This is a genomic window from Streptomyces sporangiiformans, from assembly GCF_005768555.2.
GTDB classification, from domain to species: Bacteria; Actinomycetota; Actinomycetes; order Streptomycetales; family Streptomycetaceae; genus Streptomyces; species Streptomyces sporangiiformans.
This window is the reverse complement of the sequence record NZ_VCHX02000164.1, coordinates 1-41,343: the sequence shown is the minus strand read 5'-3', so window position 1 is coordinate 41,343 and position 41,343 is coordinate 1. Positions and strand designations below refer to the sequence as shown.

The 41,343-nt window shown below is 70.8% G+C and carries 38 protein-coding genes and 1 pseudogene; 20 read left to right on the top strand and 19 right to left on the bottom strand.

The features are described 5' to 3' along the window. Positions 1-1,269: hypothetical protein (locus FGD71_RS27460; RefSeq protein WP_119103215.1), on the top strand; the 1,269-nt coding region annotated here is incomplete at its 5' end. Between the two features lie 60 nt (positions 1,270-1,329). On the opposite strand, the gene FGD71_RS27455 is transcribed toward FGD71_RS27460, so the two are convergent. Further along, positions 1,330-2,613, bottom strand: coding sequence for an ABC transporter substrate-binding protein (locus FGD71_RS27455; RefSeq protein ID WP_119103214.1), 1,284 nt, complete (start codon positions 2,611-2,613; stop codon positions 1,330-1,332). A gap of 117 nt (positions 2,614-2,730) precedes the next feature. On the opposite strand from FGD71_RS27455, the gene FGD71_RS27450 reads away from it, so the two are divergent. Both FGD71_RS27450 and purU read left to right on the top strand, forming a co-directional pair. Then, positions 2,731-3,231, top strand: coding sequence for an SCO4402 family protein (locus FGD71_RS27450; RefSeq protein WP_119103213.1), 501 nt, complete (start codon positions 2,731-2,733; stop codon positions 3,229-3,231). 137 nt (positions 3,232-3,368) lie between these two features. Continuing rightward, the gene (gene purU, locus FGD71_RS27445; protein ID WP_119103217.1) at positions 3,369-4,253 is read left to right on the top strand and encodes a formyltetrahydrofolate deformylase; all 885 of its coding nucleotides are present in this window, start codon (positions 3,369-3,371) and stop codon (positions 4,251-4,253) included. Positions 4,254-4,271: 18 nt separating this feature from the next. On the opposite strand, the gene FGD71_RS27440 is transcribed toward purU, so the two are convergent. Further along, positions 4,272-5,702, bottom strand: a complete 1,431-nt coding sequence (locus FGD71_RS27440) for a zf-HC2 domain-containing protein (protein WP_181359286.1) — start codon at positions 5,700-5,702, stop codon at positions 4,272-4,274. Beyond that, complete coding sequence (locus FGD71_RS27430) at positions 5,699-6,280, bottom strand: sigma-70 family RNA polymerase sigma factor (protein WP_119103211.1); 582 nt, start codon at positions 6,278-6,280, stop codon at positions 5,699-5,701. The genes FGD71_RS27440 and FGD71_RS27430 overlap by 4 nt, the downstream gene beginning before the upstream one ends. Before the next feature lie 379 nt (positions 6,281-6,659). On the opposite strand from FGD71_RS27430, the gene FGD71_RS27425 reads away from it, so the two are divergent. Together FGD71_RS27425 and FGD71_RS27420 are read left to right on the top strand one after the other, a co-directional pair. Then, positions 6,660-7,034, top strand: coding sequence for an STAS domain-containing protein (locus FGD71_RS27425; protein ID WP_119103210.1), 375 nt, complete (start codon positions 6,660-6,662; stop codon positions 7,032-7,034). 265 nt (positions 7,035-7,299) lie between these two features. Beyond that, positions 7,300-7,812: an EF-hand domain-containing protein gene (locus tag FGD71_RS27420; protein ID WP_119103209.1), complete on the top strand. Its 513-nt coding sequence runs from the start codon at positions 7,300-7,302 to the stop codon at positions 7,810-7,812. On the opposite strand, the gene FGD71_RS27415 is transcribed toward FGD71_RS27420, so the two are convergent. Then, positions 7,796-9,328: a class I adenylate-forming enzyme family protein gene (locus tag FGD71_RS27415; protein ID WP_119103208.1), complete on the bottom strand. Its 1,533-nt coding sequence runs from the start codon at positions 9,326-9,328 to the stop codon at positions 7,796-7,798. The genes FGD71_RS27420 and FGD71_RS27415 overlap by 17 nt on opposite strands. A 157-nt stretch (positions 9,329-9,485) precedes the next feature. Between FGD71_RS27415 and FGD71_RS27410 the strand changes: the two genes are divergently transcribed. The 3 genes from FGD71_RS27410 to FGD71_RS27395 all read left to right on the top strand — a co-directional run bounded on the left by FGD71_RS27410 (position 9,486) and on the right by FGD71_RS27395 (position 12,511). Then, positions 9,486-10,640, top strand: coding sequence for an acyl-CoA dehydrogenase (locus tag FGD71_RS27410; RefSeq protein ID WP_119103207.1), 1,155 nt, complete (start codon positions 9,486-9,488; stop codon positions 10,638-10,640). A gap of 10 nt (positions 10,641-10,650) precedes the next feature. Then, positions 10,651-11,544, top strand: coding sequence for an acyl-CoA dehydrogenase family protein (locus tag FGD71_RS27405; RefSeq protein ID WP_119103206.1), 894 nt, complete (start codon positions 10,651-10,653; stop codon positions 11,542-11,544). Between the two features lie 502 nt (positions 11,545-12,046). Continuing rightward, positions 12,047-12,511, top strand: a complete 465-nt coding sequence (locus FGD71_RS27395) for an ATP-binding protein (protein WP_119103204.1) — start codon at positions 12,047-12,049, stop codon at positions 12,509-12,511. A 408-nt stretch (positions 12,512-12,919) separates the two neighbouring features. Here FGD71_RS27395 and FGD71_RS27390 read toward each other — a convergent pair whose 3' ends face one another. Then, complete coding sequence (locus tag FGD71_RS27390) at positions 12,920-13,855, bottom strand: cyclase family protein (protein ID WP_119103203.1); 936 nt, start codon at positions 13,853-13,855, stop codon at positions 12,920-12,922. Between the two features lie 102 nt (positions 13,856-13,957). Here FGD71_RS27390 and FGD71_RS27385 point away from each other — a divergent pair, with 102 nt between their 5' ends. Both FGD71_RS27385 and FGD71_RS27380 read left to right on the top strand, forming a co-directional pair. Next, positions 13,958-14,872: an SDR family oxidoreductase gene (locus FGD71_RS27385; protein WP_119103202.1), complete on the top strand. Its 915-nt coding sequence runs from the start codon at positions 13,958-13,960 to the stop codon at positions 14,870-14,872. 54 nt (positions 14,873-14,926) lie between these two features. Then, positions 14,927-15,976, top strand: coding sequence for a Zn-dependent alcohol dehydrogenase (locus FGD71_RS27380; protein WP_119103201.1), 1,050 nt, complete (start codon positions 14,927-14,929; stop codon positions 15,974-15,976). A 7-nt stretch (positions 15,977-15,983) separates the two neighbouring features. Here the strand turns inward: FGD71_RS27380 and FGD71_RS27375 are convergent, their stop codons facing one another. Further along, entirely contained in the window at positions 15,984-16,988 is a 1,005-nt protein-coding gene (locus tag FGD71_RS27375) for a GlxA family transcriptional regulator (protein ID WP_119103200.1), read from the bottom strand. Positions 16,989-17,059: 71 nt separating this feature from the next. On the opposite strand from FGD71_RS27375, the gene FGD71_RS27370 reads away from it, so the two are divergent. After that, positions 17,060-18,370, top strand: a complete 1,311-nt coding sequence (locus FGD71_RS27370; protein ID WP_119103199.1) for an MFS transporter — start codon at positions 17,060-17,062, stop codon at positions 18,368-18,370. 91 nt (positions 18,371-18,461) lie between these two features. Here FGD71_RS27370 and FGD71_RS27365 read toward each other — a convergent pair whose 3' ends face one another. The 4 genes from FGD71_RS27365 to FGD71_RS27350 all read right to left on the bottom strand — a co-directional run bounded on the left by FGD71_RS27365 (position 18,462) and on the right by FGD71_RS27350 (position 25,381). Continuing rightward, on the bottom strand, positions 18,462-19,079 hold the full coding sequence (locus FGD71_RS27365; protein WP_119103198.1) for a flavin reductase family protein: 618 nt from the start codon (positions 19,077-19,079) through the stop codon (positions 18,462-18,464). Between the two features lie 51 nt (positions 19,080-19,130). Then, positions 19,131-20,006 carry an enoyl-CoA hydratase/isomerase family protein gene (locus FGD71_RS27360; RefSeq protein ID WP_119103197.1) on the bottom strand — a complete coding sequence of 292 codons (876 nt, stop codon included), beginning with the start codon at positions 20,004-20,006 and terminating at the stop codon, positions 19,131-19,133. Between the two features lie 67 nt (positions 20,007-20,073). Next, positions 20,074-22,299: an acetate--CoA ligase family protein gene (locus FGD71_RS27355; protein ID WP_119103196.1), complete on the bottom strand. Its 2,226-nt coding sequence runs from the start codon at positions 22,297-22,299 to the stop codon at positions 20,074-20,076. Positions 22,300-22,582: 283 nt separating this feature from the next. Further along, positions 22,583-25,381 carry an ATP-binding protein gene (locus FGD71_RS27350; protein WP_140935952.1) on the bottom strand — a complete coding sequence of 933 codons (2,799 nt, stop codon included), beginning with the start codon at positions 25,379-25,381 and terminating at the stop codon, positions 22,583-22,585. Between the two features lie 173 nt (positions 25,382-25,554). Between FGD71_RS27350 and FGD71_RS27345 the strand changes: the two genes are divergently transcribed. From FGD71_RS27345 to FGD71_RS27335, 4 genes and pseudogenes are all read left to right on the top strand, one after another. Then, entirely contained in the window at positions 25,555-25,746 is a 192-nt protein-coding gene (locus FGD71_RS27345) for a hypothetical protein (protein ID WP_119103194.1), read from the top strand. Between the two features lie 162 nt (positions 25,747-25,908). Beyond that, a pseudogene (locus FGD71_RS50230) lies at positions 25,909-26,971 on the top strand (KAP family P-loop NTPase fold protein); the annotation flags it as partial. Between the two features lies 1 nt (position 26,972). After that, positions 26,973-27,251, top strand: a 279-nt coding sequence (locus FGD71_RS48025) for a hypothetical protein (RefSeq protein WP_219925803.1), incomplete at its 5' end; no start/stop codon positions are given. Beyond that, the gene (locus tag FGD71_RS27335; RefSeq protein WP_119103192.1) at positions 27,241-29,040 is read left to right on the top strand and encodes an Hsp70 family protein; all 1,800 of its coding nucleotides are present in this window, start codon (positions 27,241-27,243) and stop codon (positions 29,038-29,040) included. The genes FGD71_RS48025 and FGD71_RS27335, both read left to right, overlap by 11 nt. 54 nt (positions 29,041-29,094) lie before the next feature. Here the strand turns inward: FGD71_RS27335 and FGD71_RS27330 are convergent, their stop codons facing one another. The 4 genes from FGD71_RS27330 to FGD71_RS27315 form a co-directional block, all read right to left on the bottom strand. After that, positions 29,095-29,835, bottom strand: coding sequence for a DUF1775 domain-containing protein (locus tag FGD71_RS27330; RefSeq protein ID WP_119103191.1), 741 nt, complete (start codon positions 29,833-29,835; stop codon positions 29,095-29,097). Between the two features lie 192 nt (positions 29,836-30,027). Beyond that, complete coding sequence (locus FGD71_RS27325; RefSeq protein WP_119103190.1) at positions 30,028-30,624, bottom strand: sigma-70 family RNA polymerase sigma factor; 597 nt, start codon at positions 30,622-30,624, stop codon at positions 30,028-30,030. 178 nt (positions 30,625-30,802) lie between these two features. Then, positions 30,803-31,492, bottom strand: a complete 690-nt coding sequence (locus FGD71_RS27320; protein WP_240436793.1) for a hypothetical protein — start codon at positions 31,490-31,492, stop codon at positions 30,803-30,805. 256 nt (positions 31,493-31,748) lie between these two features. Beyond that, positions 31,749-32,963: a flavin-containing monooxygenase gene (locus FGD71_RS27315; protein ID WP_119103188.1), complete on the bottom strand. Its 1,215-nt coding sequence runs from the start codon at positions 32,961-32,963 to the stop codon at positions 31,749-31,751. A 270-nt stretch (positions 32,964-33,233) separates the two neighbouring features. Here FGD71_RS27315 and FGD71_RS27310 point away from each other — a divergent pair, with 270 nt between their 5' ends. Genes FGD71_RS27310 through FGD71_RS27300 form a run of 3 tightly spaced genes read left to right on the top strand, consistent with a single transcriptional unit; the run spans position 33,234 to position 35,219 of the window. Then, positions 33,234-33,638, top strand: coding sequence for a Zn-ribbon domain-containing OB-fold protein (locus tag FGD71_RS27310; RefSeq protein WP_119103187.1), 405 nt, complete (start codon positions 33,234-33,236; stop codon positions 33,636-33,638). Positions 33,639-33,669: 31 nt separating this feature from the next. Then, positions 33,670-34,305: a GNAT family N-acetyltransferase gene (locus tag FGD71_RS27305; protein ID WP_119103186.1), complete on the top strand. Its 636-nt coding sequence runs from the start codon at positions 33,670-33,672 to the stop codon at positions 34,303-34,305. Positions 34,306-34,346: 41 nt separating this feature from the next. After that, entirely contained in the window at positions 34,347-35,219 is an 873-nt protein-coding gene (locus tag FGD71_RS27300; protein ID WP_119103185.1) for a GNAT family N-acetyltransferase, read from the top strand. 47 nt (positions 35,220-35,266) lie between these two features. Here FGD71_RS27300 and FGD71_RS27295 read toward each other — a convergent pair whose 3' ends face one another. From FGD71_RS27295 to FGD71_RS27280, 4 genes are all read right to left on the bottom strand, one after another. Next, entirely contained in the window at positions 35,267-35,932 is a 666-nt protein-coding gene (locus tag FGD71_RS27295) for a pyridoxine/pyridoxamine 5'-phosphate oxidase (RefSeq protein WP_119103184.1), read from the bottom strand. 26 nt (positions 35,933-35,958) lie between these two features. Next, positions 35,959-36,384: a pyridoxamine 5'-phosphate oxidase family protein gene (locus FGD71_RS27290; protein WP_119103216.1), complete on the bottom strand. Its 426-nt coding sequence runs from the start codon at positions 36,382-36,384 to the stop codon at positions 35,959-35,961. Positions 36,385-36,456: 72 nt separating this feature from the next. Further along, positions 36,457-37,362, bottom strand: a complete 906-nt coding sequence (locus tag FGD71_RS27285; protein ID WP_119103183.1) for a serine hydrolase — start codon at positions 37,360-37,362, stop codon at positions 36,457-36,459. Then, entirely contained in the window at positions 37,359-38,249 is an 891-nt protein-coding gene (locus FGD71_RS27280) for a LysR family transcriptional regulator (RefSeq protein WP_119103182.1), read from the bottom strand. Before FGD71_RS27280 ends, FGD71_RS27285 begins: the two co-directional genes overlap by 4 nt. 137 nt (positions 38,250-38,386) lie before the next feature. On the opposite strand from FGD71_RS27280, the gene bla reads away from it, so the two are divergent. Continuing rightward, complete coding sequence (gene bla, locus FGD71_RS27275; RefSeq protein ID WP_119103181.1) at positions 38,387-39,355, top strand: class A beta-lactamase; 969 nt, start codon at positions 38,387-38,389, stop codon at positions 39,353-39,355. Between the two features lie 21 nt (positions 39,356-39,376). Here bla and FGD71_RS27270 read toward each other — a convergent pair whose 3' ends face one another. Then, on the bottom strand, positions 39,377-40,543 hold the full coding sequence (locus FGD71_RS27270; protein ID WP_119103180.1) for a thiolase C-terminal domain-containing protein: 1,167 nt from the start codon (positions 40,541-40,543) through the stop codon (positions 39,377-39,379). 115 nt (positions 40,544-40,658) lie between these two features. Here FGD71_RS27270 and FGD71_RS27265 point away from each other — a divergent pair. Then, positions 40,659-41,343: acyl-CoA dehydrogenase family protein (locus FGD71_RS27265; RefSeq protein ID WP_181359285.1), on the top strand; the 685-nt coding region annotated here is incomplete at its 3' end.

Genomic DNA, 41,343 nt, shown 5'->3' with positions numbered 1-41,343 from the left:
GCCGCGTACGGTGCCGCCCAGCCCGCGCCCGGCCAGGTCGTGCCGCGTCCCCCCGCCGAGCGCGGCGCGCAGCCGCAGCCGGGCGGGCCGGGTGCGCACGGGGCCCCGCTGCCGCCCGAAGGGGCCGGTGCGGCCCTTCCTCCCGTGGCCGGTGGCATGAATGAAGGGGCGACCCAGTACCTGCCGCCCGTCGCGCCCGGAGCGCCCGGAGCGTCCGGGGTTCCCGGTGACGAGGGCGCCACTCAGTACATTCCTCCGGTCGGCCCGGGCGCGTTGCCGCCCGAGGCCGAGGCGTCCCCCGAGAGCACGCACCGCCTGGGCCGGGTCCGGCGGGGCGGGCCGGGACCGATGCCCGCCGCAGGAACCGGCGCCGCGTCGGGGGCGGGGCCCATGCCTCCCGCCTCGGATCCCGATGCCGAGGCCACGCAGCTCATCGCGCACGTGCCCGCACAGCCCGGTGTGGCGCCCTACGGGGTACGGCCGGGTGGTCCGGGAGACCGGCAGCCGCCGGCCGAGTTCGACAACCTCTTCCGGTCTGCGGACGGCGTGGCGTCCACGCAGCAGTTGCCGCAGGTCGACCCGGCGGCGATGACCGGCGGACGTGCCGCCCGGCGCGAGGCGGCGGCGGACAGCGGCGGCCGTACCGGTTCCCGCGTACGGCTCATCGCCGCCGTGGGCGTCGGCATCGCCGCGCTGGGCATCGGCGCGGGCGCCCTGCTCAGCCTCGGCGGAGGTGACGACGACGGTGACGGGAACAAGACCGTGGCCGCGACGTCGCCTACCAAGGACGATTCGGCGTCCCCCTCCGCCGACCCGGCCAAGGTGCAGGCCGTAGCCCTGGACAAGCTCCTGGCGGACAGCAACAACAGCCGCGACTCGGTGATCAAGGCCGTGTCCGACGTACGGTCGTGCACCAACCTCGGCCAGGCCGCCACCGATCTGCGCAACGCCGCCAAGCAGCGCAACGACCTGGTCACCCGCCTCGCGGCCCTCTCGGTCGACAAGCTGCCGAACCACGCCCAGCTGACGGCCGCGCTCAACAGTGCCTGGAAGGCCTCCGCCGCGGCGGACAACCACTACGCGGCCTGGGCGGACCAGGTCGCCGGAAAGAAGGGCTGCCGCAAGGGCCAGGCCCGCACCACGAACCAGACGCAGGCCGGCAATCGTGAGAGCGGCACCGCGACCACGCAGAAGGCCAAGGCCGCGAAGCTCTGGAACTCCATCGCCCAGACCTACGGACTGACGGAGCGCCAGCCCACCCAGCTGTGATCGGACGTCCCGGGACGTGACCGGATCAGCGGATCAGCCCAGCGGATCAGCCGGACATGATCAGTTCACGCTCTCCAGCGTCTTCGCCACGTTGGTGAAGCCCTTGCGGACCGCGGCCAGTTGGCCCCGGCGTACCACCTGGTAGGTCACATGGGAGTTGATCAGCCGCGGAAAGCCGCTCGCCGCGAGCAGGTTCTGGTAGCCCCAGCTGAGCGTCGGCGTCAGGCCGCCCGTGCTGATTTTCAGCCCCTTGTCGAGGGTCCGCCGCACCGCGGTCGCGGAGACCTCGCCGTCGCCCAGGGATTCCACGGCCTTCTTCAGGACGGTGAACGCGATCCATGTGGTCTGCACACCCGCGTCCGCGACGTCGATCCGGTTGTCGCCGAAGGCCTCTTTGTTGATCACCTGGCGCATCGCCTCCCAGCGCGCGTCTCTCGACGCGGGGTACCAGCCGGTGACGTACGCCCCCTCGAACGTACGGCCCGTGGTGTCGACCACCGACTGGTCGACGCTGCCGAGCACGGACGCGGTCCGCACCGCCGGGTAGTCCTGGGCGGTGCGCCGGAAGGAGTCCATGAAGGTGTCCGTGTGGTCGCCGAGCGCGGGCACCACACACCCCTTCTTCTGGGCATCGGCCGTGGCCCGGTCGAGTGCCCGCACGACGTGCTGGTCGTACTCCGTGGCGTCCTCGGCGGCCTGCTGATCGATCGCGGGCGCATGACCCCCGGTGGCCAGCCCGGAGTCGAGGAGCACGGACATCTCGTCGCCGGCGATCGTGTCCGGGCGCACGAGGGTGACGGGGCCGCAGGTCTTGGCGAGCTCCCGGCCGAGGCCGGCCAGGAGCGCCGGCTGGCCACCGTTGACGGGGTAGGAGAGCGGATTGGTGAACTCGGCGTCGGTGACGCCGTACCCGCCGATGTACGGGATGCCGGCCGACGCCAGCGGGGAGAGGAAGGAACGGCCGTGCTGGCTGTACGAGCCCACGACCGCGACGACCTTCTTCTTGACCGCGCGCCGGGCGCACGCGGCGGCGGCCACGGTGTCGTTCTGTTCGTTGCAGGTGATGACGTTGAGCTTGCGGCCGTTGATGCCGCCCTGGGAGTTGATCCAGCGCGCGTAGGCCTTCGCCATGGCGGGCATACCGGGCTTGTTGGTCGCCCCGGTCTCCTCGGGGGCCCAGGTCATCACGGTGACCGGATCGTCCCCGGAGCCCCCCGTGACCCCGGGGACGCCCCCGCAACCGACGACGAGCGACGCACCCGCCGCCAGGGCGGTCGCGGACCGCACGAGGTTTCTGACGGGACGGGAGAGGTGAGCCGTGGGGGTGCGTGGCCTGCCAGTCATGGAAAGGCACGATTCCGTCACATGCCTAACCACGGTGTGCCTCATGGTCAACGCTCGGTGACGTACAGGTGAATTGCGGGGGCCGATGCGGGGCGTTCCGGAGGGAACGTACGATCGGTGACCGTGCAAGGTTCGGAGAACTCTTCCCGTCGCGGCCGTCACTCATCCACCATGGGCGGCATGCCACTCAACGACATGCCGTGGTGGCGCTGGCGCAGCAATGTGCGTTCCGCGCTGCACATGCTCTCCGACCCCGCCTTCCAGCGGGACGTCTGGCTCGCGGGCGTGGACGGATACGGGGACGTCACCGACGCCGTGTACCGCCTCGTCGAGGACACCTGGCTGGACAACTGGTCCGCCGAGAAGTACGTCGGCACGATCTTCCGTGACTCGCAGGAGGCGTCGCTCGTCGACACCGCCGTACTGCGCGTGCTGCGGATCATGCACCAGGTGGGGCCCGACGCACCCGTCTCCGCCTACCTTGACCACCACGCCTGGCCGGAAGCCGTGCGGGCCGCCCGCGACGCGCATGTGCGCATGGCGTCGAGCGACGGTGAGGACCCGGACGCGCCGCCGCGGACACTCGAGGTGCTGCAGATCATGACGCGCTCCGCCTGACCGGGCGCGCGCCCGCCCCCTCCCACCTCCCTCACGCTTCCCTCCGGCTTGAGGCCCGTTCCCTCCGGCTTGAGGCCCGCGTCCGCCCAACGGGACGCATGCCCGCCCTCGGGCGCGGATATGGGACCCTGGCGGGCATGAACGAGCAGTCCGTCCGCGGGACCGGCCCCGCCACCGAGCAGTACGTCCTGACCCTTTCCTGCCCGGACAAAAAGGGCATTGTGCACGCCGTGTCGAGCTACCTCTTCATGACCGGATGCAACATCGAGGACAGTCAGCAGTTCGGTGACCACGACACGGGACTGTTCTTCATGCGGGTCCACTTCTCCGCGGAACCGCCGGTGAGCCTGGACAAGCTGCGGGCCAGCTTCGCCGCGATCGGCGACTCCTTCCAGATGGAGTGGCAGATCAACCGCGCCGAGGACAAGATGCGTGTCGTCCTCATGGTCAGCAGGTTCGGCCACTGCCTGAACGACCTGCTCTTCCGCGCCCGGACCGGTGCGCTGCCCGTCGAGATCGCGGCCGTGGTGTCCAACCACACCGACTTCGCCGAACTCGTCGCCTCGTACGACATCCCTTTCCACCACATTCCGGTCACCAAGGACAACAAGCCGCAGGCGGAGGCACAGCTGCTGGAGCTGGTACGCGAGAGGGGCGTCGAACTCGTCGTCCTCGCCCGCTATATGCAGGTCCTCTCCGACGACCTCTGCAAGCAGCTCAGCGGCCGGATCATCAACATCCACCACTCCTTCCTGCCGAGCTTCAAGGGTGCGAAGCCGTACCACCAGGCGCACGCGCGGGGAGTGAAGCTCATCGGTGCCACCGCGCACTATGTGACGGCCGACCTCGACGAGGGGCCGATCATCGAGCAGGAGGTCGAGCGCGTGGGCCACGAGGTCACGCCGGAACAGCTCGTCGCCGTGGGACGCGACGTGGAGTGCCAGGCGCTGGCGCGCGCGGTCAAGTGGCACGCGGAACGGCGCATTCTGCTGAACGGCCGGCGGACGGTCGTGTTCGCCTGAGCGCGCGCACCCCTACGTCTACATCCGGCTCAGCGAAGCCACCGCGAACAGTACGTCCCTGATCGCCGCCCGGTCCCCGTTCTGCCCCGCGGCCGCCTCCTCCGGTGAGACATGGCCGGCGGCCAGGCGGCAGAACTCGACTCCGTCGAGCGCCACATGGGCCACTTCGTGGTCGGCCGAGGCGAGCGCACCGGGGGAGTCGAGCGGGATGAGCCATTCGCCGCCGCCGGAGCCCTCGATCTCCAGGCGCAGGCTGCGGCCGGGCGCTCCGGCCGTGACGAGGTGGCGCGCACGACCGGGACCGGCGAGACCGGCCCGGCGCCGGGCGGCCAGCGCCCCCGGCAGCATCCGCGCCCCGAGATCGATCATCTCGTGCAGATGCGCGGGAGAGGGCGGCCCGTACGGATAGTCCACGGCGTCCGCGATGTCCCCGGCGTGCACCCAGCACTCGAAGGCCCGGTCCAGCAGGGAGTCTTGCAGGGGCAGCTCGAAGTCGCCGTACGGCACGGACAGTTGCCCGGATCCGCCGCCCGCGAACGACACCGTACGCACGAGGGTGTGGCTCTGCTCGCGCCACGGTGCGCGTACGGAGCGGGTGGGCGGGAAATGCGAGGCCCGCCAGAACGCCTCGGTGCGGGCCGCCGGGGTCGCCGTGCCGGCCGGGAGCTCGCCGAGGGGGTCGCCGAGGCCGAGGGCGAGGGAGACGAGGCCGTCGACGGACAGCAGGTGGGCGATGACCCCGGCGACGGTCGTACGCCGGCTCGTGGGGTCGTCGCCCTCGAACCAGCGCAGTCGTACGGGGGTGTGCCACTCCGCGTCGCCGATGTCCTGGAGCAGCGCGTCGAGTCGGGCGGCCTCCGCGTCGTACGGGGCGGCCCACGCGGGCACCGGGATGCGCGGCGGGCGCCGGTCGAGGCAGCTCTCCAGGACCCGGGTGCGCAACGTGGGGTCGAGGTCGAGGCTCTCCGGCGGGTGCAGCAGCCCGACTGCCTCGCGCAGTCGCAGCGCCTCGTCCGCGCAGGCACCGCACACGCCGAGGTGCTCCTCCACGGCCGTCGTCTCCTCCGGCGAGCACGCGGCCAGCGCCCAGGCACCGAGCAGCGACTTCAGCACCCCGTGTTCGAGCACGAGCGCCGTGGGCGGTGACGGGGGCGGCGCGGAGGGCGGGGGATCGGGCAGCGGCAGTCCCGTGTCCTCCACGGACGAACGCGGCATGGGGATGCGCGGCGGCTCGTCGGGCGGCCCCTGCTTGTCCCCGGCACCGTTTCCCCTCCCGTTCCCGTTCCCGGGCCCCCTCCCGTTCCCGTTTCCCTTCCCGTCCCTGTGATCCTCGTACTCGTCGTGATCCCCGTGCCCGTGGCCGTACCCGTACCCGTACCCGTCCCCGTCCCCGTCCCGGTCGTGCTCCTCGTGTCCGTCGTACGCCTCGAATCGGCCCGAGCCGCTCACCGCGCACCCCCGTACTCGGGCGGTGCCCCGGACGGTCCGCTGTCGTGGGCGGTGGCCAGGAGTTGCAGGCCGAGGCGGAGACGGCGGCGGGCCTCGTCCTCGGTGACGCCGAGGTCCGCGGCGGCCTGGCGGTAGTCACGGCGCTGGAAGTACGCGAGGTCCAGGGCCGTGCGCAGCGGGACGGGCATGGCCGTGACGATGTAGTCGGCGCGGGCCGCCACCGAGGCGCGGCGCACCTTGCGCTCCAGGTCCTCGGCGGTGCCGGGGCCGCCCTGGGCGAGCGCGGCGGTCTCGGTCTGGCGCAGACGCTGCACGGCGAGGCGGTGGGTCAGCGTGGCGACCCAGGAACGCAGAGGCCCCTGCTTGGGGTCGTACGCGTCCGGGTTCTCCCAGACGTGGGCGAAGACTTCGCCGGTGATGTCGTCGGCGGCTTGCTCATCCCTGAGCACACGATGGGCGAGAAGGTGCACGAGCGAAGCGAATCGGTCATAAAGCTCACCGAGCGCGGCTGCTTCCCCGCGTGCGAGCCGCTGCTGCATCTTGCGGTCCCAGCGGGGCGGCGCGTCGTTCTTGGCCATGCGGCCCCCTCACCCCTGCTCGTGCCCGGCGCCTGTCCCTGTGTCCACCGGATTCTCGCCTCCGGCTTCCTCCCGAATGTAGTCGGCACCCCTGCCGGCGCACGCCCCTTTGTGCCAATGTGCGCCCCCGAAGGAGCTGCGGATGGTAGGGGTTTCATTACGGTGTGCGCACGCCTGGCGCATACGCCTACCCTTCCTTGATGCGATCAGACACGATCGAATCAGATCGCGTACGACCGAAACAGGGCACCCGGGACACGGTTCGATTCAACATCCGGTGTTTCATGGAGGCAGAGCGGGGCAGCCGCGCACATGGAAGCGAAGGAGTTGCTTCCGTTTTCGTTTCGGGGGCGGGCATCGTCGAGGGAGAGGCAGACGCGTGACGCTCAAGGTGACCGACCGCGAGCAGGGTGGCTGGGCCGTGTTCCACGTGGCGGGCGAGATGGATCTGGTGACGTCACCGATATTGCGCCAACGCGTACATGACGCGGTGGCGGACGGCCGCCGCAGTCTCGTGCTCGACCTCTCCGGAGTCCTCTTCTGCGACTCCAGCGGCGTCGGCGTCCTCATAGCCGCCCGCCGTCTGATCCGCTCCTGTCAGGGGCGTCTCCGGCTCATCCTTCCCGCCAACGGTGCCGTGGACGGCTCCCACGTCAACCGAGTCCTCGGCGCCCTCGGTGTCCGCCGGCTCTTCGACGTCTATCCCGACGTCGGCACGGCTCTGGACGACGAGTCGAGCCCTCTGTCGGCGTGATGCTCGCCGGCGTCATCCCTGACTTGCGTGTCCTGCGCCCTTCTTGACTGCCATCCCCGTCATCCTTGGCGCCCCGCCGCTGGCGTTCCCACCGGTGTGATCCCTGTCACGCGCAGAGCTTGATCGCCCCAGAACATCGCGGCACGGTTGTCGCGGAATTCCCCCGGTCCTGGCGCAAGCGTCGATTTCCCGCTCCCGGAGGGCCTTCGGCGTCGTACGCTCCCTGCCAGACGCACCCACCTGATGTAAGGCGGCCTGAGAAAACATGGTCAGCACCGAGTACGAGCGACGGATCGCCGCCCGGTTCGCCACCTTCGACCAGGACGGCAACGGCTATATCGACCGCGAGGACTTCAGCGGCGCGGCCAAGGCGCTGCTCGCCGAGTTCGGTACGGCGGCCCGGTCCGACAGAGGACAGGCCGTCTACATCGGCGCCGAGGCCTTCTGGCAGGGCATGGCCGGGATCGCGGACCGGGACGGCGACCAGCGGATCACCCGCGAGGAGTTCGTGCACGGCGCGGTGAAGAGGCTGCGGGACAACCCGGACCGGTTCGCCGAGATCGCCCGCCCCTTCCTGCACGCGGTGCTGGCCATGGCCGACGGCGACGCGGACGGTGCGGCGACGGTCGACGAGGTCGCGCGGGCCCTCAAGGTCCTGGGAGTCCCCGAGGGCCTCGCCGCCGCGGCGGCCGGCACGCTCGACACGGACACGGACGGCCGCATCAGCGAGCCGGACATCGTGACCGCCTTCGCCCGCTACTTCACGGTGCCGGAGTAGTTTTCGCGGCCTCCGCAGCGCCCGAAAAACGCTCCCTCAACTTGTACTTGAGCACCTTCCGCAGCGTCTCGTTGCGCGGAAGGGCGTCCACCACCTCCAGCTGCTCCGGCAGCTTGTGCGGGGACAGCCCTTCCGCGCTCAGGTACGAGGTCACGGCCGCCAGCGTCAACTCCACAGTCCCCGCCCGCTGTTCGACCACCGCGCAGACCCGCTCCCCGCGTTCGGCGTCCGGCAGTCCGATCACCGCCGCGTCACCCACCGCCGGATGCCGGTGCAGCAGGTCCTCGATCTCCTTGGCGGAGACGTTCTCACCCTTGCGGATGATGACGTCCTTGAGGCGACCGCTCAGTACGAGATGGCCGCTGTCCGTGAGATGCCCGAGGTCCCCGGTGATCAGGAAACCGTCCTCGTCGAAGGCCTCCGCCGTCTGCGCCGGGTCCAGGTAGCCCTTGCAGACGGCCTCCCCGCGCAGCCGTACCTCCCCGTCCACGATCCGTATCTCCATGCCCTCCGGAGGCCGCCCCTCCGTCGTCGCGAGGTTCTCCGGTGTGTCGTCCGGCGAACCCATCGTGATCATCGGGACCTCGGTCATGCCGTAGCCGTGGGTGAGCTGGACCCCCATCTCCCGTACGACGGCGTGGTGCACCTCGGGCGGCTTCGGCGCCCCGCCGCCCGCCAGCAGCCGCAGACTGGGGATGATCGGCGCACCCGGCCGCCCGCGCTGCTCGGCGAGGAACATCGAGTAGAACGCCGTCGACCCGCCCGCCACCGTCACCCCGTGCCTGCGATACCCCTCCAGCGCCTCGGGCAGCGCGAACTTCTCGAAGAGCACCGCCGGAAACCCGTACAGCAGCAGCATCACCAGATAGTCCGGGCCGCCGATGTGCGCGAAGGGGAACGCGATCGAGCCGACGTCGTCGGCCGACAGGTGCAGTGCGTGGGCGAGACACGACCCGCCCGCGATCAGCGAACGGTCCGTGTGCAGCACGCCCTTGGGGTCGGAGGTCGTACCCGAGGTCCAGTAGATCCAGCGCACCTCCGTGCCGTTCGCGGGCGGCGGGGGCAGTACCGCGGGGTCGCCGTCGGGCAGCGTCTCGTACGCCTCGAAGACGCCCCGCGCCCCGATGCGCCGCGCCATCGCCGTGTGGTCGAAGCCGCGCCACTCGCCCGGTACGGCGAAGTACGCGGCCCCGGCCTCCCGGACCGCGAAGGCGACTTCGCGGTCCCGGTAGAAGGGGATGACCGGGGACTGCACCGCCCCGAGTCGCGCCAGGGCCATGGCGAGCAGCACCGTCTCGATGCGCGTGGGCAGCTGCCAGGCGACGACCGTGCCGGGGCGTACGCCCCGGTCGTGAAGGCCCGCGGCCACCCGCTCCGCCCCCGAGCGCAGTTCCTCGAAGGTGAGGGCGCGGTCGTCCTGGAGGAGGACGGGGTGGTCGGGGGTGAGCGCGGCGCGGCGCTCGACGAGTTCCCAGAAGGTGCCGGACGCGCCCAGTACGTGTGCGGTCTCGTTCACGAGGATCGATCCCCCTGTACGGCTGCGGCCTCGAAACTGACGGCTAGTCAGATCGTGCGCAGAGCGTAGGCCCCTCTCGCTTGTCGGTCCAGGGGTGCGGGGCTAGCCTGTGTTTTCTGACGGACCATCAGGCAGGTGGTGGGAGAGGGGACCGCTGGTGGATCTCGCCTGCACGCCCGAGGAGGAGGAATTCCGGGCGCGACTGAGGCAGTGGCTGGCCGAGGTTTTGCCCTCACTGCCCCCGAAGCCGTCTCCCGACGACTGGCCCGGGCGGCGCGCGTACGACCTCGGCTGGCAGCGGATGCTGTACGACGCCGGGTACGCGGGGCTCCACTGGCCCGCCGACGCGGGTGGCCGAGGGGTGACCCCGACGCAGCACCTGATCTTCCTGGAGGAGACGGAAAAGGCGGGCGCGCCCTACGTAGGGGCCAACTTCGTCGGCCTGCTGCACGCCGGGCCCACGATCGCGGCCGAGGGGACGCCCGAGCAGCGGGCGCGCTGGCTGCCGCCCGTGCTGCGCGGTGAGGAGGTGTGGTGTCAGGGATTCAGCGAGCCGGACGCCGGCTCGGACCTCGCGGCCCTGCGCACGCGCGCGTGGCGTGACGGCGACGACTACGTGGTGAGTGGGTCCAAGATCTGGACCTCCCATGCCGAAGTCGCCGACTGGTGCGAGCTGCTGGTGCGGACCGACGCACGGGCCCCGAAGCATCGAGGGATCTCGTGGCTCGCCATGCCGATGGACGCCCCGGGCATCACGGTCCGCCCACTGCGTACGCTCGCGGGCTCCACCGAGTTCGCCGAGGTGTTCCTCGACGAGGTGCGCGTACCGGTGGCCAACCGGGTCGGTGCCGAGAACGACGGCTGGCGCGTGACCATGGTGACCCTCTCCTTCGAGCGCGGCACGGCCTTCGTCGGCGAGGTGGTGGCCTGCCGGCGCGTGCTCGGAGAACTCGCCCGTGAAGCACGGAAGAACGGGCGCTGGGACGATCCCGCGCTCCGGCGGCGGCTCGGCCGGCTGAACGCCGAGTTCCGCGCGCTGTGGCGGCTCACGCAGTGGAACGTCAGCGAGTCCGAGCTCACGGGCGGCGTCCCGGGGACCGGGGGTTCGGTTTTCAAACTGAGGTACTCGCACGTGCGGCAGGAGCTGTACGACGCGGCCGCCGAGGTCCTCGGCCCGGAGGCGCTCGACCTGTCCCGCGAGTGGACCCTCGACCGGCTGTCGTCCCTCTCGTACACCATCGCGGCCGGCACCTCCCAGATCCAGCGGAACATCGTGGCCGAGCGGATCCTGGGCCTCCCGAAGGGGCGGTGACCTCCCGAACATGGACTTCCAACTGAGCGAGGACCAGCGCGCGTTGCGGACGGGCGTACGCGAGCTGCTCGCCGGGCGCTTCGGGCGCGAGCGGCTGCGGGCGGCGGTGGACGCGCAGGGCGCCGACCGCCCGCCGGGCCTCGACCGCGCCCTGTGGCGGGAGCTGGGCGAGGCGGGCCTCTTCTCTCTGCGGCTCCCCGAGGCGGACGGCGGGGTCGGACTCGGGCTGCCCGAAGCCGTGTTGGTCTTCGAGGAGGCGGGCCGGGCGCTGCTGCCCGGCCCTCTCGTGGCCACGCATCTCGCGGCGGGCGAGATCCCCGGAGCGGCCACCGGCGAGACCGTCGTCGCGGCCGTGGACGGCACCCTCGTGGAGTGGCTGGACGAGGCGGACGTCGTACGCGGGGACGTGACGGGAGCGGTCGCGCTGCGCTCGGCGGATCCGCTGACGCCCCTCCACAGGGTGCCGCGGGCAGCGCCGACGGACCCCGTGGCCGCTGTGCTCACCGCCGCCGAACAGCTCGGCTCGGCCGCTCGTACCTGCGAACTGGCCGTGCAACACGCCCGGACGCGCGAGCAGTTCGGTCGGCCGATCGGAGCCTTCCAGGCCGTCAAGCACCTGTGTGCGGAGATGCTGGTGCGGGTGGAAGTGGCGCGCGGCGCGGTGTACGCGGCCGCCGTCACGGCCGACCCGCTCGACATCGCGGCGGCGGGCCTGCTCGCCGACGAAGCCGCGGAGCGGGGCGCCCACGACTGCCTCCAGGTGCACGGAGGTATGGGCTTCACCTGGGAGTCCGACGTGCACCTTCACCTCAAACGGGCCTGGGTGCGGGCCCGGCGCGGACAGAGCGCGGCGGACGCCGAGGAAGCGCTCGCGCAGGACCTGCTGTCCCCGGCGGGGCGGTGAGGCGCGCCCGAGGAACTCCCGCCCGAGCCGATTGTCGCCGATCGTGGCACACCCAAACGGGCGGATGGCGCGGAACGTGGCATACCGGAATTACTGAGCGTAGATATCGGGTTGTGTCCGATGCGTGACTCGTCACGGCCCGGAGTCGGTGCCACGCTCCGGTACCTTGTGTGGGATGCGAGTGGTTCTGAGGCCGAGCCATCCCGGTGCTGCCCCTGAGGCGGCTCCGGATCCGGCGATGCGCGCCGCTCGCAGGGCAGGATCAAGCCTCGGTCCTGCTTGTTCGACTCCCCGTGGCGAGCGTCGCACAGTATGCCGTACGCGTACTCCTTCGCGCTGGAATATGCCCGAAGCGCTTGTTGGGGTGACTGTACGTCAACCATGCTGTCACGCAGGGGAATCACATTCCGTGATCCCTGCTTTGACCACGATCGTGGCCCTTGCGAGGCGCGAGGCGATGTGTCCGCCGAATCGGATGGTGTGAGCGGTGCAGGTGCTTCAAGTGCAACTGGAGATCCGGCCCGACCCCACGGAGGTGGGGCGAGCCCGGAGATGGGCCCGTTCGAGGCTCGCCCGGTCCGGAATAGGAGTCGATGAACCGCTTGCCGAGACGCTGATCCTGCTCGTCTCCGAACTGGTCACCAATGCCGTGGTGCACACCGGCTGTCCGGCCGTGCTGCGCCTGTCGCTGCCGGGTGCGGTCGGAGAGTCCGCCGCCACCGTCCGCCTGGAGGTGGCCGACACGAGCGCCCGCCCGCCGCGCCCCCGGTGTCCGGACGGCGACGAGACCAACGGCCGCGGCCTGGCGCTCGTCGACGGTCTCGCCGACCGCTGGGGCTGGAACCCGGAGGGCGTCGGCAAGCGGATCTGGTGCGAGCTGGACCGCTGTTCGGGCCAGGGCGCGACCACGACCACGTATGACGCGGCCCCGGCCGCGTACGAGGACATGGCCTACGAAGCCGTGTGAGCGCACGGGGTGCATGCCGTCGGCGCACGGGTGCGTGCCGTCGGCGTGCGGGGTGCATGCGGTCGGCGCGCACGGTGCACGCCGTTCGGAATCCGTGAAGCGGGCGAACGGGGCCATCGAGTGCGCCGGGCAGTGCTTCCGTACGCGCAGTAACGAATCGGGCTTAAGTCGCGAATCCCCGAACGGGTGTTGACGTAACGTGTTCGCCTGATCACGCTTGTGGTCGGCGATTCGCCGCGAGGGGACGTCGAGGGGCCGGTGACGGTACCCCTCGGCGAGTGCGGGTCGTGGTTCGGCGTCGGGCCCTTCAGGGCAGGGTGGGTGCGCCGGAGCCGGATGGCGGCGCGCGGTGCCGTGCTCGGGGGCGAGCAGAGGCGCGCCGCCAATCGATGCCTCGCCGGCCGATGCTCAGAGGATGGCGACGGGCGCCACGGGGGTTCCCGTGGCGCCGACGAACGGTTCGGGCATCGCCGACAGCAGGAACGTATGGCGGGCTTCTTCTCCACAGGCTGTGGACAACTCTTCGAGGTTCCAGTTCTGACCCTGGAGCATGCCCATCTCGACCAGGTCGAGGGCATGGACGGGCAGCCACAGGTCCTCTATCTCCGGCGGGAACACCTCGAAGGTGAGGGTGTCGTTCGCGACCGCCGCGACATCGCGTGCGTGGAACCACTCCGGGGTGCGGACGGAAAGGCCCGGGGAGGGGTGCGCGTACGCGTGCTTGTCGCCTGCCAGGTAGAGCTGGATCTGCCCGGTGCGCACGAGGACGATGTCGCCGGAGCGGACGCGGGTGCCCGCGAGGTCCTCGGCCGCTTCCAGGTCCTCCGGGGTGACCGCGTGGCCGCCGTCCAGGCGCTCGGTGCCGTGGGCGCGGGCCACGTCCAGGAGGATGCCGCGCGAGACGATGTGCCGGGGCTTGTCGATGCCGCTGAACTCAGCGCCTGCGTGCGCCGTGATGCCGGCGGCCGGACGGCCGTTGTAGATCATTCCCGAGTGTGAGACGTGCGTGAGGGCATCCCAGTGCGTGGCCGCCTGGAGGCCCATCGTCACGGCGTCGTCGCTGCACGCGACCGTGCCCGGACCGAAGATCTCCTGGTTGATCTGCACCATCGTGTGCAGGGGGTTGACCCGGCCGGGCATGAGGCCGGTCTGGACGCCGTCCTGCTGGAGGGGGAGGGCGAGGGGGACGCGGCGCCCCGTGCGCACGCTCGCGGCGGCCTCGCGCACGACCTCGTCGGTGATGAGGTTCAGCGTGCCGATCTCGTCGTCGGCGCCCCAGCGGCCCCAGTTGTTGACGCGCTTGGCGATGTCGCGGAACTCCGGATGCAGCGTCGGCAGTGACATGGGTCCTCCCCGGGGCTTGTCTCCAGGTATCTGACGGGTCGTAGAATCTGACGAACCGAATCTAACGGTCCGTCAGAAACTGTGGGACGGGAAGGGGCCGGTGTGGGGAACTTCTTGGCAGGCAAGGTCGTCGCCGTGACCGGAGCGGGGCGGGGGATCGGGCGGGCCGTCGCGCTCGCGGCGGCCGCCGAGGGGGCGCGGGTCGTCGTCAACGACTACGGGGTGTCGGTGGACGGCGGTTCGCCGACGAGTGACGTCGCCGACGCGGTGGTGAAGGAGATCCTGGCGGCGGGCGGTGAGGCGGTCGCGGTCGCCGACGACATCTCGAGCATGGCGGGCGGACAGCGGGTCGTCGACGTCGCGCTGTCGTCGTACGGGCGGCTCGACGGGGTCGTGTGCGTGGCCGGGATCCTGCGCGAGCGAATGCTGTTCAACATGTCCGAGGAGGAGTGGGACCCCGTGGTCGCCACCCATCTGAAGGGCACGTTCACGGTCTTCCGGGCGGCTTCGGCGGTGATGCGCAAACAGGGCTCGGGCTCGCTGATCGGCTTCACCAGCGGCAACCACCAGGGATCCGTCTCCCAGGCCAACTACAGCGCCGCGAAGGGCGGGATCATCTCGCTGGTGCGGAGCGCCGCGCTGGGCCTGCACAAGTACGGGGTGACCGCGAACGCGGTCGCGCCGGTCGCGCGTACGCGGATGTCGGCGAACGTCCCCATGGAGCTGAAGGAGATCGGCGAGCCGGAGGACGTGGCCGCGCTGGTGGTGTACCTGCTGTCCTCTCGCGCTCAGCAGGAGGGGATCACCGGGCAGGTCTACACGATCGCCGGGCCCAAGATCGCGGTGTGGGCACAGCCTCGGGAGCTGCGGGCGGCGTATGCGGAAGGGGCGGGCTGGACTCCGGAGCGGATCGCGGACTTCCTGCCGGGGAGCGTGGGCGTGGACCCGATGCCGCTGCTGGCGCAGGTGGAGGCCATGGCCCGCGCCGCGGGGGAGAAGGGGCGGCCCAACGCGTAGGGGAAGGCGAGCGGGAGCCGTGGAGTCCGGGTTCGGGGCAGAGGGGGCAACACCATGCGGGGCGTGATCTTCGACGGGAAGCAGGTCCAGGTCGCCGATGACCTGGAGATCCGGGATCCGGGGCCGGGAGAGGTGCTGGTGGCCGTCTCCGCGGCGGGGCTGTGCCACAGCGACCTCTCGGTGGTGGACGGGACCATCCCCTTCCCCGTTCCCGTGGTGCTCGGGCACGAGGGCGCGGGTGTGGTCGAGGCCGTGGGGGAGGGCGTCACCCATGTGGGGCCCGGAGATCATGTGTCGTTGTCCACCCTCGCGAACTGCGGTGCCTGCGCGGAGTGCGACCGGGGGCGGCCCACCATGTGCCGCAAGGCGATCGGGATGCCGCGGCAGCCGTTCACGCGGGCCGGGCAGCCGCTGTACCAGTTCGCCTCCAACTCGGCCTTCGCGGAACGGACGCTGGTGAAGGCGGTACAGGCGGTCCGTATCCCCGAGGACATACCGATGTCCTCCGCCGCGCTGATCGGGTGCGGGGTCCTGACGGGGGTGGGCGCGGTCCTCAACCGCGCGCGGGTGGACCGCGGGGACAGCGTGGTGGTGATCGGTACGGGCGGGATAGGGCTGAACGTGATTCAAGGCGCCCGGATCGCGGGCGCGTCGACGATCGTGGCGGTGGACGCCAATCCGGCGAAGGAGGCGGCGGCACGGCAGTTCGGCGCGACGCACTTCTTGACGGCGACGGACGGAGTCAGGGACATCCTCCCGACGGGTGCGGACCACGCCTTCGAGTGCGTCGGCCGCGTCGAACTCATCCGCCGGGCCATCGACCTCCTCGACCGCCACGGCCAGGCGATTCTCCTGGGCGTTCCCCCGGCCACGGCGGAGGCGTCCTTCCTCGTCTCGTCGATGTACCTGGACAAGTCGATCCTGGGCTGCCGCTACGGCTCGTCACGCCCGCAGCGCGACATCGCGCTGTACGCGCGGCTGTACCGCGAGGGCCGCCTCCTGCTGGACGAGCTGGTGACGGAGACCTACCCGGTCGAGGACTTCGAGAAGGCGGCGGCGGACGCGGAGGCGGGGAGGGTGGCGCGCGGAGTGCTGACCTTCTGACCGGCGCTCAACTCCCGCCGCCGACGGCCAGCGTGCCCGAGCGGAACGTACGCCGGTACGTGGTCGGTGTGACCCCGAGCGCCGCCTGCAGGTGCTGTCGCATCGACTGGGCCGTGCCGAAGCCGGCGTCGTGGGCCACCTGGTCCATGGAGAGGTCGGTCGACTCGAGGAGGTGGCGGGCGAGGCCGACACGCTGCTGGGTGAGCCACTGACCGGGGCTGATCCCGGCTTCCTCGCGGAAGCGGCGCGTGAAGGTGCGTACGGACATGGACTCCTGCTCGGCCATGTCGCGCAGCTGGATCGGTTCGTGCAGGCGGCCGAGCGCCCAGGCGCGGGCGGCGGTCGTCGTGGCCACCTGCGGCTCGGGGACGGGGCGTTGGATGTACTGGGCCTGCCCGCCGTCACGGTGGGGTGGTACGACGGTGCGACGGGCCACGTCGTTGGCGACGGCGGAGCCGTGGTCGCGGCGTACGAGATGGATGCACAGGTCGATGCCGGCGGCGACACCGGCGGAGGTGAGGACGTCCCCGTCGTCGACGAAGAGCACGTCCGCGTCGACCTTGATCTTCGGGAAGAGCCGCTGGAAATGCTCGGCGTGGTACCAGTGCGTGGTCGCCGGGCGGCCGTCGAGATATCCGGCGGCGGCGAGGACGTACCCGCCGGTGCAGATGGAGACGAGCCGGGTGCCGGGGCGGATGTGGGCGAGGGCGGCGGCCAGTTCGCCGGTGAGTACGCCCTCGTCGAAGACCGGGCCGAGCTCGTACGAGGACGGCACGACGACCGTGTCCGCCGTGGCCAGGGCCTCGGGACCGTTCTCGACGAGCACGGCGAAGTCGGCATCCGTCTCCACCGGGCCGGGCGGCCGGATCGAGCAGGTGACGACCTCGTACAGCATCTGCTCGTCAGCGTTCCGGGCACGCCCGAAGATCCGCTGGGGAATGCCCAGTTCGAAGGGGAGGAGGCCGTCGAGGGCGAGGACGACGACGCGGTGCCGGGCCTGATAACCGCTCATGGCCCGATCCTAGCGAATGCTGTCCTTCGGGCCACTCGTTTGCGGTAATCGCAGCGCAGAAGCTCTATGACGTGACTCAGACGACCGAAGCCTCAGTAGTTCAGGAGCCCCAGACAGACAGCAGGCGGCGCCGCACGCGCGTGCACCGCGCATGGTTCGTGGCTGCCGTCGCCTTCGTGACGATCACCGGCGCCGCGGCCTTCCGGTCCCTCCCGGGCCTGCTGATCGATCCGCTGCACCAGGAGTTCCACTGGTCGCGCGGCACGATCGGGCTCGCGGTGTCCATCAACCTCGCGCTGTACGGGCTGACCGCGCCGTTCGCGGCCGCGCTGATGGACCGGTTCGGTATCCGCCGGGTCGTCGCGGCGGCCCTGGGCGTGATCGCGCTCGGCTCGGGCGCGACCGTGTGGATGACGGCGGCGTGGCAGCTGCTGCTGTGCTGGGGCCTGCTCGTCGGGCTGGGCTCCGGCTCGATGGCGCTGGCGTTCGCCGCGACCGTCACGAACCGCTGGTTCACCGAGCGGCGCGGCCTGGTGACGGGCATCCTCACGGCGGCCTCCGCCTCCGGCCAGCTGATCTTCCTGCCGCTGCTGTCGTGGATCGTCTCGGAGCACGACTGGCGTCCCGCCGCCGTGACGGTGGCGCTGGCGGCCCTCGCGGTCGTCCCCTTCGTATGGCTGCTGCTGCGCGACCATCCGGCGGACGTGGGGCTGAAGCCGTACGGGGCGAAGGAGTTCGTGCCGAAGCCCGAGCCCGTGCCCGGTGCGGCCCGCCGCACGGTGAAGGTGCTCTTCTCGGCCGTCCGCACCGGCCCCTTCTGGCTGCTGGCCGGCACCTTCGCGATCTGCGGCGCGTCGACGAACGGCCTGATCCAGACGCATTTCGTGCCCGCCGCCCACGACCACGGCATGCCGATCACGGCGGCCGCGTCGCTGCTCGCGGTCATCGGCGTCTTCGACGTCGCCGGCACGATCGCCTCCGGCTGGTTCACGGACCGCTTCGACCCGCGGCGACTGCTGGCCGTGTACTACGCGCTGCGCGGTGTGTCCCTGCTGTTCCTGCCGATGCTGCTGGCGCCCTCGGTCCAGCTCCCGATGGTCTTCTTCATCGTCTTCTACGGCCTGGACTGGGTCGCCACCGTCCCGCCGACCCTCGCCCTGTGCCGCGAACAGTACGGAGACGACAGCGCGATCGTCTTCGGCTGGGTCCTCGCCTCGCACCAGGTCGGCGCCGCACTCGTCGCCTTCCTCGGCGGCGTGGCGCGGGACACCTTCGGCTCGTACGACGTGGTCTGGTACGCCTCGGGCGCGCTGTGCGCGGCGGCTGCGCTGATGGCGCTGGTGATCCGGAGGAAGCCGGTGGCGAGGGTGGCTCTTGCCTGACCGCTGAAGGAAGACAGGGAGGCGGTTCAGCTCGCGCGGTCGAGTGGTTCGAACCGAGTGCACTCGATCGTGTGGCGGACGCCGCTCGGTGTCATACGGTGAACCGCCCGAATCGCCCCCGGTGGAACAGCAGCGGAGCGTCACCGTCCCCGGACGTCCCCAGGGCGTCCACGCGCCCCACCACGATCAGATGGTCACCGCCGGTGTGCACGGCGTGGATCGTGCAGTCGATCCACGCGGGCGCTCCCTCGAGCCGCGGCGACCCGGACACCGGCGCCGCGTCGTAGGCGACGCCCGCGAACTTGTCCGCCCCGCTCACCGCGAACCCACGGCACAACTCGCCCTGGTGCGCCCCCAGGACGTTCACGCAGAAGACGCCCGCGCGAGCGATCCGCGGCCATGTCGTCGACGTGCGCGCGACCATGAACGCGATCAGCGGCGGGTCGAGGGAGAGGGAGGAGAAGGACTGGCAGGCGAAGCCGGCGGGGCCGTTCTCGCCCTCGGCGGCGGGTGCGGTCACGACGGTCACGCCGGTCGCGAAGTGGCCCAGTACGCGGCGGAATTCGGTCTGGTCGACCGGCGCCCGCTCGTCGTCGCCGACGGCCCGCAGCTCCGGACGCGGCAGTGCCTCGACGGGCCCCGCCACGGTGGCGGACCCGGCCGACCTGAGGTAACGGACGGCGGCTGCGGCCATCCCTGCGTGTCCCATCACGCCTCCCATTGAAGCTGACGGTTCGTCAGATAGGAAGGGGTGGTCTGCTCAGCGGCCGCTGAACTGCGCCCCCCGGCGCTCCACGAACGCCGCCACACCCTCCTTCGCGTCCGCCGTCGTCATGTTGATCTCCTGGGCGGCGGCCTCGGCGGCGAAGGCGGTGGGGCGGTCGGCGTCCAGTGACGCGTTCACCAGTTGCTTGGTGAGCGCGAGGGCGCGGGTCGGGCCGGAGGCGAGGCGTTCGGCCCACTCGCGGGCCGTCTTGTCCAACTCCTCGGCCGGGACGACGCGGTTGACCAGGCCGAGGCGTTCCGCGTCCGCGGCCGTGAGCGCGTCCCCGAAGAACATCAGCTCCTTCGCTCGCTGCGGGCCGACCAGGCGGGGGAGGAGGTAGGCGCCGCCGCCGTCGGGGACCAGGCCACGGCGCACGAACACCTCGATGAACCGGGCCGGTTCGGCGGCGAGGACAAGGTCGCAGGCGAAGGCGAGATGGGCGCCGATGCCCGCCGCGGTGCCGTTCACCGCGGCGATCACCGGCTTCTCGCAGTCGAGGACCGCGGCGATCAGGCGCTGGGCGCCGAGACGGATGACACGGGCCACGTCCCCGGCCACCCGTTCGCCGGAGGGCGGCCCGCCGCGCAGATCGGCGCCCGCGCAGAAACCGCGGCCCGTCGCGCCGATCACGACGGCTCGTACGTCCGGATCGGCGGAGGCTTCCGAAAGCAGCTGAATCAGACGTTCTCGCTGGTCGGAGGTGATGGCGTTCATGGCTTCCGGGCGGTTGAGCGTGATCCGGGAGACCTGGTTGTCAGTGGCGTGCAGTACCAATGACTCGAGGGAGGGACGGGAGTCGGAGGACTCCCGGGGTGCACGGTTTGTGGGGGATATGCGGGATGTACGGGATGCACGGGGGGAGTCGGGCATGAAGGTGCTCCATTTCGTACGCGCGGCCGCGGGGCTGTGGCATCGGCTGAGGGCGGCGGCTTCGGCCTCAGCGGCACACCGCCAGCGCGTCCAGCGCGACGGCCCCCTGCCCCTGGGGCAGCACCATCAGCGGGTTGATGTCGAGCTCCGCCAGTTCCCCGTCGAGTTCCAGGGCCATGCGCTGGACCCGGAGCACGACCTCGACCAGCGCGTCGACGTCGGACGGGGGACGCCCACGAACCCCCTCGAGCAGTGCCCGCCCGCGCAGCTCGCCCGGCATGGCCCGCGCCTGATCCTCGCCGAACGGCGGCACGCGCACGGCCGTGTCCCGCAGCACCTCCACCAGGACACCGCCCAGCCCGACCGTCACGGTCGGCCCGAAGAGCTGGTCCTGCGTGACGCCCACGACCATCTCGACGCCGGGCTCGACCATCTGGCACACCAGCACCCCGTCGAGCGACACCCCCTCGTAGCGGGCGATGTCGGTCAGCTCTCGATAGCCGTCCCTGACCTGGCTGGCGGAGGTCAACCCGATCTTCACCAGACCGAGTTCGGTCTTGTGGGCGAGCTGCGCGCCGGAGGCCTTCATCACGACGGGGTAGCCGACGAGCCCGGCCGCCCGCACGGCCGCCGCCGCGCTGGTCACCAACTGCTCGCGGGGTACGCGGATTCCGTACGCCCGCAGGAGCTGCTTCGCCGCGTGCTCGCTCAGCTGCTGTCCCGGCCGCATCAGCGCCTGCGCCTTGCGGTAGGAGGGCGAGGGCGTGCGCGGTGCCTCGTCGAAGGGGGAGCGGTACGAGGCGGTGAACCGCGCATGGCCGAGATGGGCGCGGACCGCCGTGATGCAGTTCGCGAAGGTACGGAAGGTGGCGACGCGGGAGGAGCCGAGCAGCGTCTCGCGGTACGCGGCCTCCGTGCCGACCGGCGATCCCCACACCACGCACACCAGCTTGTCCGTCTGCTCCGCCGCGTCCACCAGGTCCTGCGCCAACCGGTCGCTCATCGGTGGGAAGGGCCCGGTGATGGGGCAGATCAGCACGCCGACCGCCGGGTCGTCGAGGATCGCGTCGATGATTTTGCGACCGCGCCAGTCGCCCACGGGGTGCCCGCCGTTGTCGACCGGGTTGGCGACGTCGAGGTACTCCGGTATCCACTGGTGCAGCTCGGCCTGCTTGGCGTCCGACAGCCGGGGCAGCCGCAGCCCCGCCTCGGCCGCGAGGTCCGAGAAGTGCGCGCCCGTGCCGCCCGAGATCGAATAGACGACGACGCCGTCCGCGTGTGGCGTGCGGGCGCGCGCCAGCAGGGCGGCGGTGTCCTGGAGTTCGTCGAGCCCGTCGACGCGGATCACGCCGTACTGTCGCATCGCCGCGTCCACCACCGCGTCGGCGCCGGTCAGCTTGCCGGTGTGTGAGGCGGCGGTCCGGGCGCCGGTCTCGGTGCGGCCGACCTTGACCGCGACGACGGGGACGCCGCGCCGGGCGGCCCGGTCGGCGGCGAGCATGAAGGAGCGGCCGTCCTTCAGTCCTTCGACGTAGCAGGCGATGGCGCCGACCTCCGGCTGCTCGGCGAAGTAGGAGATGAAGTCGGCGGTCTCCAGGTCGGCCTCGTTGCCGGTGGGCGCCCAGTGCGAGAGCCGTACGCCCAGCTCCTGCATCGTGAAGACGGGACGCCCCTGGTGTCCCGACTGTGTGATCAGCGCGATCGCGGGTCCGTCCAGGTCGTCGCGGAACTTCTCGAAGGCGTTGAGGTTCGTGTTCGGACCCAGCAGCCGCAGCCCGGAGCACTCCACGGCGGCGGCGAGGCGGGCCTGCGCGGCGGCACCCTCCGCTCCGGTCTCGGCGAAGCCGGAGCCGAAGGCGACCGCGAACTTCACCTTGGCCTCGGCGAGTTGCTCGATCACGGGAAGGGGATCGGAGACCAGCAGTACGGCCAGATCGACCTGTTCGGGCAGGTCCGCGACAGAAGGGACGCAGGGTATGCCGAAGACGGACTGACGGGTGGGGTGCACCGGGTGCAGCCGGGCACCGACCCGCTCGGCCCAGGTGAGTAACTGCCGTGTGATACCGGTGTTCGGCCGCCCCTCGGTGTCCGAGGCGCCGATGACGGCCACGGACTGGGGACGGAAGAAGCGATCCAGTTCGGGAACGCCGGCGTACAGCGCCCGGCCGCTGACGTCGAGGTCGTCGGTGGCCGCGGGCCTGCCGTGCACGGCAGGCGCGGGTTGCTCGCCGCAGGCGATGACCCGGGCCCGGCGGGAGTCGGTGGTGAGGGTGCCGTGGGTTGATCCAAGCATCGGTCCGCCCGCTCCTGTGTGACTGCCAATAACTGACGCAGTGTCAGATTACTGAACTGACGCCACGTCAGGAACTGGTCTGCGCGCAAAGAACTTGTGGCGGGCATGTGGTGCGGGGCGTGGTGCAGGGCCTCAACGCTGACGCCGGGTTCCCGGCTGAGGCGCCCTGCGTCTACCCACAATCTCAGCTATACCCGTGTGAGTGATGCCCTGACCCTCCAGCGTGCGCTGCGATGCGGGCCTGCCCGCCGGCGCTGTGAAGACATCCGAAGACATCCAGGTGTCACTCATGCGGATGGTCACGGTTGACGGCCAGGCGACCGGCGAGTTCGGTTCGGGATCGTACGGAAAGCTTGGCGTAGATGCGGCTGAGGTGGTACTCCACCGTCTTGGTCGACAAGAACAACGCGGCGGCCACTTCGGGAGAGGTGTGGCCCTTGCTGACGAGGACTGCTACCTGCGTCTCTCGTTCGGTCAGAGCGACCGGTGCATGGCCGGGGCGGGTGGGCGTCTTGAAGCCGGCCGCTCGGAGTTCCTTCTCGGCGGCTGCGGTCCACGGATCGGCGCGGAGCCGCTCGAATACCTGCCGGGCGGCGTTGAGAGGCCGACGGGCGGCACCGCGTTTCCTTTTCCTGAGCAGGAATCGCCCGTAGGCGAGATCGGTGCGGGCCTTGGCGAAGGGATCCGGTAGGTGCGCGTGGAGTTGTAGCGCCTTGTGATAGGCGTCTTCATCGGCTTCGACAAGCCCTCGACATCGCTCACTCACCGCGTGTCCCCACGCCGAAGGCGCCTGCTGGACCTGGTCCAGCAGTTCGGCCAGAGCCGCCTGGGCTGCGGAGCGGTCACCGGCGGTCAGGTTCGCTTCGATCAAATCGGGCTGGTGCTGCAACACCGTCGGTTCTCTCAGCCCCAAATCGCGGACACGCTGCTGAAGTTCATCCAGACGGGCAGCGGCCTCGGATTCCCTGCCGGTGCCCAGTTCGAGCAGACCGAGTGTGGCCTCGATGTAGGGGCTGACCAGATCCGCACCCCGGCTGTCAAGGAGTCCACGAAACTGGCGAGCGTGCTCGATGCACTGCGTGGCTCGTCCTCGGGCGGCCTCTATCCGGGCCAACGTGGAAATCGCGTAGGCCTGGAGCACGGGCTGTCCGGTCTCACCGGCGAGCGTGGCTCCCTCACTTGCCAGAGCGTAGGCGTCGTCCCAGTAACCGGTACGCAGTTGCGTCTCGGCCAGCACGGTCAGATACGGGGCGAGCCGTTCGCAGGCGCCGATCTTGCGCGCGCATCGTACAGCCCGTTCCAGCAACGTCCGCGCCGCCGGAAACCGCTCGAGCCACATGAGGTCCATTGCGGAGAAGCTCGTCACCTCGATGCCGATGGAGAGCGGGTCGGTGTCGGTGAGGAACTGCTCGCAAGAACTGAACACCGTGGCTGCATCAATGCGCTCACCGGCGAGCATCATCGTGTGGGCCCGCAGCACGGCCGCGGAATGATCAAAGATGACGGCTTCGCCGTTGCGGGCCAGAGCGCCGGCCCGGTCCGCGGTCGCTCGGGCCTGGAGGATGGCGCCGCCCATGCATCCCGCTCCCGCGGCAGCGACCAGCAAGGGCACCGCTTGGGTCGCTTCCAGCCCGGCGGCCATATCCACCAGCTGGTCGTGGACACGGCGTGGTGGCTGGCGGACGAGCAGTACCTGACTGCGCAGTCCAGCCGCGTCGGCACGTACCGTGGCGTCGTCCGTGGTGTTCGTCGCCGCCTCAGCCAAGACCAATGCTTGGTCCCCTCTGCCGGCAAGCTGGGCCACCTCGGCGGCGGCCAGTAAGTAGCGGCCCTGATCGAACTGAGAAGACGTGAGTTCAGCGGCACGCTCGTAAGCTCGGAGTGCGGCGGGCAGGGCGCCACGGTCGCGGGCACGCGCAGCGGTGTCAGCCAGAGCGGCAGCCGCGGTCACGTCTGGGCCGGCCGCCGCGGCAGCGAGATGCCAACTGCGTTGGTCACGGTCCACCAAGCCGTCCCGGTCGGTGAGCGCACCGGCCAGGACCCGGTGAGATTCTCGTCGCAGCTCGGGTGCCGCCAGGTGGTACGCGGCGGAGCGAAGCAGCGGATGCACGAACCTCACCTTGCCGCCGGACAGGTTGAGGACCTTTGCAGCCTCAAGCGCCTGTAACACCTCGGCATCCAGTGCCAGGGCATGAAGTGCTTCGATCAGGACCACGGCGTCCTCGGTGAAGCTGGCTGCCGCAACCGTCACCGCGCGGCGACCCGGCTCGGGCAGAGCGGCCAAGCGAGTTGCATAGGCGGCAGTCAGACGCGGACCCACCGGCAGGGGACTTTCCGGTTCCTGTGCCGCCCATCCGGAGTCGCACAGAGCAGGCGCGGCTTCCAGCAGTGCCAGTGGGTTGCCGGCGGTCTCCCGGTACAGCCGTTTGAACGGCTCGCTGTCGGCCGCTACGTCAACGACCCGCTGTACCAGCGCGGCCGCGGCTGCGGGATTCAGGCCGGCCAGGGTCAGCGTCGGCAGGTTGGCCTCGGTGAACAGACAACGCTCGCCGTCTCGCGCCGTGACCAGCACGGCCACGCCCTCGGCCTGTAGACGCCGGAAAGCGAAGAGCAGCGCACGGGCGCTGGCCTCGTCCATCCAGTGCGCGTCATCCACTGCGACCAACACAGGTCCTGTCGCTGCGGCATCGGTGAGCAGCGTCAACGCGGCGGCTCCCAACGTCAACCGGTCTGGTGGTTCCCCATCCTCCAGTGACAGGGCGGTGCGCAGAGCGCGCGCTTGGAGCGTCGGCAGACGGTCGACCCGAGACTCCAGGGGGCGGACGAGTTCACCGAGGCCGGCGAAGGCAAGTTCGGCTTCCATTTCGATTCCCGTAGCCCGTAGAACCAGCATCCCCGCGGACTCGGTCACCGCCTCTTCCAGCAATGCGGTTTTCCCGACCCCCGGCTCGCCGCGCAGTATGAGAAGCCCGCTTCGACCTCGACGGGCGTCGGCGAGGAGCAGCCGTAACCGATCTTGCTCCTCCGCACGCGAAAGCAGTCCGTGCTGCCCATGACCAGGCGTCATCGCGACATCCCCCAAGGAAACAACCACCGTCCGTGTCGATGCTCATACACCGCGTCACGATTGTGGCCGATCGAGGGCCGCTCCCGCAGGGACTAGGGAATCTACCGATATCCCCAATCCACCCATCCCGCCAGAGTTGTACCGCGCTCGCTCGTTCGGGCGGGATGGAAAGAGAGAAAGGGTCCACGATGAGCAACCTGTACACCGGGCAGATGCCCCCGGCCCCGCCGCCCGTGCCGACGGTCACCGGCCAGCTGATCAACGACGTCCGACCGTTCGGGGCCGCCAGCGGCACCGCCGCAGCGGTCGCGCAGACGGCATGGGTCATCGCGGGGCGGCCGATCCTCACGGGTATCTGGCGAGCCGCGACCGGCAAGTGACGGCGAAAACCGTCTAGAGCCACGCATCAGTGATGGCTGGTCAGGGCGTAAGCCCTGACCAGCCATCAGCCGGATCATCCGAGCCTGGACCGGTCCCTACCGCTCCTGACACGTGTCTTCGCCAACAACGACCTGCCGCCCGACAGCGACCGAGGGGGAACCATGCTGCTGCCCGACAACCCGATCTCGGGACCGGACGGAGATCGTTTCGGATTCGGCACCCACGCGAAGGTGCTCTGCGACGCGATCGCGACCGCCGAGGACTTGCCGCTGACCATCGGGGTCTTCGGGCCCTGGGGGATGGGGAAGTCGAGTTTCATGAAAGTCTGCGAGGGCCTGCTGAGGGCCCGCGACATTCGGACCGTCTGGTTCAACCCCTGGAAGTACGACCAGAAGGACGAGATCTGGCACGCCCTCATCCAGACCGTGCTCGCCGAGATCGCCCACGACCTCGACGAACGACGGAAGTCCGGCGAGGAGAGCCTGCAGGAGCGGCTCGCGAAGGCCCTGGACACCGTCAGACAACTGAGCCAGGCAGCGGCCTGGCTGCTCGCCCGCCGGGCGGCCGGCCCCCTGACGGCGGGGTTCCTGGCACCCGAGGACGTGGACGCCGTTCAGACCGTTCTCACCGCACCTGGTGTGGACACGTATCTACACGTCAATCGCTTCGAACAGGACTTCAGAGAGGTCGTCCGCACGTACACGGACGACGGTCGGCTCGTCCTGTTCATCGATGATCTGGACCGCTGCACGGAGGACGCGGCGATCACCGTGCTCGACTCCCTGAAGCTCTTCCTGGGGGAGGGGTCCTGCGTCTTCGTCCTGGCCATGGACTATCAGGTCGTCGCGGAGGCGGCCGCCAAGCGGTTCGACAGCGAACGTACGGACGGTGCGCGCGGCCGACAGTACCTGGAGAAATTGATCCACTTTCCGTTCCACCTGCCCGGAATCCCGTTCGAGGCCCTGCACCGACACCTTTACGACAAGGTCACCGATCTCGTGCTGACAGGCTCGCGCGAGCTGTGGGAGCTCATCGAGGTCGCCTTCGCGGCCAACCCGCGACGGGTGCGCCGCTTCGTCAACGGCCTGAACCACGCGGCCCTGACGCTGCATCAGCATGACGACCCGCCCGGGCGCGACCGGTTGCTGCACGCGGGCACCCTGCTCGCATTCCAGATCAAGTACCCCGACTTCTTTTCCGCACTGCAGAGCGATCCCGGCGTCTNATCAAGTACCCCGACTTCTTTTCCGCACTGCAGAGCGATCCCGGCGTCTGGGCGCGGTTCGACGAGGCCGAGTTCGCCAAGACCGAACTCGGCGGGGGAGACGCGGAGCTCGCGAAGAACAACCCCGGGGTACGGCGGCTGATCGCGGCTGTGTCGTCGCGGCGCACGGGCTTCGGCTTCCCTCCTCCACCGACGCCCATCGTCATCAGGTTGTTGACTGAGGTGCTGACGGTGAGCGGCGGAACGGCCGCCGATGAGGTGGTGGGCCGTGGAGCGTGACGTGGCACCCGACGTCCGGTACGCGGTCGGCCTGGATCTCGGGGACGGGGAGAGCTCCCTGTGCTGGCTGGCGACGCACGGGCGGAGCAAAGCACGGGTCTATACCCGGGGAACCGACGGCGCCGCCATCGTGACAGCCCTGGGACGCGAACGCCTGGATCAGGGGACCTACCGGTACGTCATCGGTGAAGCGGCCGTGCTGGCGAAGAACGTCCTTCACTTCAGCGTCAACTTCAAGACCCGACCCGACCCGGAAAGCCTGGCCGTCCCCGAGGCCGTGCAGTTCGCCCAGATCCTCCTCACCGAGTTCTTCTCCCGGCACCCCGAGGTCAGGAGAGACTGTGTGGTCTACGTGGGCCACCCCACGGGCTGGGATGCCGAATCGGTGGCGGCGTATCGCAAGCATCTCTCGTCGATGGACCTGCCCGTGCAACTCGTGGCCGAGTCCCAGTCCGCGCTCGTACACGTCAGGGACCGAAGAATCGGACGGCGTGAGGCACGCGGCCTTGACCGGGTGCTGGTCGTCGACATCGGTTCTTCCACGACCGACTTCACGTTCGTGGAGGATTTGATACCGCAGAACCTTCCGGTGGGCTCCGACCTGGGCTGTGCGGTGATCGACCGGGATCTCGCCAGGATGGTGAGGGAGGCGTTCGCGGGAAGCAAGGAGTTCACCAAGGCTCTTGGCCAGGACGGCTCGGAGGAGATGCTGCGGCTCCTGTGCCGCCGGGCCAAGGAAGCTCAGTTCACGGGGACCGATGTGCGCGTCCAGGAGCTCCAGGCGGGCTGTGACACCCGGTTCACCCCCTTCATAAGCCCCTCCCTGGGCTGGCTCAGGGGTGTGGACATTCCGCAGCGTGTGGTTCGAGGCCGCGGCGGCTGGGCCGAGCGTTTCGCGGACGTCCTGACGGAGGTGGGCGGTCTGCTCGGCGCCGCAAAACCCGAGCTGGTCGTGATCACCGGTGGAGGTTCACGCATGCCCGTCGTACGCCAACTGTGTCTCGAGGCGTTCCCGGAAGCCGCTGTCGAGAACGACAAGGAGCCTTCCCTGTCCGTGACCCGGGGGCTCGCCAGCGTCGGACGGCATCGTGTCAATGTGGCGCGGTTCCGGCACGACATCCAGGCGCTCAAGGGCCGGCCCGAGTTCGAGGAGAAGATCCGCGTCGGCCTGCTCGACGCGTTCGACCAGGCCAGGAACACCCTCCTGGCCCGCCTGCTGGAGAGGGCGGACGCGGAGCCCGCCGACGCACAGGACGAACAGGACATCAACGCACTCATCCGCCGACTGACCGGGATGGACCAGGTGCTCGCGCGCCTGCGCGTACGGCTCAATGCGGAACTCGCCCCCATGGCGCTGGACATTTGCCGCTCATACGACATCCGAGACGACCAGTTCACGCTGGACATCGTCCTGCCCGGGGTCATCGGCACCGCCATCAGCGCACGAATCCGCCCCATGTGGCGTACGCTGCGCGCCGCCCAAGCCGTGCTGAAAGCCTACGAGGGCATGGGAAGCGTCGGCCTCTACGCGCTGAAGTTTGCGACGACCGGCGCGAAATTCGTCACGAAGTTGGGTGTCGCGGGAGCCGTGGTCGCCGTCGGGCTGGGACTTCCGCACGCAACGGAAGCCGGCGCCCGCAAGCTCATACGTACGACGCTGCAGAATGCGGAGCTCGACCCCGCCGAGGTGACCAACGTTGTCGTGCAGGTGGCCGAGCAGATCACCGCGCAGATGGATCGCCGCGCCCAAGAGGTGGAGCGCTTCGTCTCCGCCGCGACCCTGCCCTGAGTGCGCGGACATCGGTGATCCAGGCGATGCTGACCGGGGCCCGGCCTGATGGGGTCAGGCGGACCCGTCGCGGCGGCTCTTGAGCCACCATGTCCCGCCGCCGAGGACGAGTACGGAGGCTCCGATGCCGAGGGGCACGGCGAGGGTCATGCCGTCGTCTTCCTCGGTGCTGTCCGACGAGGCCTTCGCCGAGGTCGTCGGGGTCGGTGACTGGTTCGGTGACTGGGGCGTCGGCTCGTCGGAGGGGGTGGTTTCCTCGGTGGGCGTGGGGCTGACGGACTCGGCGCCGGGTTCCGCGGGATCCAGCTTCAGACGGGGAGCGGGATGACCGTGCCCGTGGCCGTCGCCGCCGCCTTCGTCCAGTTCGATCCAGCGGTCGACCTTGCCGTCGCTGTAGGTCTGCAGGGTCTTGAAGGCCAGTGACTTGGCATCGGGTAGCTGGCGTACGGTCACGACGTACTCCGCGTCCTCGCCCACGGGGAGCTTCTGCCCGGAGACGGTGTAACCCCGGCTGGTGGGGGCGAGTTTCCAGCCCTTGGGGCCTTCCTTGTAGGTGATGTCGCTCGGGGTGATGCCCTCGGGCAGGATCACCTCCAGCTTGCTGATGCCGGCGGAGTCGGACTCCGACTCGGCGGAGAACGTCAGCGCGACATTCTGGGCGAGAGCGCGGGCGCCGTCGGCCTCGACTTCCGCATGGGCGGCGGCCGGCCCGGCGGTCGCGACGGCGGCGGCGAGCACGACTGCCGTGAGGGCGCCGAGGCGGCGTGCCGCATACGCCGGATTGGTGCGGGACACTACGGGACTCCCTCGTGGTGAGGTGCTTCGTGGTGAGCTTCTGCTGTTCGCTCGAGAAGTCGGATCGCCCGCAGGGGGAGTTCCCCAGCGATCCGGTGATCCACGTCACAGGCGTGGGCAGTTGGGGTTGGGGGAGGTTCGGTTGCTGCCGCCCGGCCCGGAGCCGAGCCGGGCGGCAGCGCCCCCGGCTCGTCAAGCGGCTGCCGCCGCTACCGGCTGGGCACCTTCGGCCTCGTACAGCGACTCGATCAGTGAGCTGCGGGCACGGGCCACGCGCGAACGCACCGTGCCCACGGGGCAGTCGGTGACGCGCGCCGCCTCCGCGTAAGGCAGTCCCAGAATCTGGGTCAGCACGAACGCCTCGCGGCGTTCGTCCGGCAGCGCGGCCAGCAGCTCTGCGAGGGCGATGCCGTCCTCGAAGCCCTGCAGGCCCCGCGGCTGGGCGCGTTCGGCCGCCGACTGCCAGTCGTCGGTGTCCGCCAGGCGGGGCCGGGCGGCGGCGTACCGGATGCTGTCGATCACCGCGCGGCGTGCGATGGACAGCAGCCAGCTGCGCGCCGAGGAACGGCCTTCGAAGCGGTGCAGGCTGCCGAGGGCCCGCAGAAAGGTGTCCTGGGTCAGGTCGTCGGCGGTCTGCGGATCGGCGCCGAGGTAGGTCACGTAGCGGCTGACGTCTCGGTGCAGGGCACGGACGAACTTCTCGACGGCGTCGGGGTCGCCGCCGCGGGCGGCGAGCGCCCAGGCGTTGATCGACTCGTCACGCGAGCCGTGCAGGGTGGGAGTGAACACCTGGTGTCCTTCTCGGGATCCGGGAACCTGGACCGGCGCAGGGGCGCGGCGGCTCCGGTGACTGTTGACGTACGGCCGCACGGGCGTGCGCGGCCGATGCCCGAGGCGAGGCGCGGAGCGCTGTGGGTCGCGGTGTGCGACGACGGCACCGTGAGCGGCCTCGGGGAACAGGCTGTCGTCAGAGGACAGCGGTCCCAGCGGGCGGACCCCGAGAAGTGATGGCGTGGACGAGGAGAAGCTGCCGCAGCGCACGGCCGGAGCGGCGTCGGCGGGCGCGGACGCGTGGGCGGTGCGGCGGCAGGGGCGGCCGGAGCAGCAGGCGCAGGGGGGCGACGAGCCATCCGGTGAGAACCCGCAGGATGCGGAAGGCGGCGCGCTCGCCGTGGGCGAGCCACAGGCCGCACACCAGGGCGGCGGCCAGGTGGGCCGAGAGCATGCCGGTCGAGGACATGCCGTCCATGACATGACCCGCGTGGGCCATCGAGCCCATGCCGTCTGTGCCGCTCATCGAGACCGTCGACCCCGCAGAGTCCGGCCCCGAGGGGCCCATGGAGGGCATGCCCGCCATGTCGTGGCTCATGGAGTGCGTGGACCTCGCGGGACCGTCGGAGTGCGAACCCGTCCCCGGTGGGGAGCACAGCAGGTGGCGTGCCCACCGCTGGGCGAGGGACGCGCCGCCGGCCGGTTCCGGCCGTACGACCGCCTGCGCGAGCGAGAACAGCGCGTGGAGGAACGCCTGTGTGGCGACCGTCAGTGAGCCGACCACGAAGAGTCCGCGTTCACGGTCGGCCAGGACCCACGCCATCCCGCCCGCCGCCACGGCTCCGACGGCCGGCGCCCACCCGGGAACCGCGACAGAGGACGTCATCGCGTGTCCCTGGACAGCGAACAGCACGCAGACGGCCGCGAATAACGCGGCCCTCAGCGCGCGAGAACACCGTCCAGCAGTCATGGCGGCCTCATCCTTGCATCCGCGCCTGCGCTGTCGCAGATCGGTACGGGCACTGCCCGGGTGCGCCACTCAATCCGGCGTAGGTGATACAGGCCACAGTGACGTACTTCCGTCGCTCTCCCAGGAGTTCGGGACCGGCGGTCTCGCCGCCCCCGCTCGCGTCGGCCTGGTTTCAGTCCGCGGTGCGGGACGGCTGGCGGGTCGTGTCGCGTGCGATCGTTCGGGCGATCTTCTCGGCGTCGAGGGCGAGTTCGCGGAGTGTGCCGCTGATGGGGGTGGTGAAGCCGGTGAAGTACAGGCCGGGGGCGTTCTGCTGGGTGCCGGCGCCGTGGACGACCGGGAGGCCGCGCTCGTCCAGTACGCCGAGGTGGCCGACGATGTCCTCCAGGGCGCTCCGGTAGCCGGTCGCGGCGATCACGACGTCCGGGCCGACCCGGTCGCCGTTCACGAGGACGACCTTGCCGTCGTCGAATCCGTCGACCGCCGCCACGATCTCGACCCGGCCCTTGCGCACGGCGTCGATGAGGCCGACGTCCTGCACCGGGATCGCGCCCTCGTTGACGCGCGAGTAGAGGCCGGTGTCGGGCCGGGGCAGCCCCTGGGCCGACAGATCCGGCACGCTGACCTTCGCCATCGTCCTGGCCAGCCGGTCCACCAGCCCCACCGGCAGCCGCCGTACGAGGATCGCGGTGAACTGGGCGGCCCAGCCGGCCGTGGACCGGCGCACGATGTGGGGCGTGGTGCGCACCGAGAGCCGGACCCGCGAGGCCCCGCCCTCGACGAGGTCGACGGCGATCTCGGCGCCCGTGTTGCCGACGCCGACGACGAGGACGTCACGGCCGGTGAAGGGGGCGGAGTTGCGGTACTCGCGGGCGTGCAGGAGTTCGCCGGCGTACGCGTCGCGGCCGGGCCAGTCGGGGATGTGCGGCGTGTGGTTGTAGCCGGTGGCGATCACGACCGCGCTGCCGGTCAGCTCGCGGCCGCCGGTGGCGTGCAGCGTCCAGCCGGTCCCGTCCGTGGCGGGCACCACGCGGGAGACCTCGACTCCCGTCACGACCTCCAGGCCGTGGTGCTCCGTGTACTTCTCCAGATATCGCACCACGTTGTCCCGCGCGACCCAACGCCCGAACGAGCGCGGCATCGCGAGGCCCGGAAGCGCGGACAACCGTCTGGTCGTGTGCAGACGCAGCCGGTCGTAGTGCCGCCGCCAGGACGCCCCGACGTGCTCGGACTTCTCCAGCACGACGGCTCGTACGCCCTGGGCGCGCAGGGCGTACGCCGCGGAGAGCCCGCCGGGGCCGCCGCCGATGACGTACACGGGGCGGTCCTCGTGGGACGGCACCGTGGGGTGGGTCCGAGAAGGCGTCGTTTCGCGAGCGTCGGCCATGTGCCGAGCGTATTCACATGGCCGATTGATGGGTCTCGGTCAAGCCCGAAATCGGTTGCGAATCGATCACGGCTGTAGGGGATGTGTGTGGGGGTCGTGCGGTGGTCCGCATGAGCGCGGAGGGGTGCGAGGGGGGTGGGGAGGTGGGTCGGAGAGGGGGCGGCGATCCGGGTCCGCGATTCGGGTCGGCGAGGCAGGCCTCTTGCGGGACCGCACGCCCTTGCGCTGAACTGACGTACCGTCAGATTCAAGGGGCAGGGAAGGGCAGTGATGGGCGCGCGGTTCGATGTTCCGGAGATCGATGCCTTCACCCGTACCTACTGGGAGGCGGCCGCCCGGGGCGAGTTGCTCGTGCGCCGGTGCGGAGGGTGCGGGCGGGCCCACCACTACCCCCGCGAGTTCTGCCCGTACTGCTGGGGTGAAGACGTGTCGTGGGAGCCGGCCGGCGGGCGCGCCACGCTCTACACCTGGTCCGTCGTCCACCGCAACGACCTCCCGCCTTTCGCTGAACGCACGCCGTACGTCGCCGCGGTGGTCGATCTCGCCGAGGGGCCGCGGATGATGACCGAGGTGGTGGAGTGCGAGGCGGAGGCACTGCGGGCCGGGATGGAGCTGGAGGTGATGTTCCGGGAGGCGGGGGAGGTCATGGTTCCCGTGTTCCGGCCCCAGCCGTGAGGCAGGAACGCGTACAGGTTTCAATGGGGCGATGGCCCATGTCCACGAGCAGTTACTCACCACCCCCTTGCCCGAGCTGCACGGCCACGGTCTGCGGCTGCGCTCCTGGGACGCGGAGTCCGACGCCCACACCGAGGCGTGGCTGCGCGGTCTGACCGACCCGGAGTTCCAGCGCTGGAACACGCCGCTCAAGCTGATCACGGACATCGACGGCGCCCGGGACTCGCTGCGCTCGCGGGCCGAGCGCGCGGCGGACGGCAGCGGCGCCTCCTTCCGGGTCACCGATGAGTCCACCGGCTCGACGCTCGGCCACATCGGCGTCAACGAGATCAACGCCGTCACGCGCTGCGCCCGTATCGGCTACTGGGTCCTGCCCGAGGCCCGCGGCCGTCAGGTCGCCACCCGCGCCCTGGCGCTCGTCGCGGGCTGGGCCCTGTCAGAACTCGGCCTGCACCGCCTGGAGTTGGGGCACGCCCAGGGGCACGAAGCGTCCTGCCGCATAGCCGAGCGCTGCGGGTTCCTGTACGAGGGCACGCTGCGGGGAGCGATGTTCGAGGCGGGACGGTACGACGCGTTCCGGGACGTACACCTGCATGCGCGGATCGCTACGGATCCTGAGCCCGGGGTGGGGCAGCCCGGGGGCGGCCGGGGGCCGGGAGTCGCATAAGTGCCGGCCGTGGTGCGCAGGTTCGCGGGATCATGGTTCGCATGCCTTCCCCTTCGCACGACTGGCGGTTCACCCATGACCTGGGGGCCTTCCTCGACCGCGCCGGGCACTTCCTGCGGTCCGAACCCGCCCTGCACACCGTTCCGTTGACGGTCACCGACGCGCTGCGTAGGCGCGGAACGCGGGCGTACGGGGAAGAGGCTCCGTACTTCGCGTGGCTCACGGACACGGAGGGTGCCGTGTGCGCGACGGCCCTGCGGACGCCGCCGCACCGCCTGCACCTCACCGCCACCACCCTCGAGGCCGCCGACGCGCTCGCCGGGCGGCTCGCGAAGACGGGCGGGATGCTGCCGGGAGTCGGCGGCCCGGCGGAGACGGCCGCGGAGTTCGCGGCGGCGTGGGAGCGCCGCACGGGAGCCGCCGCCCGGCTCGCGGTACGGCACCGGCTGTACCGGCTCGGGACGATCACGGTGCCGGAGCCCGCCCCGCCCGGAAGGGCGCGGGTCGCCACCGGGGAGGACCACGGGCTGGTCGCGCGGTGGCACGGAGAGTTCCGGGCGGGGGTCGGGGAACACGCGCGGGAGGACCCGGACAGGTGGGCCGGGGCGCGGATCGCCTACGGCGGGATCACGCTGTGGGAGCTGCCGGACGGCACGCCCGTCGCCATGGCGGGAGCCACGCCCGAGGTCGCCGGGCAGGTGCGCGTCGCACCCGTCTACACCCCGGCGCCGCTACGGGGGCGAGGGTACGCGGGCGCGGTGACCGCCGAGGTCAGCAGGGCGGCGCGGGCCACGGGCGCCGACGAGGTGCTGCTCTTCGCCGACCTGGCCAATCCGACCAGCAACGGGCTCTACCAGCGCATCGGCTACCGCCCGGTGCGGGACTTCGCCTCGTACCTGTTCACGGCCACGTAGCGGCCCTCGGGCAGGGCCGGACTCGGGGCCAGGCTCGGGGGCCAGGCTCAGGGCCAGAGCAACTCCTTGACCCAAGTGCCGTCCGTACGCCGGTAGTCCAGCCGTACGTGCCGCCGCCGCGCGTCCCCCTGGAAGAACTCCACCTCGTCCGGCGCGAGCACGTACACCGTCCACGAGGGCACCGACGCGTCCGGCTCGCGCTGCGCCCGCTCCCACGCGGCCTCCGAGGCGCGCTCCAACTCCTCGTACGAGGGCAGCACTTCGCTCTGGTGCCCCACGAGCGCGGCGGCCAGCGCCCCCGTGGAACGGGCGTGCAGATCGGCGTCAGCGACCTCGGACGGGGCGACCGTCACCCGGCCGCGCACCCGAACCTGGCGGCCGAGCGCCGGCCAGTAGAAGCCGAGCGCCGCGTACGGCCGGGCGGCCAGGTGCCGGCCCTTCCGGCTGCCCGCGTGCGAGGCGAAGTGCCAGCCGCGCTCGTCCGCGCCGTGCAGCATGACCGTGCGGACGTCGGGGAGGCCCTCGTCGTCCGCCGTGGCGAGCGACATGGTGTGCGGCTCCGTCTGACCCGCCGCCACCGCCTCCGCGAACCATGTGGTGAACAGGGGCAGCGGTTCGGCGGGCGCGGCGGCCGGGTCGAAGGAGGGCAGCTCGGTGACCTCCGGGTCCCACACCCGCAGCGACCTCAGCAGCTCATGAAGATCCTTTTCCATGCCCCGATTGTCACCGGCTCGGGACCTCACACGGTACCCAGGTCGGACGAGACCCATCGCTCCGGGCGCATGTGGACGACGACCTGCTCGCCGTGGCTCTTCCAGGCGAAGTCCACGTACTCGTCCACCTTCTCGGCAGGGAGGTAGCGGGCGGAGATCTCGCGGAGCTTCTCGATGGTCGCGGGGACCGTGTCGATCACCGGGCCCTCGACCGACACGTACCGGATGGTGGGTTCGAGCCGGTCGATCATCAGGGAGAACCGGCCCGCGGCCTGGATCAGCTTGTTCTTGCGGGAGTCGAGCCCGGTCATGATCCAGATGTCGCCGCCGGGCGCGTACTGGTACCAGATCGGCACGGTGAGCGGCGCCCGTTGCGGCTCCGCGTCCACCGCGAGCGCCGCGATGTGGGGCTCGGCCAGGAACTGCTCACGCTCTTCGCGGTTCAGGGCCATGTCGGTCTCCTCCATCGGGGGTGGACGTCTCGGCCTTTGCGTCAAGCGTCCTGAACGGTTGGGTATTCCGGGCTACCACAGCTGTCGCAGGTGATCCCGCAGTCTTCGCGCGACCTGTGCCATGAGGGCCTCCGCACCGGGCTGGCTGCCGGCCGGGACGAGTGACTCCGTGAGGGCGGCGACGGCGAAGGCCTGACCGTCGGCGTGCTCGACGACACCGACCTCGTGGCGGAGGTTCAGGAGTGAGCCGGTCTTGGAGGACCAGGTGCTGGCGTCGGAGCTGAAGTCCGGGGCGAGCCGGTGCCGGAGCACGTTGTGGGCCATGAGGTCGCGTACGCGCTCGGCCACCTCGGGGTGGATCTTCGACGGTGTCCACAGGGCCTGGAGCAGTTCGACCCAGGCGCGTGCGCTACCGGTGTTGGCGCGGGTGGTGTCGAGCTGGGGCACCCGGTGTCCTCGGCCGCTGGTCCCGGAGTCGATGGCGAGGGCGTGGGCGAGATGGACGTCGGAGGCGTCGAAGCGTTCGACGGGGGTGTCGGTCAGCTCGTCCATGGTGTGCCGGACGGTGATGTCGCGCAGGCCGAGCTCGTGGAGGATCTCGGCGACCCGGGCGGGCGGGGTGAGGCCGAACAGCGCGTCGGCGGCCTGGCTGTCACTCAGGCAGGTGCTCAGGTAGAGCAGGTCGTCGACGGCGATCCGGGCGGGGTGGCGGAACCGGCTCAGCCCGATGGGTCCGGCCGTGGTGATCCGGCCGGGGGGCACGTCGAGGGCCGTCGCTCCGTCGAGCTCGCCCCGTCGGATGCGTTCGAACGTCGCCAGCGCGAGCGGGACCTTGACCAGGGACGAGGACGGCAGCTGGGTGTCCGGCTCGATCCCCAGCTCCTCTCCCGTGTGCAGATCCCGCACGAGCATGCAGCCGTGCAGGCCGCCGTCGCGCAGCTGCCCGCGCAGATCGTGCAGTAATGCCTCGGTGCTCAAGTATCTGCCCCTCCTGAGGTTCCCGCGCCCAGACAGCGGGCGACGGCGTCGCCCAGGCGCGCTTCGACGATCTGTGGATTGCCGTCTCCGGCGGCGGCGAGGGAGAAACCCCGGCCGATCGCGATCTCGCCGATGGGCCGCCAGGCCAGGGCGAGTTCCTCGGCCTGGGCGGGGGAGCACAGCAACAGATCGCGTGAGCACAGGACTTCCGCCGCGGCGGTCGTCAGATCGGGCGCGGCGACGAGTTGCGCGGGCCGCAGGCCGACCGCGTCGCGCAGGCGCGTGAGCGGGTCGCGGATGTGCGGCACGTCGTCCTCCGGCTGGATCCAGACGCGGCGGGCGGGGCCGGAGGAGGCGCGTCCGACCCGCAGTGTTTCGAGGTAGACGCGCCTCACGCCGGGATCCCGGGCGCCGGCGAGCCCGAGCGGTACGGACCACCTCGCGTCGTCCGTCGGCACCGCGAGCAGGGCGGCCCGCACCTGCTGCGCGTGGAGGAGCTCCGTGCGCTGCGCCGGTCCCGCGACGCGGAGATCGAGGGTGACACCGTGCCCGCGTGCCTCGGCGACGAGGCGGGCGAGACCGGCCGTGGAACAGATGCCGGGCACGGCGAGCCGCCACGGCTTGAGCTTGGCGGCCTCCGCCTCGTGCAGCAGCACGTCGGCCGCCTGCACGAGCTGTCTGGCCGTCGGCAGCATGTCCCGGCCGAACGGGGTGAGGACGGCCCGCCGCGACGTGCGCTCGAACAACGGCTCACCGAAGCGTTCCTCCAGTGCGGCGACGCGACGGCTGGCCACCGACTGGGACATCCGGGCGGCGGCCGCCCCGACGGTGAAACTGCCGTGCTCGCTGACGTTGACGAACGCCCGACACGCTGCCACCAGATCCACAGCCGGAACCCTATGCCAGATCCAGGGCCCAACTCCTATGCCGAATCAGCATGGAACGGAGCATTCGCGTATTGGACCGCATGGCCGCCCGACGGTGAGGTTGATCCCGAACTCATGACCACCCAGGAGGTTGGACCATGCGGACCACCCGGCACACCCATGCCCGCCGCGCCCTTCGCGGTGCGCTCGCCGCGCTCGCCCTCGTCGTCCCGCTCGCCGCCTGCGGCCAGGACGGTTCCCCGGCCTCGTCGGACTCGTCGGCCTCATCGGTCTCGTCGTCGTCCCGGTCCGCCGTGACGACGGCTCCGATCGCGGCGGCGAAGCCGGTCACCGGCGAGCTGAAGGAACTCGAGCGCAAGTTCGACGCGCGGCTCGGCGTCTACGCGATCGACACCGGCACCGGGCGCGAGCTGGCCTACCGGGACGGCGAGCGGTTCGGCTACCACTCCACGTTCAAGGCACTCGCCGCCGGGGCCGTACTGCGGAAGTACAAGCTGACCGGGATGAACGAGGTGATCAAGTACTCCAAGGACGACCTGGTCCACCATTCGCCCATCACCGAGAAGCACGTCGAGACCGGGATGACCCTGCGCGAGCTGTGTGACGCCGCCGTCCGCTACAGCGACAACACCGCGGCCAACCTGCTGTTCGAGGCGCTCGGTGGCCCGAAGGCCCTCGAAGCCGAGCTCAGGAAGCTGGGCGACGACGTCACCGTGATGGAGCGCATAGAGCCCGGACTGAGCGACTGGGTCCCGGGCGAGAAGCGGGACTCGACGACTCCTCGGGCGCTGGCCGAGGGTCTGCGCGCGTACGTCCTCGGAGATGTCCTCCGCAAGCCCGAACGAGCCCAGCTCACGAAGTGGCTGAAGACCAACAAGACCGGGGACGAGCTCATCCGGGCCGGGGTGCCCGAGGGGTGGGTGGTCGGCGACAAGACGGGCAGCGGCAACTACTACGCCGGCCGCAACGACATTGCCGTGGTCTGGCGTCCGGGTGCCGCCCCCGTCGTCATGGCGATCATGTCGAACCGCGGCAAGGCGGAGGACACCTACGACAACAAGCTGATCGCGGAAGCGGCGACCGTGGTCGCCGAAACGCTGTCGTAGCGGCGTAATGCCGTAGCGGGCTCAGCCCCGGCCGAGCACGACCGTCCCGGACGAGCAGAACCAGCCACCCGTCCCGGACGCGACGGCCAGCCGGGGCGCACCACCGTCCGCCACGCGCACCTGCCGCCCCTCGCCTGCCTCCCCACGCAACTGCCGCACGGCCTCCACCAGCAGGAACAGCCCCCGCATTCCCGGGTGCTGGGCCGACAGTCCGCCCCCGTCGGTGTTCACCGGCAGGTCGCCGCCGGTCAGCAGGCGTCCCTTCTCCACGAACGCGCCGCCCTCGCCCTTCGCGCAGAAGCCCAGGTCCTCCAGGGTCACGAGCGTCATGTACGTGAAGGCGTCGTAGATCTCCGCCACGTCCACCTCGTCCGCCCGGACGCCCGCCCGCTCGAAGGCGACGGGGCCGCTCACCGCCGCCGGTGACACCGTGAAGTCCGGCCACTCGGACATGGTGGTGTGCGAGACGTACTCCCCGGTGCCGAGCACCCACACCGGTCGCGTACGGCAGTCCCGTACGTACTCCTCCGCCGCCAGCAGCACCGCCGCCCCGCCGTCCGAACGTATGCAGCAGTGCAGCCTGGTGAAGGGATCCGCGATCATCGGCCCGGACAGCACGTCCTCGACGGTGATCGGGTCCCGGAACATCGCCTCGTCGTTCGACGCGGCGTTCGCCCGCGCCTGTACGGCGATCGAGGCCAACTGCTCGACGGTCGTGCCGTATTCGTGCATATGACGCCGCGCGGCCATCGCATACTTCGCGATCAACGTGTGCCCGTACGGAACCTCGAACTGCAGCGGCCCCCGCGCACCGAAGGACAGGTCACCGGTGCGCCGGCCCGCCTTGATGTCCGCGCGGGCCGTGGACCCGTACACCAGCAGGACCGCGTTCGCGTGCCCGGCGGCGATCGCGTCCGCCGCGTGGGACGCCATGACCTCCCAGGTCGAGCCGCCCACCGACGTCGAGTCGACCCACCTCGGTCTCAGGCCCAGGTACTCCGCCACCTCGATGGGTGCGAGCGTGCCGAGGCCGGCCGAGGCGAAGCCGTCGACAACCTCGCGACCGAGCCCCGAGTCGGCCAGTGCTCGGCGGGCCGCCTGGGCGTGCAGAGCGTAAGGGGTCGCCTCGTCCACGCGGCCGCAGTCGGAGAGCGAGACGCCGACGACCGCCACCTTCCGCTGAGTCATGAATCTGACGGTACATCAGATGAGCTTCACTCCGGCAGGTCGTCGCGCCCCTGTGCATCTGAAGGTCGCCGCTCTAATATGACGCGCCGTCAGATCCGAAGGAGTGTGTGTGCCCATGGATGCTCGCTTCACCACCGATCAGGACGAAATCCGCCGCACCCTCCGAAAGCAGCCGGGCCTCGCGCTCCCCGAGGCATACGGAGGAGTCGGCTGCTCGGCAACCGAACTCGCGCTGGTGAGTGAGGAGTTGGGGCGTGACCTCGCCCCCTCTCCCTTCCTGGCCACCGCCGTGCTGAGCGGCCCCCTGCTCCTCGCCCTCGGCAGCGAAGCCCAGCGTCTCTCGCTGCTGCCGCGCCTCGCCTCCGGTGAGTTGACCGCCGCCCTCGCCGTGCCCGGCCCAGGGCTCGCCACCGCCCTCGGGCTGACCGGCGACAACGGCGACGGGGTCTGGGCGGGCGGCGGCCGGGCGGGCGGCGTGCAGGCCAGGCGCGTGGACGGGGTGTGGCGCCTGTACGGGCAGGCCGAGCAAGTGCTGGACGGGCACAGCGCGGGGCTCCTCCTGGTGGCCGCGCACACCGGCGGGTTCGCTCGTGCGCGCACCCTGCTGTTCCTGGTGCGGGAAGGGGCGGACGGCCTCGCCCGTGTACGGCAGGCCTCGCTCGACGAGACGCGACCGCAGGCCCGCGTCCAGCTGAGGGATGTGGCAGCGGAGTTGCTGGGCGAGGAGACAGCCGGCGCCGCGGACCGCGCCGGGGGTGCCGAGCCCGCCGGCGCGGCGGGCGCGCTGGCCGCCGTGGGGG

Bases quoted from the DNA above. Each gene is read 5' to 3' on its own strand.
- FGD71_RS27455 (WP_119103214.1), bottom strand. From the start codon at position 2,613: ATGACTGGCAGGCCACGCACCCCCACGGCTCACCTCTCCCGTCCCGTC.
- purU (WP_119103217.1), top strand. From the start codon at position 3,369: ATGAACGAGCAGTCCGTCCGCGGGACCGGCCCCGCCACCGAGCAGTAC.
- FGD71_RS27430 (WP_119103211.1), bottom strand. From the start codon at position 6,280: ATGGCCAAGAACGACGCGCCGCCCCGCTGGGACCGCAAGATGCAGCAG.
- FGD71_RS27420 (WP_119103209.1), top strand. From the start codon at position 7,300: ATGGTCAGCACCGAGTACGAGCGACGGATCGCCGCCCGGTTCGCCACC.
- FGD71_RS27405 (WP_119103206.1), top strand. From the start codon at position 10,651: ATGGACTTCCAACTGAGCGAGGACCAGCGCGCGTTGCGGACGGGCGTA.
- FGD71_RS27390 (WP_119103203.1), bottom strand. From the start codon at position 13,855: ATGTCACTGCCGACGCTGCATCCGGAGTTCCGCGACATCGCCAAGCGC.
- FGD71_RS27380 (WP_119103201.1), top strand. From the start codon at position 14,927: ATGCGGGGCGTGATCTTCGACGGGAAGCAGGTCCAGGTCGCCGATGAC.
- FGD71_RS27375 (WP_119103200.1), bottom strand. From the start codon at position 16,988: ATGAGCGGTTATCAGGCCCGGCACCGCGTCGTCGTCCTCGCCCTCGAC.
- FGD71_RS27365 (WP_119103198.1), bottom strand. From the start codon at position 19,079: ATGGGACACGCAGGGATGGCCGCAGCCGCCGTCCGTTACCTCAGGTCG.
- FGD71_RS27360 (WP_119103197.1), bottom strand. From the start codon at position 20,006: ATGCCCGACTCCCCCCGTGCATCCCGTACATCCCGCATATCCCCCACA.
- FGD71_RS27355 (WP_119103196.1), bottom strand. From the start codon at position 22,299: ATGCTTGGATCAACCCACGGCACCCTCACCACCGACTCCCGCCGGGCC.
- FGD71_RS27345 (WP_119103194.1), top strand. From the start codon at position 25,555: ATGAGCAACCTGTACACCGGGCAGATGCCCCCGGCCCCGCCGCCCGTG.
- FGD71_RS27320 (WP_240436793.1), bottom strand. From the start codon at position 31,492: ATGACGTCCTCTGTCGCGGTTCCCGGGTGGGCGCCGGCCGTCGGAGCC.
- FGD71_RS27315 (WP_119103188.1), bottom strand. From the start codon at position 32,963: ATGGCCGACGCTCGCGAAACGACGCCTTCTCGGACCCACCCCACGGTG.
- FGD71_RS27310 (WP_119103187.1), top strand. From the start codon at position 33,234: ATGGGCGCGCGGTTCGATGTTCCGGAGATCGATGCCTTCACCCGTACC.
- FGD71_RS27305 (WP_119103186.1), top strand. From the start codon at position 33,670: ATGGCCCATGTCCACGAGCAGTTACTCACCACCCCCTTGCCCGAGCTG.
- FGD71_RS27300 (WP_119103185.1), top strand. From the start codon at position 34,347: ATGCCTTCCCCTTCGCACGACTGGCGGTTCACCCATGACCTGGGGGCC.
- FGD71_RS27295 (WP_119103184.1), bottom strand. From the start codon at position 35,932: ATGGAAAAGGATCTTCATGAGCTGCTGAGGTCGCTGCGGGTGTGGGAC.
- FGD71_RS27290 (WP_119103216.1), bottom strand. From the start codon at position 36,384: ATGGCCCTGAACCGCGAAGAGCGTGAGCAGTTCCTGGCCGAGCCCCAC.
- bla (WP_119103181.1), top strand. From the start codon at position 38,387: ATGCGGACCACCCGGCACACCCATGCCCGCCGCGCCCTTCGCGGTGCG.
- FGD71_RS27270 (WP_119103180.1), bottom strand. From the start codon at position 40,543: ATGACTCAGCGGAAGGTGGCGGTCGTCGGCGTCTCGCTCTCCGACTGC.